Source organism: Agromyces cerinus subsp. cerinus, assembly GCF_900142065.1.
GTDB lineage: Bacteria > Actinomycetota > Actinomycetes > Actinomycetales > Microbacteriaceae > Agromyces > Agromyces cerinus.
In genome coordinates this window covers 733,825-789,911 of the sequence record NZ_FSRJ01000002.1, presented here as the reverse complement: position 1 = coordinate 789,911, position 56,087 = coordinate 733,825, and the positions used below count along the sequence as shown (strand labels likewise).

At 68.5% G+C, this 56,087-nt stretch carries 57 protein-coding genes (2 of these 57 only partly in view); 7 read left to right on the top strand and 50 right to left on the bottom strand.

Annotated elements, in window-relative coordinates:
• The 9 genes in view from rplP to rpsJ are tightly spaced (at most 25 nt apart) and all read right to left on the bottom strand, a layout consistent with a single transcriptional unit that may run on beyond the window.
• Positions 1 to 127, bottom strand: partial view of a 50S ribosomal protein L16 gene (gene rplP / locus BUR99_RS09665; RefSeq protein WP_056010870.1) — the beginning only. The gene continues 293 nt to the left of window position 1, outside the view; only the first 127 of its 420 coding nucleotides appear in the window; it begins with the start codon at positions 125 to 127; the stop codon falls past the left edge of the window.
• Between the two features lie 2 nt (positions 128 to 129).
• Positions 130 to 882 (bottom strand): 30S ribosomal protein S3, encoded by a 753-nt coding sequence (gene rpsC / locus BUR99_RS09660; RefSeq protein ID WP_056010873.1) that lies wholly within the window; start codon positions 880 to 882, stop codon positions 130 to 132.
• Complete coding sequence (rplV, locus tag BUR99_RS09655; protein WP_074260108.1) at positions 882 to 1,247, bottom strand: 50S ribosomal protein L22; 366 nt, start codon at positions 1,245 to 1,247, stop codon at positions 882 to 884. Before rplV ends, rpsC begins: the two co-directional genes overlap by 1 nt.
• A gap of 25 nt (positions 1,248 to 1,272) precedes the next feature.
• Positions 1,273 to 1,554 carry a 30S ribosomal protein S19 gene (gene rpsS, locus BUR99_RS09650; RefSeq protein WP_056010880.1) on the bottom strand — a complete coding sequence of 94 codons (282 nt, stop codon included), beginning with the start codon at positions 1,552 to 1,554 and terminating at the stop codon, positions 1,273 to 1,275.
• Positions 1,555 to 1,566: 12 nt separating this feature from the next.
• The gene (rplB, locus tag BUR99_RS09645; RefSeq protein WP_074260107.1) at positions 1,567 to 2,406 is read right to left on the bottom strand and encodes a 50S ribosomal protein L2; all 840 of its coding nucleotides are present in this window, start codon (positions 2,404 to 2,406) and stop codon (positions 1,567 to 1,569) included.
• A 17-nt stretch (positions 2,407 to 2,423) separates the two neighbouring features.
• Positions 2,424 to 2,729: a 50S ribosomal protein L23 gene (gene rplW, locus BUR99_RS09640; protein ID WP_074260106.1), complete on the bottom strand. Its 306-nt coding sequence runs from the start codon at positions 2,727 to 2,729 to the stop codon at positions 2,424 to 2,426.
• Positions 2,726 to 3,385 (bottom strand): 50S ribosomal protein L4, encoded by a 660-nt coding sequence (gene rplD / locus BUR99_RS09635; RefSeq protein ID WP_074260105.1) that lies wholly within the window; start codon positions 3,383 to 3,385, stop codon positions 2,726 to 2,728. The genes rplW and rplD overlap by 4 nt, the downstream gene beginning before the upstream one ends.
• Positions 3,386 to 3,388: 3 nt before the next feature.
• Positions 3,389 to 4,045 (bottom strand): 50S ribosomal protein L3, encoded by a 657-nt coding sequence (rplC, locus tag BUR99_RS09630; RefSeq protein ID WP_074260104.1) that lies wholly within the window; start codon positions 4,043 to 4,045, stop codon positions 3,389 to 3,391.
• 8 nt (positions 4,046 to 4,053) lie between these two features.
• A complete protein-coding gene (gene rpsJ / locus BUR99_RS09625) occupies positions 4,054 to 4,362 on the bottom strand; it encodes a 30S ribosomal protein S10 (RefSeq protein ID WP_017201594.1) in 309 nt (102 codons plus the stop codon).
• A 502-nt stretch (positions 4,363 to 4,864) separates the two neighbouring features.
• On the opposite strand from rpsJ, the gene BUR99_RS09620 reads away from it, so the two are divergent.
• On the top strand, positions 4,865 to 5,314 hold the full coding sequence (locus tag BUR99_RS09620) for an OsmC family protein (protein ID WP_074260103.1): 450 nt from the start codon (positions 4,865 to 4,867) through the stop codon (positions 5,312 to 5,314).
• Between the two features lie 6 nt (positions 5,315 to 5,320).
• On the opposite strand, the gene BUR99_RS09615 is transcribed toward BUR99_RS09620, so the two are convergent.
• The 16 genes from BUR99_RS09615 to BUR99_RS09540 form a co-directional block, all read right to left on the bottom strand.
• Positions 5,321 to 6,535 (bottom strand): acyltransferase family protein, encoded by a 1,215-nt coding sequence (locus BUR99_RS09615; protein ID WP_084183871.1) that lies wholly within the window; start codon positions 6,533 to 6,535, stop codon positions 5,321 to 5,323.
• A 184-nt stretch (positions 6,536 to 6,719) separates the two neighbouring features.
• On the bottom strand, positions 6,720 to 7,910 hold the full coding sequence (gene tuf, locus BUR99_RS09610; RefSeq protein WP_056010902.1) for an elongation factor Tu: 1,191 nt from the start codon (positions 7,908 to 7,910) through the stop codon (positions 6,720 to 6,722).
• A gap of 112 nt (positions 7,911 to 8,022) precedes the next feature.
• A complete protein-coding gene (fusA, locus tag BUR99_RS09605; protein WP_074260101.1) occupies positions 8,023 to 10,137 on the bottom strand; it encodes an elongation factor G in 2,115 nt (704 codons plus the stop codon).
• A gap of 143 nt (positions 10,138 to 10,280) precedes the next feature.
• Positions 10,281 to 10,751: a 30S ribosomal protein S7 gene (gene rpsG, locus BUR99_RS09600; protein WP_056010907.1), complete on the bottom strand. Its 471-nt coding sequence runs from the start codon at positions 10,749 to 10,751 to the stop codon at positions 10,281 to 10,283.
• Positions 10,751 to 11,125: a 30S ribosomal protein S12 gene (rpsL, locus tag BUR99_RS09595; RefSeq protein WP_022893888.1), complete on the bottom strand. Its 375-nt coding sequence runs from the start codon at positions 11,123 to 11,125 to the stop codon at positions 10,751 to 10,753. Before rpsL ends, rpsG begins: the two co-directional genes overlap by 1 nt.
• Before the next feature lie 307 nt (positions 11,126 to 11,432).
• Complete coding sequence (locus tag BUR99_RS09590; RefSeq protein ID WP_074260100.1) at positions 11,433 to 12,413, bottom strand: hypothetical protein; 981 nt, start codon at positions 12,411 to 12,413, stop codon at positions 11,433 to 11,435.
• Between the two features lie 36 nt (positions 12,414 to 12,449).
• Entirely contained in the window at positions 12,450 to 13,112 is a 663-nt protein-coding gene (locus BUR99_RS09585) for a spermidine/putrescine ABC transporter substrate-binding protein (protein ID WP_074260337.1), read from the bottom strand.
• A gap of 69 nt (positions 13,113 to 13,181) precedes the next feature.
• Positions 13,182 to 13,661 carry a DUF6121 family protein gene (locus BUR99_RS09580; RefSeq protein ID WP_074260099.1) on the bottom strand — a complete coding sequence of 160 codons (480 nt, stop codon included), beginning with the start codon at positions 13,659 to 13,661 and terminating at the stop codon, positions 13,182 to 13,184.
• Positions 13,662 to 13,750: 89 nt separating this feature from the next.
• Positions 13,751 to 14,014 carry a hypothetical protein gene (locus BUR99_RS09575; protein ID WP_074260098.1) on the bottom strand — a complete coding sequence of 88 codons (264 nt, stop codon included), beginning with the start codon at positions 14,012 to 14,014 and terminating at the stop codon, positions 13,751 to 13,753.
• Positions 14,011 to 14,382: a hypothetical protein gene (locus BUR99_RS09570; RefSeq protein ID WP_074260097.1), complete on the bottom strand. Its 372-nt coding sequence runs from the start codon at positions 14,380 to 14,382 to the stop codon at positions 14,011 to 14,013. The genes BUR99_RS09575 and BUR99_RS09570 overlap by 4 nt, the downstream gene beginning before the upstream one ends.
• 78 nt (positions 14,383 to 14,460) lie before the next feature.
• Positions 14,461 to 14,805 carry a hypothetical protein gene (locus BUR99_RS09565; RefSeq protein WP_074260096.1) on the bottom strand — a complete coding sequence of 115 codons (345 nt, stop codon included), beginning with the start codon at positions 14,803 to 14,805 and terminating at the stop codon, positions 14,461 to 14,463.
• Positions 14,805 to 15,083, bottom strand: coding sequence for a hypothetical protein (locus BUR99_RS09560; RefSeq protein WP_074260095.1), 279 nt, complete (start codon positions 15,081 to 15,083; stop codon positions 14,805 to 14,807). The genes BUR99_RS09565 and BUR99_RS09560 overlap by 1 nt, the downstream gene beginning before the upstream one ends.
• Before the next feature lie 140 nt (positions 15,084 to 15,223).
• On the bottom strand, positions 15,224 to 15,586 hold the full coding sequence (locus BUR99_RS09555) for a hypothetical protein (RefSeq protein ID WP_074260094.1): 363 nt from the start codon (positions 15,584 to 15,586) through the stop codon (positions 15,224 to 15,226).
• 170 nt (positions 15,587 to 15,756) lie between these two features.
• Positions 15,757 to 16,191 carry a hypothetical protein gene (locus BUR99_RS09550; RefSeq protein ID WP_074260093.1) on the bottom strand — a complete coding sequence of 145 codons (435 nt, stop codon included), beginning with the start codon at positions 16,189 to 16,191 and terminating at the stop codon, positions 15,757 to 15,759.
• A complete protein-coding gene (locus BUR99_RS09545; protein WP_074260092.1) occupies positions 16,188 to 16,472 on the bottom strand; it encodes a hypothetical protein in 285 nt (94 codons plus the stop codon). The genes BUR99_RS09550 and BUR99_RS09545 overlap by 4 nt, the downstream gene beginning before the upstream one ends.
• A gap of 32 nt (positions 16,473 to 16,504) precedes the next feature.
• Positions 16,505 to 17,182 (bottom strand): DUF2185 domain-containing protein, encoded by a 678-nt coding sequence (locus BUR99_RS09540; protein WP_084183911.1) that lies wholly within the window; start codon positions 17,180 to 17,182, stop codon positions 16,505 to 16,507.
• Between the two features lie 177 nt (positions 17,183 to 17,359).
• On the opposite strand from BUR99_RS09540, the gene BUR99_RS09535 reads away from it, so the two are divergent.
• Together BUR99_RS09535 and BUR99_RS09530 are read left to right on the top strand one after the other, a co-directional pair.
• A complete protein-coding gene (locus BUR99_RS09535) occupies positions 17,360 to 18,103 on the top strand; it encodes a hypothetical protein (RefSeq protein WP_074260090.1) in 744 nt (247 codons plus the stop codon).
• Positions 18,090 to 18,722 carry a hypothetical protein gene (locus BUR99_RS09530; protein ID WP_143231566.1) on the top strand — a complete coding sequence of 211 codons (633 nt, stop codon included), beginning with the start codon at positions 18,090 to 18,092 and terminating at the stop codon, positions 18,720 to 18,722. Before BUR99_RS09535 ends, BUR99_RS09530 begins: the two co-directional genes overlap by 14 nt.
• A gap of 18 nt (positions 18,723 to 18,740) precedes the next feature.
• Here the strand turns inward: BUR99_RS09530 and BUR99_RS09525 are convergent, their stop codons facing one another.
• The 14 genes from BUR99_RS09525 to BUR99_RS20275 all read right to left on the bottom strand — a co-directional run bounded on the left by BUR99_RS09525 (position 18,741) and on the right by BUR99_RS20275 (position 35,370).
• The gene (locus BUR99_RS09525) at positions 18,741 to 19,079 is read right to left on the bottom strand and encodes a hypothetical protein (protein ID WP_074260088.1); all 339 of its coding nucleotides are present in this window, start codon (positions 19,077 to 19,079) and stop codon (positions 18,741 to 18,743) included.
• Positions 19,076 to 19,951 (bottom strand): T6SS immunity protein Tdi1 domain-containing protein, encoded by an 876-nt coding sequence (locus BUR99_RS09520; RefSeq protein ID WP_074260087.1) that lies wholly within the window; start codon positions 19,949 to 19,951, stop codon positions 19,076 to 19,078. The genes BUR99_RS09525 and BUR99_RS09520 overlap by 4 nt, the downstream gene beginning before the upstream one ends.
• A gap of 161 nt (positions 19,952 to 20,112) precedes the next feature.
• Complete coding sequence (locus BUR99_RS09515) at positions 20,113 to 20,484, bottom strand: hypothetical protein (protein ID WP_074260086.1); 372 nt, start codon at positions 20,482 to 20,484, stop codon at positions 20,113 to 20,115.
• 65 nt (positions 20,485 to 20,549) lie between these two features.
• On the bottom strand, positions 20,550 to 20,846 hold the full coding sequence (locus BUR99_RS09510) for a hypothetical protein (protein WP_074260085.1): 297 nt from the start codon (positions 20,844 to 20,846) through the stop codon (positions 20,550 to 20,552).
• A complete protein-coding gene (locus BUR99_RS09505) occupies positions 20,822 to 21,205 on the bottom strand; it encodes a hypothetical protein (protein ID WP_074260084.1) in 384 nt (127 codons plus the stop codon). Before BUR99_RS09505 ends, BUR99_RS09510 begins: the two co-directional genes overlap by 25 nt.
• A 92-nt stretch (positions 21,206 to 21,297) precedes the next feature.
• Positions 21,298 to 21,657: a hypothetical protein gene (locus BUR99_RS09500; RefSeq protein WP_143231564.1), complete on the bottom strand. Its 360-nt coding sequence runs from the start codon at positions 21,655 to 21,657 to the stop codon at positions 21,298 to 21,300.
• Positions 21,658 to 21,727: 70 nt separating this feature from the next.
• Positions 21,728 to 22,018, bottom strand: a complete 291-nt coding sequence (locus BUR99_RS09495; protein ID WP_074260082.1) for a hypothetical protein — start codon at positions 22,016 to 22,018, stop codon at positions 21,728 to 21,730.
• Between the two features lie 14 nt (positions 22,019 to 22,032).
• Entirely contained in the window at positions 22,033 to 27,747 is a 5,715-nt protein-coding gene (locus BUR99_RS09490; protein ID WP_074260081.1) for a polymorphic toxin type 15 domain-containing protein, read from the bottom strand.
• Between the two features lie 7 nt (positions 27,748 to 27,754).
• Positions 27,755 to 28,063: a WXG100 family type VII secretion target gene (locus BUR99_RS09485; RefSeq protein WP_074260080.1), complete on the bottom strand. Its 309-nt coding sequence runs from the start codon at positions 28,061 to 28,063 to the stop codon at positions 27,755 to 27,757.
• Positions 28,056 to 28,712, bottom strand: coding sequence for a WXG100 family type VII secretion target (locus tag BUR99_RS09480; protein ID WP_074260079.1), 657 nt, complete (start codon positions 28,710 to 28,712; stop codon positions 28,056 to 28,058). Before BUR99_RS09480 ends, BUR99_RS09485 begins: the two co-directional genes overlap by 8 nt.
• A gap of 71 nt (positions 28,713 to 28,783) precedes the next feature.
• The gene (locus BUR99_RS09475) at positions 28,784 to 29,077 is read right to left on the bottom strand and encodes a WXG100 family type VII secretion target (protein WP_056010942.1); all 294 of its coding nucleotides are present in this window, start codon (positions 29,075 to 29,077) and stop codon (positions 28,784 to 28,786) included.
• Between the two features lie 154 nt (positions 29,078 to 29,231).
• Positions 29,232 to 29,849, bottom strand: coding sequence for an FHA domain-containing protein (locus BUR99_RS09470; protein ID WP_143231563.1), 618 nt, complete (start codon positions 29,847 to 29,849; stop codon positions 29,232 to 29,234).
• A gap of 81 nt (positions 29,850 to 29,930) precedes the next feature.
• Positions 29,931 to 34,271, bottom strand: a complete 4,341-nt coding sequence (locus BUR99_RS09465) for an FtsK/SpoIIIE domain-containing protein (protein WP_074260077.1) — start codon at positions 34,269 to 34,271, stop codon at positions 29,931 to 29,933.
• Between the two features lie 49 nt (positions 34,272 to 34,320).
• A complete protein-coding gene (locus BUR99_RS20275; RefSeq protein ID WP_159440980.1) occupies positions 34,321 to 35,370 on the bottom strand; it encodes a hypothetical protein in 1,050 nt (349 codons plus the stop codon).
• Positions 35,371 to 35,535: 165 nt separating this feature from the next.
• Between BUR99_RS20275 and BUR99_RS09455 the strand changes: the two genes are divergently transcribed.
• Both BUR99_RS09455 and BUR99_RS09450 read left to right on the top strand, forming a co-directional pair.
• On the top strand, positions 35,536 to 36,060 hold the full coding sequence (locus BUR99_RS09455) for a hypothetical protein (RefSeq protein ID WP_074260075.1): 525 nt from the start codon (positions 35,536 to 35,538) through the stop codon (positions 36,058 to 36,060).
• 576 nt (positions 36,061 to 36,636) lie between these two features.
• Positions 36,637 to 36,819 (top strand): hypothetical protein, encoded by a 183-nt coding sequence (locus BUR99_RS09450; RefSeq protein ID WP_074260074.1) that lies wholly within the window; start codon positions 36,637 to 36,639, stop codon positions 36,817 to 36,819.
• Between the two features lie 15 nt (positions 36,820 to 36,834).
• Here the strand turns inward: BUR99_RS09450 and BUR99_RS09445 are convergent, their stop codons facing one another.
• The 10 genes from BUR99_RS09445 to BUR99_RS09400 all read right to left on the bottom strand — a co-directional run bounded on the left by BUR99_RS09445 (position 36,835) and on the right by BUR99_RS09400 (position 53,447).
• The gene (locus BUR99_RS09445) at positions 36,835 to 37,881 is read right to left on the bottom strand and encodes a rhomboid family intramembrane serine protease (RefSeq protein WP_074260073.1); all 1,047 of its coding nucleotides are present in this window, start codon (positions 37,879 to 37,881) and stop codon (positions 36,835 to 36,837) included.
• 218 nt (positions 37,882 to 38,099) lie between these two features.
• The gene (gene rpoC, locus BUR99_RS09440) at positions 38,100 to 41,996 is read right to left on the bottom strand and encodes a DNA-directed RNA polymerase subunit beta' (protein ID WP_074260072.1); all 3,897 of its coding nucleotides are present in this window, start codon (positions 41,994 to 41,996) and stop codon (positions 38,100 to 38,102) included.
• A gap of 43 nt (positions 41,997 to 42,039) precedes the next feature.
• Entirely contained in the window at positions 42,040 to 45,531 is a 3,492-nt protein-coding gene (rpoB, locus tag BUR99_RS09435) for a DNA-directed RNA polymerase subunit beta (protein WP_074260071.1), read from the bottom strand.
• 320 nt (positions 45,532 to 45,851) lie between these two features.
• Positions 45,852 to 46,877, bottom strand: coding sequence for a Gfo/Idh/MocA family protein (locus BUR99_RS09430; RefSeq protein ID WP_074260070.1), 1,026 nt, complete (start codon positions 46,875 to 46,877; stop codon positions 45,852 to 45,854).
• Positions 46,874 to 47,911 (bottom strand): Gfo/Idh/MocA family protein, encoded by a 1,038-nt coding sequence (locus BUR99_RS09425; protein WP_074260069.1) that lies wholly within the window; start codon positions 47,909 to 47,911, stop codon positions 46,874 to 46,876. Before BUR99_RS09425 ends, BUR99_RS09430 begins: the two co-directional genes overlap by 4 nt.
• Before the next feature lie 8 nt (positions 47,912 to 47,919).
• Entirely contained in the window at positions 47,920 to 48,756 is an 837-nt protein-coding gene (locus tag BUR99_RS09420; RefSeq protein ID WP_074260068.1) for a carbohydrate ABC transporter permease, read from the bottom strand.
• A complete protein-coding gene (locus BUR99_RS09415) occupies positions 48,749 to 49,702 on the bottom strand; it encodes a carbohydrate ABC transporter permease (RefSeq protein WP_074260067.1) in 954 nt (317 codons plus the stop codon). Before BUR99_RS09415 ends, BUR99_RS09420 begins: the two co-directional genes overlap by 8 nt.
• Complete coding sequence (locus BUR99_RS09410; RefSeq protein WP_074260066.1) at positions 49,699 to 50,964, bottom strand: ABC transporter substrate-binding protein; 1,266 nt, start codon at positions 50,962 to 50,964, stop codon at positions 49,699 to 49,701. The genes BUR99_RS09415 and BUR99_RS09410 overlap by 4 nt, the downstream gene beginning before the upstream one ends.
• Positions 50,965 to 51,030: 66 nt before the next feature.
• The gene (locus BUR99_RS09405) at positions 51,031 to 52,260 is read right to left on the bottom strand and encodes a Gfo/Idh/MocA family protein (protein WP_074260065.1); all 1,230 of its coding nucleotides are present in this window, start codon (positions 52,258 to 52,260) and stop codon (positions 51,031 to 51,033) included.
• Positions 52,254 to 53,447 (bottom strand): ROK family transcriptional regulator, encoded by a 1,194-nt coding sequence (locus BUR99_RS09400; RefSeq protein ID WP_074260064.1) that lies wholly within the window; start codon positions 53,445 to 53,447, stop codon positions 52,254 to 52,256. The genes BUR99_RS09405 and BUR99_RS09400 overlap by 7 nt, the downstream gene beginning before the upstream one ends.
• Before the next feature lie 227 nt (positions 53,448 to 53,674).
• Between BUR99_RS09400 and BUR99_RS09395 the strand changes: the two genes are divergently transcribed.
• On the top strand, positions 53,675 to 54,427 hold the full coding sequence (locus BUR99_RS09395) for a spermidine synthase (protein ID WP_074260063.1): 753 nt from the start codon (positions 53,675 to 53,677) through the stop codon (positions 54,425 to 54,427).
• A 60-nt stretch (positions 54,428 to 54,487) separates the two neighbouring features.
• The gene (locus BUR99_RS09390; RefSeq protein ID WP_074260336.1) at positions 54,488 to 55,342 is read left to right on the top strand and encodes a spermidine synthase; all 855 of its coding nucleotides are present in this window, start codon (positions 54,488 to 54,490) and stop codon (positions 55,340 to 55,342) included.
• Positions 55,343 to 55,360: 18 nt separating this feature from the next.
• Here the strand turns inward: BUR99_RS09390 and BUR99_RS09385 are convergent, their stop codons facing one another.
• Positions 55,361 to 56,087, bottom strand: the 3' portion of a protein-coding gene (locus tag BUR99_RS09385; protein ID WP_074260062.1) for an NAD(P)-dependent alcohol dehydrogenase. It continues 320 nt past the right edge of the window; only the last 727 of its 1,047 coding nucleotides appear in the window; its start codon lies off the right edge, out of view — the gene reads right to left on this strand; the stop codon is at positions 55,361 to 55,363.

The following is a 56,087-nucleotide window of genomic DNA, read 5'->3' as shown; positions in this document are numbered from 1 at the left end:
TCACGTACGCGGGGGTCAACGCCTGGATGCCGAACTCACCGAAGGTGACCTTCGTGCCGCCGGTGGCGTGGCCCGAACGGCCGGGGTGGTGCTGCTTGCGGTACTTGACTCGACGGGGAATCAACATGGTTATGCCTCAACTCCTGCTGCCACCGGCTCCTGCGCCTTGGGCGCTCGGCGGGGACGGTCACTGCGCTCGGGGCGCGACGACTTCTGGTTGGCCTGCTCGCGGGCGAGCTCCTTGTTGGTGATGTCGCCCTTGTAGATCCAGACCTTCACACCGATGCGGCCGAAGGTGGTCTTCGCCTCGTAGAAGCCGTAGTCGATGTTCGCGCGCAGGGTGTGCAGGGGCACACGGCCTTCGCGGTAGAACTCGGAACGGCTCATCTCGGCGCCGCCGAGGCGGCCGGAGACCTGGATGCGGACGCCCTTGGCGCCGGCGCGCTGAGCACCCTGCAGACCCTTGCGCATCGCGCGGCGGAATGCCACACGAGCGGAGAGCTGCTCGGCGATGCCCTGAGCGACGAGCTGAGCGTCGGCCTCGGGGTTCTTCACCTCGAGGATGTTCAGCTGGATCTGCTTGCCGCTGAGCTTCTCGAGGTCGGCGCGGATGCGCTCGGCCTCGGCGCCGCGGCGGCCGATCACGATGCCGGGACGTGCCGTGTGGATGTCCACGCGGACACGGTCGCGGGTGCGCTCGATCTCGATGCGCGAGACACCGGCGCGGTCCAGCGACGTCTGCAGCAGTCGACGGATCTTGATGTCTTCTGCAAGGTAGTCGGCGTAGCGCTGACCGGGCTTCGTCGAGTCGGAGAACCACCGCGACACATGGTCGGTGGTGATGCCGAGACGGAAGCCGTACGGGTTGACTTTCTGACCCATTACTTCGTACCCTCCTCGGGCGTGGCGAGCACGACGGTGATGTGGCTCGTTCGCTTGTTGATGCGGAAGGCACGACCCTGAGCGCGCGGCTGGAATCGCTTGAGGGTGGTGCCCTCATCGACGAATGCGCGGCTGATGTAGAGGTCCTGCTCGTCCAGGTAGGTGTTCGTGGCATCGGCCTTGACGCGAGCGTTCGCGATGGCCGAGGCGACGAGCTTGTACACCGGCTCGCTCGCACCCTGGGGGGCGAACTTCAGGATGGCAAGTGCCTCCTGTGCCTGGCGCCCGCGGATCATGTTGACGACGCGGCGGGCCTTCATGGGGGTGACGCGGATGTGTCGCACGCGTGCGATCGACTCCACCATTTCTTCTCCTCCTTCACGTCACCGCTTAGCGGCGACGGCCCTTCTTGTCGTCCTTCACGTGTCCACGGAAGGTGCGGGTGGGGGCGAACTCGCCGAGCTTGTGACCCACCATGGTCTCGGTGACGAACACCGGGATGTGCTTGCGGCCGTCGTGCACCGCGATGGTGTGACCCAGCATCGCCGGGATGATCATCGAGCGGCGCGACCACGTCTTGATGACGTTCTTGCTGCCGGCCTCGTTCGCCGTGATCACCTTGCGAAGCAGGTGGTCATCGACGAAGGGGCCCTTCTTCAGACTGCGTGGCATCTTCTACAACTCCTACTTGCGCTTCTTGCCGACGTTACGGCGGCGAACGATGAGCTTGTCGCTGGGAAGATCGCGCTTGCGCGTACGGCCTTCCTTCTGGCCCCAGGGGCTGACGGGGTGACGTCCACCGGACGTCTTGCCCTCGCCACCACCGTGCGGGTGGTCGACCGGGTTCATGGCGACACCACGCACGGTCGGGCGGACGCCCTTCCAGCGCATGCGGCCGGCCTTGCCCCAGTTGATGTTCGACTGCTCGGCGTTGCCGACCTCGCCGACGGTCGCGCGGCAGCGCGCGTCGACGTTGCGGATCTCGCCCGAGGGCAGGCGCAGCTGGGCGTAGGGGCCGTCCTTCGCAACGAGGCGAACGGAGGCACCGGCCGAGCGAGCCATCTTGGCACCGCCGCCGGGGCGCAGCTCGATGGCGTGCACCACGGTACCGGTGGGGATGTTCTTCAGCGGCAGGTTGTTGCCGGGCTTGATGTCGGCGCCGGGGCCCGACTCGACGATGTCGCCCTGCGAGAGCTTGTTCGGAGCCAGGATGTAGCGCTTGGTGCCGTCGACGAAGTGCAGCAGCGCGATGCGCGCGGTGCGGTTGGGGTCGTACTCGATGTGAGCGACCTTGGCGTTGACGCCGTCCTTGTCGTTGCGCTTGAAGTCGATCACGCGGTACTGGCGCTTGTGGCCACCACCGATGTGACGCGTCGTGATGCGGCCCTGGTTGTTGCGACCACCGGTCTTCGGCAGCGGGCGGAGCAGCGACTTCTCAGGCGTGGAGCGAGTGATCTCCGCGAAGTCGGCGACCGACGAACCGCGACGACCAGGAGTCGTGGGCTTGTACTTACGAATAGCCATTCTTATTCCTCTGCTCCCTAGCCGACAGCCGTGAAGATGTCGATCGAGCCGGACTTGAGGGTGACGATCGCGCGCTTGGTGTCCTTGCGCTTGCCCATGCCGAACCGGGTACGGCGGGTCTTGCCCTGACGGTTCAGGGTGTTGATCGACGCCACCTGGACGTTGAAGATCTTCTCGATGGCGAGCTTGATCTCGGTCTTGTTCGAGCGGGGGTCCACGATGAACGTGTACTTGCCCTCGTCGATCAGGCCGTAGCTCTTCTCCGAGACGACGGGCGCGATGATGATGTCGCGCGGGTCCTTGTTGTTCGCGGCGGCACTCATGCCGAGACCTCTTCCTTCTTCGCCGACTTCGAGGCCACGAAGGACTCGAGTGCGGCGGTGCTGAAGACGATGTCGTCCGAGACGAGCACGTCGTAGGCGTTCAGCTGGTCGACGCGCAGCACGTGCACGGTCGGGATGTTCCGCACCGCGCGCTGCGAGAGCTCTTCACCGGGCGCGAGCACGATGAGGAAGCGCTTCGCCGGAGCGATCGCTGCGAGGAGCGCGACGGCTTCCTTGGTCTTCGGCGTCTCGCTGGCCGTGAAGGCGGTGACCGCGTGGACGCGGCCGCCGCGAGCGCGGTCGGAGAGCGAGCCGAGGAGGGCCGCTGCGATCATCTTCTTGGGGGTGCGCTGCGAGTAGTCGCGCGGCTGCGGGCCGTGCACGACGCCACCGCCGGTCATCTGAGGAGCGCGGATCGAACCCTGACGGGCGCGGCCGGTGCCCTTCTGCTTGAACGGCTTGCGACCGGCGCCGGAAACCTCGCCGCGGGTCTTGGTCTTGTGCGTACCCTGGCGCGCTGCTGCGAGCTGGGCCACGACGACCTGGTGGATGAGCGGGACGTTGGTCTGCACGTCGAAGAGTTCGGCGGGCAGCTCGACCGAGCCGGACTTCTTGCCGGTCGCGTCGAGCACGTCAATGGTGTTGGCGGTAGCCATGGACTACGCCCCCTTCACTGCGTTGCGGACGAAAACGAGACGGCCGCGAGCACCGGGAACCGCGCCCTTGACGAGCAGCAGGCCCTTCTCGGCGTCGACGGCGTGCACGCGGAGGTTGAGCACGGTCACGCGCTCGCCACCCATGCGGCCGGCCATGCGCATGCCCTTGAAGACGCGGCTGGGCGTCGACGAGGCACCGATGGAACCGGGCTTGCGGTGGTTGCGGTGCGAACCGTGCGAAGCGGAGACACCCTTGAAGTTGTGGCGCTTCATGACACCGGCGAAGCCCTTGCCCTTGCTCGTGCCGACGACGTCGACGAGCTGGCCGGCCTCGAAGGCACCCTCGACGGGGAGCTCCTGGCCGAGGGAGTACGACGCGGCGTCCGCGGTGCGGACCTCGGTCAGGTGGCGACGGGGGGTCACGCCTGCGGCGGCGAAGTGGCCGGTCGCGGGCTGGTTGACCTTGCGCGGGTCGATGGCGCCTGCAGCGATCTGCACAGCCTCGTAGCCGTCCTTCTCGACGGTGCGGAGCTGGGTGACCACGTTGGGGGCGATCTCGATGACGGTCACGGGCACGAGCTTGTTGTTCTCGTCCCACACCTGGGTCATGCCGAGCTTGGTGCCGAGCAGACCCTTCACGTTCTTGGTAGCGGAAGACATCTGTTACCTCAGAGCTTGATCTCGATGTTGACGTCGGCCGGCAGGTCGAGTCGCATGAGCGAGTCGACGGCCTTGGGCGTCGGGTCCACGATGTCGATGAGACGCTTGTGGGTGCGCATCTCGAAGTGCTCGCGGCTGTCCTTGTACTTGTGGGGCGATCGGATGACGCACACCACGTTCTTCTCCGTCGGAAGCGGCACGGGGCCGACGACCGTGGCACCCGCGCGGGTCACCGTGTCGACGATCTTGCGCGCCGAGGTGTCGATGACCTCGTGGTCATACGACTTCAGTCGAATGCGGATCTTCTGTCCCGCCATTGCTGACTCTCTCTCTGTCAAGGCGTCTTACCCCTTCCGAGGGCATCGGACGCCGCGTAGCTACTCCGTGTGAAGCACCACTGTTCTTCTGTCAAAGGCCGGTGATCGAGCCTGTCGAAACCACCCGCCCGGATGAACCGGGGCGGTGCTCTCGACACGCTCGACCTTCGAGCCCGCCGACGCGCACGCAGACATGGTCGCCCATGGCGTTGTGAGTGTCGGTTTGTCTGTTCTCCTGCCTGCGGCCTAACCTGACCCCCGCCTGAGCCCCGTTGGAACGGGGCGAACCGGGTGGTTATGCACTGCCTGACAGTGATCCGATCAGCGCGCACGAGTGCACGCGTTCGAAATGTTGAACTCATCGAGTTTGCCACAATGAGTGCCTTCATGCAACCCGGGCGTGTCGCGCCCGTCCGGTTCACAGGGATGTCGCAGACGAGGACGTTCCGACCCCGCGACATCCGTGATGGAATCGACATGACGACCACGTCTGGAGGCGTACATGACCGAGCATGCGCATCAGGTGAGCGAGCGGATCGGGCCGGGCAGCGTCTCGGTCAGCCGGACCGGCGAACGCACGTTCGAGGGCGTGAACGAGCGCGGGTCGACCGTGCGCATCGGGCCGGCGGAGGCCGAGGGGCACTTCACCCCCGGCGAGCTGCTGAAGCTCGCCCTCGCGGGCTGTGCCGGCATGAGCGCCGACCGGGTCGTAGCTCGGCGGCTCGGCGACGACTTCGCGATGACGGTCTGGTCGCACGGCACCTCTGACTCCGAGAACCGGTACTCGCACGTCGACGAGGAGCTGCTGCTCGACCTCTCGTCGCTCGACGAGGCCGAGCGCGCGAAGCTCATCGACCTCATGGTCAAGGCGATCGACCGGTCCTGCACGGTGGCGCGCAGTGTTCACGGCAGCATCGAACTGGCGACGACGATCGACGGCACACCCGTCTGACCTCGCTCAGTCTCGCTCGCTGCGCGAACACGCGACGTTGCCCTCGGCCGCGACGCCTGGCGCGACCACCCCGGCTCCGACCACGAGCGCGATCACGGCACCGGTGGCGCCGAGCACGACCGCCGGCCGAGCGCGCAGGCCATGGGTCGGGGTGCGGAACGGGTCTTCGATGTACCGCTTCGAAAGGCCCGCGACGACGAACGAGACCGCGACGAGCAGCACCATGAGCCACGGCGGGCTCGGCATGCCCGTGAGGTACGGCACGAACATGAAGATCGGCCAGTGCCACAGGTAGAGCGAGTACGAGACGTCGCCCATCCACTGCACGGGCGCCAGCGCGGCGAGCCGGGCCGGCGACCACGCGAGCTGCGGCATGCCCGCCCAGATCACCGCGAGCGTGCCGATCACTGGCGCGAGCACGATCGCACCGGGGAACACCTCGGGCGATCGGAACGTGACGATCGGCACGACGATGACCGCGAGCCCGGCGAGTGACACGGCGGCACGCATGCCCTCGTGCCCCCGAAGCGGCGTCGCGGCGACGAGCGCGAGCAGTCCCCCGACGCCGAACTCCCACGTGCGCGTGAACGTCGAGAAGTAGGCGAGGTCGGGGTCCTGCGCCGTCAGCACGACGCAGTGCACGAATGATGCCACGGTCACCGCGCCGAGCAGGAGCAGGAGGACCCGCCGCGTGCCGACTCCCCTGCGCGCCGCGAACCAGATGGCGACGATCAGCAGCAGCGGCCAGAACAGGTAGAACTGCTCCTCGACCGAGAGCGACCAGAAGTGCTGCACGGGCGTCGATTCGAGATCCGCCCGTCGCGGGATCTGGGAGTCGATCGCGAGCTGCCAGTTCTCGTAGTAGAGCGCGCTCGCGACGATCTCCCTGAACCACGAACGCCATTCGCGCTGGGGCACGAGCAGGATTGTGAGCACCGACACCACGGCGAGCACGGTGACGGCGGCGGGCAGGATCCGCCGGGCCCGCCGGAGGTAGAAGGTGCGGAGCGAGATGCGCCCGCGCTGCTCGGCATCGCGCAGCAGCAGCCCCGTGATCAGGAACCCCGAGACGACGAAGAAGACGTCGACGCCCATGTAGCCGGCCGGCGCGACGGCGGGCCACCCGTGGTGGAGCACGACCGCTCCGACGGCGAGCGCCCGAAGAGCCTGAATCTCAGGGCGAACCGTCGATCGAACCAATGGCGCGGGGGAAGTTGCCATCCAGTCCAGCGTAGAACCGTCGCACCCGTCAGGGAAGGGCGGATCCACGGGGCACACGGACGCCGCCCGACCCGGTGCCGCCGGCAGCCCTCCCCCTGCCTCGGGTTGTGGACGAAGCCCCCGTGGGTACACGAAAGGGGCCGGGCCCGAAGGCCCGACCCCTGTCGGCGATCAGTAGGTGAACCTACTTGACGATCTTGGTGACCGTACCGGCACCCACGGTGCGTCCACCCTCACGGATGGCGAAGCCGAGGCCCTCTTCCATGGCGATGGGCTGGATCAGCTCAACGGTCATGTCGGTGGTGTCGCCGGGCATGACCATCTCGGTGCCCTCGGGCAGCGTGATGACGCCGGTGACGTCGGTGGTGCGGAAGTAGAACTGCGGACGGTAGTTCGCGTAGAACGGGTTGTGACGCCCGCCTTCCTCCTTGGAGAGGATGTACGCGGTGCCCTCGAAGCCCGTGTGCGGGGTGACCGAGCCGGGTGCGACGACGACCTGGCCGCGCTCCACGTCTTCGCGCTTGGTGCCGCGAAGGAGCAGACCGCAGTTCTCGCCGGCCCATGCCTCGTCGAGCTGCTTGTGGAACATCTCGATACCGGTGACCGTGGTCTTCTGCGTCGGGCGGATGCCGACGATCTCGACCTCGGAGTTGATCTTCAGCGTGCCACGCTCGGCGCGGCCCGTGACGACGGTTCCACGACCGGTGATCGTGAAGACGTCCTCGACCGGCATGAGGAACGGCTTGTCCTTGTCGCGGATCGGGTCGGGGATGTTGTTGTCCACGGCCTCCATGAGGTCGAGGATCGACTGAACCCACTTCTCGTCGCCCTCGAGCGCCTTGAGGCCCGACACGCGGACGACGGGGGCGTTCTCATCGAAGCCCTGGCTGGCGAGCAGCTCCGAGACCTCGAGCTCGACGAGCTCCAGGATCTCCTCGTCGTCGACCATGTCGGACTTGTTCAGCGCGACGAGCAGGTACGGCACGCCGACCTGCTTGGCGAGCAGCACGTGCTCACGCGTCTGAGCCATCGGGCCGTCGGTCGCCGCGACCACGAGGATCGCGCCGTCCATCTGAGCCGCACCGGTGATCATGTTCTTGATGTAGTCGGCGTGACCAGGGGCGTCGACGTGCGCGTAGTGGCGCTTCGGCGTCTCGTACTCGACGTGCGAGATGTTGATCGTGATGCCGCGCTGGCGCTCTTCGGGAGCGGAGTCGATCGACGCGAAGTCGCGCTGCACGTTGGTGGCCGACGGGTACTTGTCGGCGAGCACCTTCGAGATAGCTGCGGTGAGCGTGGTCTTGCCGTGGTCGACGTGACCGATCGTTCCGATGTTGACGTGCGGCTTGGTCCGCTCGAACTTGGCCTTAGCCACTGTGGGTCCTCCTCAGGACTCGTGTAGAACCGCCGGGCGCTGGATTGCGACCGGAGGTCTACGGGGGTTGTGTTGATATGTTACGCGAACCGGAAGGTTCGTGCGTATCGGACTATTCGCCCTTGTTCTTCTGGACGATCTCGTCGGCCACAGCCTTCGGGACCTCCGCGTAGCTCTGGAACTCCATCGAGTACACCGCGCGACCAGAGGTCTTCGACCGAAGGTCGCCGATGTAACCGAACATCTCCGAGAGCGGGACGTGCGCACGCACGACCTTCACGCCTGCGGCATCCTCCATGGACTGGATCTGACCGCGACGCGAGTTCAGGTCGCCGATGACGTCGCCCATGTACTCCTCAGGAGTACGGACTTCGACGGACATCAGCGGTTCGAGCAGAACGGGGTTCGCCTTGCGAGCGGCTTCCTTGAAGCCCATCGAGCCGGCGATCTTGAACGCCATCTCCGAGGAGTCGACGTCGTGGGCTGCACCGTCGAGGATCGACGCCTTGACGCCGACCATCGGGTATCCGGCGAGGATGCCGTACTGCATGGCATCGCGGAAACCGGCATCGATCGAGGGGATGTACTCGCGCGGGATGCGGCCACCGGTGACCTTGTTCTCGAACTCGTAGATCTTGTCGCCTTCGATCTCGAGCGGCTCGATCGCGAACTGGATCTTCGCGAACTGGCCGGAACCACCGGTCTGCTTCTTGTGGGTGTAGTCGTGCTTCTCGACCGCGCGCTTGATCGTCTCGCGGTACGCGACCTGGGGCTTGCCCACGTTGGCCTCGACGTTGAACTCGCGCTTCATGCGGTCGACCAGGATGTCGAGGTGGAGCTCGCCCATGCCCTTGATGACCGTCTGACCGGTCTCCTGGTTCTGCTCGGTGCGGAAGGTCGGGTCCTCTTCGGCGAGCTTCTGGATCGCCGTGCCGAGCTTCTCCTGGTCGGCCTTGGTCTTCGGCTCGATGGCGACCTCGATGACGGGCTCGGGGAAGGTCATCGACTCGAGGACGACCTGGTTGTTCGGGTCGCAGAGGGTGTCACCGGTGGTGGTGTCCTTCAGGCCGATCACCGCGTAGATGTTGCCGGCGGTCACCGAGTCGATCGGGATCTCCTTGTTGGCGTGCATCTGGAAGATCTTGCCGATGCGCTCCTTCTTGCCCTTGGTCGAGTTGACGACCTGGGCGCCGCTGTCGAGGCGACCGGAGTAGACGCGCACGTAGGTGAGGCGACCGAAGAACGGGTGCACCGCGACCTTGAACGCGAGGGCCGTGAACGGCTCCGACGCGTCGGCGTGACGCATGACGACCTTCTCCTCGTCGCGAGCGTCGTGCGCCTCGATGGCGGGCACGTCGAGCGGCGACGGGAGGTAGTCGATGACGGCGTCGAGCATCGGCTGCACGCCGCGGTTCTTGAACGCCGAACCGCAGAGCACGGGGTAGATCTCGGAGTTGACGGTGAGCTTGCGGATCGCGGCCTTGATCTCGGCCACGGTCAGCTCTTCGCCGCCGAAGTACTTCTCCATCAGAGCGTCGTCGGTCTCGGCGACGACCTCGAGCAGCGCGGTGCGGTACTCGGCGGCCTTGTCGACGAGGTCGGCGGGGATCTCCTCGATGGCGTACTCGGCGCCCATCTTGACGTCACCCTTGGCGTCGCCGCGCCACGTGAGCGCACGCATCTCGACCAGGTCGACGACGCCCTCGAATGCGGACTCCGAACCGATCGGAAGCTGCAGCACGAGGGGCTTCGCGCCGAGGCGGCTGATGATGGTGTCGACCGTGAAGTAGAAGTCGGCGCCGAGCTTGTCCATCTTGTTGACGAAGCAGATGCGCGGGACGTCGTACTTGTCGGCCTGGCGCCAGACGGTCTCGGACTGGGGCTCGACGCCCTCCTTGCCGTCGAAGACGGCGACCGCACCATCGAGCACGCGGAGCGAGCGCTCGACCTCGACCGTGAAGTCCACGTGGCCGGGGGTGTCGATGATGTTGATCTGGTTCTTGTTCCAGTAGCAGGTCACGGCGGCAGACGTGATCGTGATGCCGCGCTCCTTCTCCTGCTCCATCCAGTCGGTCGTCGAGGCGCCGTCGTGGGTCTCGCCGATCTTGTGGTTGACGCCCGTGTAGAACAGGATGCGCTCGGTCGTGGTGGTCTTGCCGGCATCGATGTGCGCCATGATGCCGATGTTGCGGACCTTGTTCAGGTCGGTGAGCACGTCTTGTGCCACGGGGGTTCCTCCGGAGATTCAGGAAGGGAAAGGGAGTGGGAGCGGATGCCGCGAGCCGAGGCCCGCGACATCCGCTCTGCCTGCTACCAGCGGTAGTGGGCCCGACGGATGCCAGCCGCGGGGGAAGGCATCCGCTCTGCCTGCTACCAGCGGTAGTGGGCGAAGGCGCGGTTCGACTCGGCCATCTTGTGGGTGTCTTCGCGGCGCTTGACCGCGGCACCCAGGCCGTTCGAGGCGTCGAGGATCTCGTTGGTGAGACGCTCGGTCATCGTCTTCTCGCGACGAGCCTTGGCGTAGCTGGTGAGCCAGCGGAGGGCCAGGGTGTTGGCGCGGTGGGGCTTGACCTCGACGGGGACCTGGTAGGTCGAGCCGCCGACGCGGCGCGAACGCACCTCGAGGGTCGGGCGCACGTTGTCGAGCGCCTTCTTCAGGGTGGCGACAGCGTCCTGGCCGTTCTTCTCGGCGACGTTCGAGAGCGCTTCGTAGACGATGCGCTGCGCGAGGTCCTTCTTGCCGTCGACGAGGATCTTGTTGACGAGCTGGCTGACGACGGGCGACCCGTAGACGGGGTCGGCGACGACGGGGCGCTTCGGAGCGGGTCCCTTACGAGGCATTACTTCTTCTCCATCTTCGCGCCGTACTTGCTGCGGCCCTGCTTGCGGTTCTTCACGGCCTGCGTGTCGAGCGCGCCGCGGACGATCTTGTAGCGCACACCGGGGAGGTCCTTGACACGACCGCCGCGGATGAGCACCATCGAGTGCTCCTGCAGGTTGTGGCCCTCACCGGGGATGTAGGCGGTGACCTCGGTGCCGTTGGAGAGCTTCACACGAGCGACCTTGCGGAGCGCGGAGTTCGGCTTCTTCGGGGTGGTGGTGTACACACGCGTGCACACGCCGCGCTGCTGGGGGTTCGCCTTCAGGGCGGGAGCCTTGGTCTTGGTGACCTTCGGCGAGCGGCCCTTGCGGACCAACTGCTGAATGGTTGGCACTGCTTCTCCTTGTTGGTGCTGCACGGTGACAGCGTTTGATGGAATTCACATCACGACCCACCGGCACTGCAGAGTTGCAGCGCCTTGGTTGATGGGTATGCCGTGGGGGCGAATAGCCCGATGCGTGCGAATGGTCTCGGCCCGTTTCGCGCCGGTCTTGCAGGCACGATTCGAGCGCGCGACAACGCGCACACCCGATCAATGGTAATGCGCCGTAACCTCGCGGTCAAATGGCGGCGAACGAAGCTCCGCTGAGGCCCGACCGGAGAGCGCGTCTCGGAACCCGGATTGCTCGGTCGCCACGGACTCAGAACAGGCCGCGGCGGAGGGCCTCGAGCGCGAGCTCGTCGTCGAACTCTCCGGCGAGGTAGAGCGCCCGCACGCCGGCGACTGCGGCCCGACGTCGCGGCTCGCGCGTGGCGCTCGGCTCATCCGCGAACACTCGCGCCGCGTCGATGTAGAGCCGGTCGTCGAGTCGGTCGAGCCCGGCGAAGAGCGCGCGGGCTGCGTTCGCATGCTGTTCCGGGTCGGCCGCGGCCACGGCGGCGGCGCGGATCCGACGGACCGAGATGCCCGCCATGGTCTGGAGCACGGCGCCGGCGAGTGCCATCAGCGCGCCCAGCACGACCGGCAGGCTGACGTACCCGCCCTCGTCGTCGATCACCCGCCACACGATCAGGCCCACCGCGAGGTACCCGAGCACGGCGGCGAAGAACGCGAACCCCGGGCTCTCGGCGAGGCGCGGGTGCGTGACCCGACGCGGCTCGATGAGCACCATCCACACCGCGGCGGAGAGCAGGAGAACACCGGCGAGCACTGCGGCGGTGTCGAGGTCGAGGAACGGGCTGTGGCTGCGTCGGCTGCTCAGCAGCATGACCGGCCCGCTGATGGCGGCCACGATCGCGATGGCGTCCACCCACATCGGCGACGCTCCCTCGCGCCGCTCGTCGCCAGCCTGGCGGGCGGCCGGAGCCCGAACGGCGATTGGAAGTCGGCCCTCAGCGGCCGCGTCATCGAGGGCGTCCCGCTCCGCCCGGTCGTCGCGCAGCAGTCGTTCGATGTCGGGACGCGAGGACTCGTCGCACGCGACCGACTGGATCTCGACCATGGTGCGGGCGACCGACGCGACGTCGAGCGCGTCGTCGGCGACGATCCTCCGAACACGTCGAAGCGCGTGCTCGGGCGCGGGGCGTTCGGCCTCGTCCAGTCCGCTCTCGCCGAGTGCGCTCACGAGCACCCGCCGCCAGTCGTGTTCGCTCTGCCGCGGACGGTCATCCGATTCGTTCACGCCGCGAGTGTAGTCGGCGCCGAGGCGACGTCGCGCTCAGCTCGTGGTGCCCCCGGACGACCAGCCGGGCGAGTCGAGTTCGCGGTCGAGATCGGCGAGCAGGTCTTCGATCTGCGGCTCGACGAGGCGCTCGACGGCGTTGCCGATGCGGTAGCGGTGCTGGGCGAGCTCGACGCAGATGCGGCGGCCGAGCTGCTTGGCGAATTCGTCGGCCAGGCGCACCTCCTCACGGAGCGCCTCCTTCTCTTGGGGAGTGAACGGGCGCGGTGCCGGTTCGGCGGCTTCGGCCGCGGCATCCGCTTCGAGGCCTGACAACGTGAAGAGGAAGGGCTGGTCGGGTACGGGCTCGGGGTCGACGTCGAGGCCCAGGAACTCGGGCTCGAGGCCTTCACCGGCGCGGTACGGCCGACGGGCCTTGCGTTCCTCCGCGAGTCGGATCTCGCGGTGCAGCATCGGGAGGTTGCGTGCCGTGTAGTCGTCGACCGCGAGGTCGATGACCCCCTTCATGCGCATCGAGAAGGCGTGCTGCACGGGGTGCGGCACGTCGACGTCGAGGCCGGCGGCCGCGAGGATCGGCGAGCCGAAGCACCGGGTGCAGAGGCGCACGCGGGCGCGATGCGTGCCGGGTCGCCACCGGGGCAGCCATGCCAGCCACCGGTCGACCTCGTGACTCACGCGCGCCTCGATCGAACCCTGCATCAGGTTCACGATACTGCGAGGTCGCGTTCCGCGTCACCGGACGGCGGGCGGATGGCGCGGCGCGGGCCTTTACTCGTCTTCGTCGCGCTCCCACGGCCACTTCGGGCGCTCCATGCCGGAGTCGCGACCACGCGCGACGAGCACGGCGAAGGCCGCGGTCACCGCGGCGAGCGCGGGGATGAGCAGGCCGAACCAGCCGATGCCGAAGCCGAGGCCGAACAGCAGCGCGGCGAGCAGTGTGCTGCCCTCGCTCGCGAGGGCGTACCCGACGACCGAGACGGCGACGAAGGCGAGCCACGTCCAGACCGCCGAGAGGATGACACTCGACCAGATGCGGTCGGGGCGCCGCAGCGTGACGGCGAGGGTCAGCAGCAGGGCGACGACGGATGCCCCGATCGCCGCCGGTGCCACGAAGAGCCCGGCTTCGGGGTCGACGACCACCTCGACACCCGTGAAGAGGCTCACGAACCCGTACGCGCAGACCACGAGGGCGAGATCGAGCGCCGCGGCGAAGGCGGCCACGATCCAGGCCGTGCGGCGGGGGTCCATGCTTCGAGCGTACGCCGCCGGTGGACGACGGCGACCCGGCCGCCGCGCCTCGGCTGCCTCCAGTAGCGAATCGTCGCGAATTCAGTTCGTCACACCGGAGTTCCGCGACTCCAGCCTGGCTTCAGCATGAGGAGTTCATCGTGCTCACGTCCACGACTCTCCTCGACGAAGGCCATCGCGGCGGTCGGGTCGACACGGAACTGCTCATATCGTGCAGTGCTCAGCTCGCAGTACTCCTCGTAGTCCACGACGCCGTTGCTGACAGGAAATGAGACGTACCTGCGACCGGATTCCCCTTCCATCCCGAGGGAGTAGCGATCGTCGCGAGACGAGAACTCGTCACTGAACTTCATCGGCGGCTTTCCGGATCCGCAGGAATGTCGAAGCCGAGTTCGACGAACGGGGTGACGAGTACCGTGAACTGCTCGGCGGTCAGCCGCCGGCGCGTCAGAATCGCTTGCGCCGCCGTTGAGATCACCGTCAGGGCATCCGTGTGGAGCCCGAAGAGGTGTTCGTCGAGTTCGTCGGCACGGGGCAGGAGCGCTCCTCGGATCCGACGATCGAGCTCGGAATTCGCGCTCGCGGACGGACCCGCGGCTTCGCTCGCCTCCTTGCCACCCTCGGTCCACAGATCGATCTGTCGATCGAACGCCGCTTCGAGATTCGTCGCCGACAGAGCTGTCGCCGCGTCGACGAACTGCGCTGTTTCGGCGTCCAGCATCAGTTCGTTGCACCCGGAGTCATGAGCGCGAGCTTATCGAGGTACGGGCGGCGATGTATCTGCGCAGCGTCGACCTGGTCAGAACTCGAGACCGACGTCTCGGTACGCACCGGTCAGCGACTGGAACTCGGCATCCGTCAGCAGTGCTCGCTTCCAGATCGCCTGCGCTGCAACACTCGTGTTGGCGATACTCGCGCTGAGCGCACCGTTCGGGACCAGCGCGGCAAGCTCGTCGGCTCTCGGCCGGAACGCATCGCGAAGATGCTTTGCCAACGCGTCGAACTGCGCAGCGTCGAGCTTCGGTGCCCTCACTGCGGGCTCGGGTGCGAGCGCGATCGTGCGCCGCAGGTCGGCCAGAGTCTCGGTGGGCAGTGCAGCCGTCGCATCGATGAATGCGACGACGTCGTCGGGCAGGAACGACATCAGAGGCCCTCCCCTGTCTCGACTCGGTATCCGAGATCACGAACCGCCTCGAGAAAGGAATCGAGGTCGGCCGCTTCGCGGAGCAAGTCACCCAACTCCCCCTCGTTCTCAGCCATGCGGAAGACCGCGGTCGCGAAGAGGTGAGTCACCGGCGCAGTGCCGGGCAACGGCGGCGGCGCCGACGCGCTGACCAGGATGCCGCTCTCTCCTCGAAGCTCGAGCGCGAGTTGATCACCGACGAACACCTGGTAGCGCCGCGGTTCCTCGGGTTGGGTCATTCCGCTCCGTCCGTTCCGTAAAGGCATGGGGAAGAGTCCACATGCGCGTCCTACTCAGCCGGCGTGAACGGGAACGTCGAGGCGACCTCGACGAACGGCGTGACGAGCAGCGCGTGAGGAGTCCCCATGCGTGCGTTCGCTCAGCCCGTGTGAGCAGGAATGTCGAAGCCGAGTTCGACGAACGGGGTGACGAGTACCGTGAACTGCTCGGCGGTGAGCCGCCGGCGCGTCACGATCGCGCGCGCCGCCGTGGAGATCGCCGTCCGAGCATCCGAGTGGAGCCCGATTCGATGCTCATCGAGTTCGTCGGCACGGGGAAGCAGCGCTGCTCGAATCCGATGATCGAGCTCGGCGTTCGCGCTCGCAGACGGGCCCGCCGCGTCGCTCGCCTCATTGCCACCCTCGCCCAAGAGGTCGAGCTGGCGTTCGTACGCAGCTTCGAGGGCCGCCGCAGGCAGCGCCGTCGCCGCATCGACGAACCGCGTCGTCTCGGTGTCAAGCATCAGTTCGTCGCCCCGGGAGTCATGAGCGCGAGCTTATCGAGGTCCGGGCGGATGCCTCGAGCCGCGCCGCGCCGATACGACATCAGAGATCCTCCCTCGACTCCACTCGGTATCCGAGGGCACGAGCCGCATCGAGGACGGAGTCGAGGTCGGCCGCGTCGCGGAGCAGCTCACCCAACTCCCCCTTCCGATCCGTCAGGACTTGGGGAGGAGCCTCCATGCGCGCGTTGCTCAGCCGGCGTGAACGGGACATCGAGGCCGACCACGACGAACGGGGTGACGAGTAGTGCGTATTGCTCGGGCGTCAGCTGGGCGGACTTCTCCACCGCCCGCGCTGCGATCACCACTGCACTCTTGGCGTCGGAGTGCAGCCCCGGCCGGAAGTCATCCAGCTCGTCGGCCCGCGGCAGCAGCGCCGCACTCACCGCCCGCTCGAGCTGCGAATTGTCGATCGCAGACAACTTCAACGCGCGCGACGCCTCCTTCCCACCGGCTCGACGCAGCGAAACCGCACGGTCGAAGGCCGCGGCGAGCGATACCGGCGGGAGCGCGCAGGCCTGCGCGATGAACGTCCGAGTGGATGTCCCGAGCACGATCTTCCTCACTCCGTCGCTGCGACGGGCGTCATGCTGCTGATCTTCGCGAAATTCGGGGTGTGCAGCTCCTGACGAACCGCGGCCGTGCGCTTGTCGATGAAGATCGCGAGATTGTCCCAGCGAGCGAATGCCTCGACACCGTCGACAGAGAACTGCCGTGAGCCCCAGACCGGCAGGTAGTCGAGCTCGTCCTCGAACCCCTCACCGGCGATGTAGAGGTCGCCCGAGATCGCGGGCGGGTGCTCGACGAAGTACTGTTCGAGCGCCCGGCGTGCTTCGTGAATGGTCATGATCCCTCGTCTCGCTCCTTCGACGGAACGGGCTACTCCTCGAAGCTCGACAGCGGCGTGCGCTGCCCGTTGCGGAAGAGGTCGAGGCCGACCGGCAGGTCGATCGCCGAGGTCACGTACAGCACGCTCGAGTCGCGGGCGACGAAGATCACGCCACTGCCTCGAACGGCGCGGACGACGGCGACGCCTAGGTCATCGGGCAGGGGCACCACGTTGAGCCGACCGGCATCCGATTGACCCGCGTCGCGAGCGAGCTGCTCGAAGAGTGCGGCTGCCGTCGCGGCGAGTTCGCGCTGCTCGGACGAGAGCGCCTCCGGGTCGACGACCTCGGGCCGCCATTCCGCCGGCTCCGGCGCCGGTGGTACGTAGAACGCGCTCCGTGGGATCTCGCGGCCCGAGGCGGTGTCGAAGATCTGGATGCCGCTTCCGTCGTCGACCAGTTGGAGGTCCGAGCCCACCGGGAAATCGTAGATTCCGAGCAACGCCGGCTCGATCGCGCAGAGTTCGTTGAAGTCGTTGATCACCCAGTTGCCCGAGTCCGACAGGTACTCGCTCGAATCGACGTGGCTCATGATCCGCCATCCGTTGTCGGCCGGCTGACGCGATGGCTTCCGCACCATCCACCGCACTCGGCCGGCGCCGGACAGAACGTTCTTCGTGGCGAGACTGGCGCCTGCCCCGGGAATGAACTCGGGATACGACGTTGCCATGGTCATGCGCCTTCCGGAATCCGGGCCGGGCGAGATGCTTGGGGGGCGGCGCCTGATTCGCTGCTGCGCGGGTCCATACCGTCGAGCGTACGCGACCGGGGCACGACGATGTCCGGGCGATAGGCTGTCCACGCTCGGAGTCGCCCGTCGGCCCGATCAGAATACGAAAGGGCACCGATGGCCGAGCCGATCTTCGAGGCATCCGTCGACCGCGCCAAGGTCGACACGGTCGGCCGCTGGAACTCGGGCATCATCCTCGTCAGCGTCGTACTGGGCTGCCTGATCATCGCCGGTCTCGTCTTCGCCATCGCCTCGGGCATGGGCTGGTTCACGATCACCGTCGCCGCGCTCGGCGCGGCCGCCTGCCTCATCTCGACCGTCATGGCGTTGCGGCGGCGACGCGCCCTCATGCTCCTCGTGACGGGCAACGACATCGCACTGACCGTGACCGACGAAGGGGTGCGCCTCGCGGGTGCCCCGCTCATCGCCTGGCACGACATGGTCTTCGTGGGTGTGCTCGACGACCGTGCGCGCTCGGCTCGGATGCAGCGGCTCCCCCTGTCGGGCCCGCTCGCCACCGCCGCACTGAAGGCCGGCAACGGCACGCTGCTCTGCGAGATCGCCGTGCGCGACGGCGCAGCACTGAAGCGCGCGTTCGGCGACGATCGCGGTGCCGAACGCGTCACGCTCTTCGATGAGTTCGACGGCGCGCGACGAGGACTGATCCCGTTGATGCTCGACTCCGTGATCGCGGACACGACCGCGCATCAGGCGGCCCGGGTGCTCATCGACGAGGCCGCACGCCGAGGCGTGCCGACTGCAAGCCACACCGCGGTCTTCGGGTACTTCGACTGGAAGGGACCCATGATCGACCGCAAGTGGCCGGTCGACGAACGGAAGGACACCCGTGGAACAGCTTGAACGACCGCTGACGACCATCCCCCAAGAGGTGCGACGGGTTCGCTCGGGGGGCCTCATGGTCACCGCGGCGGTGTTCATCGTCGCCGGGCTCATCGGACTCGTCGTGACGCTGACGCTCTACGACGCGATCGTCGAGATGTCGGCCGACTACCAGGGACGACGCTCGGGCCTGCGGGGTCTCGTCGCCCCCGGCCTCGTGCTGCTCAGCGCGGCGGCGCTCGTCGGAGGCATCGTCTGGCTGACGGCCTGGTCGTACCGCTGGGAGCGGGTCGAGACCGGCTCCCGGGTGAAGCAGAGCGTGAACGCGTACGCGCACGTCGCCCCGCAGGACGCCGCCGCGCTGCTCGATCGGTTCCGCACCGGCGACCCGCGCGTGTACCTCCCGGTGCCGTCGGCCCGGAGCGGGAACGTCACCTTCGGCATCTGGCTCGCGCCGAAGGACTCGGTGGCATACGTCACCGTCGTCGCCCGGTCGGGCAACACCTGGCAGCCGTTGCCGCCGGTCGTGCTGCGCGAGAACGCCTACGCGGCGATCAGCCAGGTCACGGTCGACAACTACGGCGCCCGCGCCAGCCAGACGATCGTGAACGGGTTCCTCGACCCGTTCCTTCGCGGCTGACGGCTGGGGCGCCCGGGCTCAGGTCGCCGACCACCCCGGGAAGCCGGCGCAGCCGTCGGTGAGACGGATGAATCCATCGGCCTTGTCGGTCAGGATCGCGTACGACGTCGCCGCGTCGCCGCCGGCAACTGCTTCGTCCATACGCTGGAGGTTGCGGAGCGCCGTCGGCAGCCAGTCGATGAACGCGCCCGGCGGGAGGTCGGAGGCGTCTTCGCCGAGGATGGCCCGCACGTCGGCGATGGCCGCACGCAGCTCGGGCAGGTCCTGCGGGCGGAGGGTCGCGGAGATGCTCACCGCGACGAGCTCGGTCACGGGCTGGCGCAGCCGTTCGCAGCGCTGTTCGAGGGCCGAGGTCACGAGGTCGCCCCGCCGTCACGACGCTCGAACATGACGTGCGGCGTGCGCTCGCCCGACCGGAATGCGGCGAGCCCGGCGTCGAAGTCCATCGCCGATGCGACGAACAGCACCGACTCGTCGGGGGCGACGTAGATCTTGCCGCCACCGCGCACGGCGTGCACGGCGCAGATGCCCAGCCCGTCGGGCAGGTCGATGATGTTCAGGTTCGGCGCATCGGTGAGCTTGGCGAACAGCCCGCGGGCGACCTCGACGAGGCGATCCCGGTCTGCCGCGGCATCCGGAACCGCGCCCGGCCCGTCATTCGTCGGAAGCGGGAGGGCACCGCGCACCCGCGGCTGACCGGCGAGCTGTGTGATGAGAGCGAGGTGCTCGTAGAGGCCGCCGAGCTGCAGGTTGGCCGCGTCGTTCGGGCCGCCCAGGGCGAGCAGCGGCACGAACCCGAAGCACTGCTCGAACGCGGGAACGCCGTCACGGTCGCGCGCGGCCGGATACGGCTGCCACTGCCAGACGACGTCGCGGTGACGCTCGTCTTCGATGAGTGCGACGAGCTCGTCGAAGGAGAGGCCCTGCGCCAGGTCGATCGCGCCGAACCGGAACTTCACGACGAAGAAGACGCCGCCCGCATGGAAGACGACATCGCCGAGCGCCGTCGTGAACAACACGGTCGAACCGTCGGGCATGGCGAAGACGCCCTCGAGCATCAGTGCAGCGCGATCGGGATCGACGACGCGGAAGAACCCGTCGGCACCGACGAATCCGGCCCCCTGACGACGCCACAGGTCGACGACCTCGGCGGGGACCTGTCCGGCGAACCGGTCGATGGTCTCCTCGCCGATCGGCGCCACCTGGGTGAACGTGTTGAACGTGGTCATTCCGGTCCTTCCTCAGCAGGCTTCACGCGACGTGCTCCACGCGGCGAAGGCTTCCACGACACCACAGATCGAGCCGTCGGGCGATGGGGAGCGCTCCCCATCCTGTCGCAAGTGCGCCGCTCGCGGCGAACCGGGCGGGCACAGTCGGCCGCTCGGAGCGATCAGGACTGGGCGGGGTGCGGGGGTACCTCGATGCCGGCGGAGATGAACGGCGCGACCAGCACGTCGTAGTGCTCGACGGCGAGCGTCGCGCGGGTCTGAACGGCTCGGGCCGCGATCACGGTCGCACCCGTCGCGTCGGAATGCAGGCCGGTTGCGTACGCATCGAGCTCCGCAGCGCGCGGGCGCAGCACCGCTCGCACATCGTGATCGAGCTCGGAGTTCTTGGCGGCCGAGATCTTGATGGCCCCACTCGCCGCACGACCGGCGGGCACCCAGAGGTCCAACGATTCGTCGAAGATCACCGCGAGCTTCTCCGCGGGCAGGGCAGCAACCTGCTCGATGAACCGTGTCGTCGCGGGATCCAGAATCATCGTCCTCCTCGAATCCTGCATGACAGGCTATCGCTCGGTCGCAAGAAGCCTGAAGCGCGGAACGATCATTCGTCTTCTTCGATGACGAAGCCGATGCGTCTCGCTGCATCGAGGAAGGCATCGAGATCGGCTGCCTCACGGAGAAGGACGCCGAGCCTGCCCTCGAAGGATGGCGAGTGGAAGCTCGCGGTTGCGAACGGATGCATGACGGCGGCTGCACCCGGGGGCGGGGGCGTCGTCGAGGTGCTCACGAGTAGGCCAGGCTCACCGACGATCTCCATCACGATCCGGTCGTCGCGGTGCAGCCGGAACCTGCGCACTGGAGCGATCTCGTCGTTCACGATGCGGGGCCCGGCGCCCACGGTGGCACTTCGGCGCCCACGATAATGAAGGGATGGGTGAGCACCCCGTACTGCTCCTCGGAGAGCTTCGCCTGTTGCACGACACCGAGTGCGGCGGTCATCGTGTCCATGATCGCGTCATGGAGATCCGCGCTCGGATCGGCATGGAATCGCCCCAGCATGGGAACGAATGCATCGCGAACCCGCTTGTCGAGGGCACTTCGGTCGGCCGCCGAGAGCTTCGCCGCCTTCCGCGCCGAGGTTCGAACCGAAGTTCCCGTGGCGCGCGCCCCCTCGCTGACCGTGACAAAATCTGTTGGCGTCAGCTGCTGCACGGATGCGAGGAAGCGATCCAATCTCCGGGTGTCCACGACGATCATCCTCTCCTGCGGGTCACCGACGGTCAGGCATCACTCGCAACTCTACGGAAGTGCACGGCGTGCGGGGGTACCTCGACGCCGTCGGCGCCCGCTCAGTTCTCGGCGTCCTGACTCGGGTGGCGCGGAATCTCCACCCCGCTGCCGACGAACGGTTCGACCAGCACCCGGTACTGCTCGGGTGTGAGCTTGCCGCGCTTGAGAATCGCGCGAGCCGTCGTCGAGATCGCAGCCCGGGCATCGGAGTGCAGCCCCATGTGGACGGCATCCAGTTCGGCTGCGCGCGGAAGCAGGGCACTGCGGATCTCGTGGTCGAGCTCGGAGTTCTCAGCTGCCGAAGGGACCGCGGCACGGCTCGCCTCCTTGCCGCCTTCACGTCGCAGTGCCACCAGGCGGCCGAACGCCTCTGCCAGTGCCTCCGGCGCCAGGGCGGTCGCCTCTTCGACGAATGTCACGGTCGCTGCTTCGAGCACGACTCCTCCAATTCCCTCATGACCGGAAGCCGAATCCAGATGGTCCGTGCACTCAGTTAACCGGCGCTGCGACCTGCGACATCGCGTTGACCTTCTTGACGTGCAGGTTGCGCATCCCCTCGTGAACCTCACCGGTCTGCTTGTCGATGAAGATCACACGGTTGTCCCACCGTGCGAACGCCTCCCGGCCGTCGACCAGGAACTCTCGCGCACCCCACACGGGCAGGAAGTCGGAGGCATCCTCGTACCACTCAGGTGCGATGTACAGCTCGCCTGAGATTGCAGGGGGATGCGAAACGAAATACTGCTCGAGCAGAGACCGTGCCTCTTGGATCGTCACCATGTTCCCAGTCTCTCTCACTTCACTTGAGGGGCGACGACCGGATTGGCAGGAGCATCAGCATCCGCGGCGTCACCAGCATCGCTCGCATCAGCGCCCGAGTCTCCATCCGCAGCGTCGCCCGCATCAGCAGCGTCGTCCGCATCAGCAGCGTCGTCCGCATCCGCGGCGTCACCAGCATCGCTCGCATCAGCGCCCGAGTCTCCATCCGCAGCGTCGTCCGCATCCGCAGCGTCACCCGCATCCGCAACGTCGTCCGTCTCAGCAGCCGCGTCCGAGTCCGCATCCGCATCGGTCGCAGCGGCGCCATCCGCATCCGTATCGGCCGCCGCATCCGCACTCGCATCTGCGTCCGAGACCGCATCCTTCGGCGGATCGACCTCGAGCTCGAACCTCTTCAGCCCCTCAACCAAGCGGACGTTCTGGTCGTACAGACCCTGCCACTCGCCGAGGGCCCGCTCGCGGTCGGCGTCGCTCGCTTCCGGATCCTCGTAGATCTTCCGGCGCTCCTCGATCAGCTCGATGTTGCGCTCCTGCCGGCGCACATTCGCCGCTCGTTCCCGGTCGATCATCGCCTGTGGGCGATCTGCCATATCGGGGTTGTCGCCCCACTCCAACAGCATCGTCAACTCGGCGTCGGTGCGAGGCGTCGACGTCTTGATCACCTCGGCTGTCGGCACCAGGTCGTCGACCCGCATCGCGACGATGTCCTTCCACGGCTCCGAATCGCGCTCGTTGAAGAACATGCCGTCGAGCGAGGCGGATGCGTCGGTGTCGTTCACCTGCCCGTCGACCAGCCTGACTCCGTCGGCCTCCCTCACGAAGGAGAAGATGTGCGCACCACCATCGCGCCAGTGGCCGGTGATGAATCCGCGGGCACCGACAGGCCAGGAACTGGCCATGTCGTTCAACGCCTGCAGCGCCGTGTCACCCTCGAAGTCGCTGAGATTCTCGAAGTCCCGGGCACTGCCGTCCGCCTGCACCCAGTCCGCGGCGATCGCAAACGGGTATCGCCCTTCGAACGAGTCGGCATGCGTGCCGGCATCCGGGTCGGAGACCGAGCCCATGACGGTTGGACTGGCCATCACGTCGTATCCACGGGCACGCAGCTCGAGTGCGTTGATGACGAAGTGGCAGTTGTTGCCGAAGCGGCCGCCGTCGGCCCAGAGTCCGACCTCGTTGACCATCCGGATCGAAACGTTGAGGGCTTCAGGGGCATCCAGGTGAGGGAAGTGCGCGTCGAGGATCGGGTCGTGCATCCTCTCCGGCACCACCGCCTGGTCTTCGGGTTCCGCATCCGCAGGCTCCGCGTCCGCAGGCTCCGCGTCCGCAGAGTCCGCGTCCGCAGAGTCCGCGTCCGCCGCCTCCGGTTCCGTGGATGACGGATCGGGCTCGGCGACATCGGCAGCGTCCGCCTCGTCGGGCTCCACGTTCGTGGGGTCCGTGTCCGTAGTCTCGGGAGTCGCATCCGCAGACTCCGGGTTCGCATCCGCAGACTCGGGAGTCGCATCCGCAGACTCCGGGTTCGCATCCGCAGACTCCGGGTTCGCATCCGTAGTCTCGGGAGTCGCATCCGCAGACTCCGGGTTCGCATTCGGGTCGGTCGCCGTCTGTTCAGGCACAGCTGCATCATCGACACCGTCCGACACCGAGTCGGTGACTGTCGGGTCGGCATGCGGCGCCGCGTCGTTCGGTGTAGAGCCGTCGTGCGCATCGGTGGACGAATCGTCAACAGCATGCGTCGACGTCTCCGGCGACACCGCGGCACCCGACCTCGTCGGAGCAGCCGGCGTTGCCGTGCTTGCACCGGTGCCTGTACCCGTGCTCGCGGCCGAGGTCGCGCCCGGTCCCGAAGTCACCGGAGTGGCCGCGGTCAGCGTGGCCTGCGACGCCACGGCGCCCGTCTCGACGTTCTTCGCGCCGAGTTCGACCTGCAGCTTGATGTGCGGCAGCAGCTTCGGGTCGATGGAGAGCGTGGCGCCCGCGACGTCGGCCCTCAGATCGTCGATACGGCGGCCGCTCCACGCAGGACCGAGCGAACTGTTGACATGGGAGTCGCCCGCGCCGTCGAAGCGGTCCGCCCGGCCTCCCGCGCTCTGGTCGGGGCCGTGCAGCACCGCGGGCTTCGCGAAGGGTACGCCCGCGGCCGACAGCGCCTTGGTCGCATTGCTCTGCTGGGTGAGTGCAACCCTGTTGTACGTGTCGTAGAAGGCGATGTTGTGCCGCCACTCGGCCACGGTCAGGTCGTTGAGCCCTTGCTGCTGCAGACCGACCTGCCGCTGGAACTCGGCCCAATCGTGGTTGTCCTTCGTGCGGTTGAAGGGGTCGACCTCGATCGGTTCCTTGAGCGAGAACGAGCCGTCATCGTTGCGCACGATCGGAGAATCAGGCTGCGCCGCGAGCGCATCGAGCTCCTGACGGATCTCGGGCGTCAGTTCGGGGATGTGATAGCCGTTGTACGTGGTACCGGCACCCTGGGATCCGTCTGACGCATGATCGGGGGCAACCGTCGCCTGGCTCGTCCACTTCGGCCAGCGACGGCCGCGGCCGTCGCTGTCGGCGTCCGCGCTGGTTCCGTCATCGGTCGTCCCCTCAGGCGTTCCTGCGTCGACGCCGGTCGACGGCGTCGCGCCGTCGGGTGTCGTCGCGTCAGGCGTCGCGCCATCGGGGCTGGCGACGTTCTCCGGGGTGATCGAGGCATCCCAGTTGGTGGCGTTCGGCTCGTTCGGTGGCCACGGCGACATGTCGCCGGTCTGCGCATCGAGCGACCACACCTGGGTGCCGTCGTAATAGGCATTGAACCAGTGACCGTCGCCGCTGGACCGGTCGATGCCGACCACGCAGTGCGAGCCGGCGCCCATCGCGGTGAGCGAGTCGGCGATCTGCTGCGGGGTCATCGGCGTCTGCGGCAGACCTGTCCGCGCCTCCATCTCGGGCACGTCGAGGGTGCCGGTGGGCGCCTCGGACGTCGAGTCGCCGTTGAGGAAGTCGTTCAGGATCGCCGAGGTGTTGCCGCAGTTCGTCGCATACCCGTTCGCGGGGTTGTGCGGGTCGAAGTTCGGGTTGATCTCCGCCAGCGCCTGACGGATCTCCGCTTCGGTCCGGGTGCTCTGCTGCGGGGTCGCGTCGGCATCGGGCGTTCCGCCGTCGGCACCCGAGCCGGCCCCACCGTCAGGCGTCGTGCCATCGGGGGTCGAGCCGTCACCGGTGGGCGATCCATCGGGGCTCGCACCATCGGGCGTCGAGCCGTTCGGCGCCGACCCATCGGAAGCAGCGGACTGCGTCGTGCTGCCGGAGGAGGTCGACGAGCCGGCCGCCTGCGATCCGGGAAGGGTCGGGCGCATCAGCACTGCCGCCGCAGCAGCGGCACCGGTGCCCGCCATCGCGGTTGCGGCCTCGGGTGAGAGGTCGCCGAGGTCGACGCCATCGGAGGAGGATTCGCCGTCCGCGTCGGCGGCCGGGTCGAGGTTGGTGCCGTCGACGTCGGTGCCATCGGCATCGGATGCCGCAGACTCCGGCGCATCGGGAGCATCGGCGTTCGAGGTCGACGTGGTGGCAGCCGGCGTGCCAGCGCCCTGGGGTGCACCGTCTGAGTGCGCCTCGGGAGTCGCCCCATCGGCGGAACCGGCATCGGGTGTCGCAACATCGGGCGTGCCGGCGTCGGGAGTGCTGGGCGCATCCGGAGTGCTGGGCGCATCCGGCGTCCCCGCATCAGGGGTGCTCGGCGCATCCGGCGAACTCGGCGCACCGGCATCAGGCGTGCTCGGCGCATCCGGAGTGCCGGCATCAGGGGTGCTCGGCGCATCCGGCGTTCCAGCATCAGGCGTGCTCGGCGCATCCGGCGTTCCAGCATCAGGCGTGCTCGGCGCATCCGGCGTCCCAGCGTCAGGCGTGCTCGGCGCATCCGGCGTCCCAGCGTCAGGCGTGCTCGGCGCATCCGGCGTCCCAGCATCAGGCGTGCTCGGCGCATCCGGCGTCCCAGCATCAGGGGTGCTCGGCGCATCCGGCGTCCCAGCATCAGGCGTGCTCGGCGCATCCGGCGTCCCAGCATCAGGCGTGCTCGGCGCATCCGGAGTGCCGGCATCAGGCGTGCTCGGCGCATCCGGCGTCCCAGCATCAGGCGTGCCAGCATCAGGCGAGCTCGGCGTACCCGCGTCAGGCGAGCCGCCGTCGGCCGAACCGCCGGGAGTGGGTCCGCCGTCGCCGAGGTCGATCGGCGAGCCGTCGCCGGCACCGCTCGAACCGCCGTCACCGGAGCCCGGCGTCGGAATGCCCGAGGAATCGGTGTCGACCGACGTGCCGCCAGTGCCGTTCGAATTCGACGACGGAGTGCCCGAGCCCGGTGTCGGCGTACCGTCGCCCGAGGTGTTCGTGCCGGGGGTCCCGGCTCCAGGGCCCGCCGGAGAACCGGAGTCACCACCGCGGACGGCGCTGATGCCGCGGCCGACGGCCGTGAAGCCACCGCCCATGAGCGAGCCGAGCACCATCGCGGAGATCGGGTTGAACTCGCCACCCGTCATGCCCGACTCGACTGCGGCGCTCGCGAGGCCGTCGATGGCACCGGCCCCGGTCTCGCCGGCGATCTGGCGGGTGCCCGCCTTGATTCCCGGACCGCCGCTGCCGCCCAGGAGCCTCGAGGCCGGCGACGCCACCGCCCCACCGGCGAACGCGGAGATGAACGCCGTGCCGACGTCCTGCGCCTGGTAGTCCTTCTCGTCGGCGCGGGCCGCATTGACGCTCGTCGTCGCGATCGCGCTCGCGAGGCCCGCCTGCAGGCCTTCCTTGGCCGCACGCAGTCCACCGCGAACGAGCGCGCCCTTGACACCGCGGATGCCGCGGAGGAAGTCCTTCAACCGGTCGATGAGCTTGGCGATCTTGATGCACCAGCGCACGACCGTGGTGCCGACCTTCGCCGCGGTGGCGATGGCACCGATGCCCGCAGTGACGACGGTCAGCAGGCCGCCGATCGCGAGCTCGGCTGCGATCTCGATCGCCATCTGCTTCAGGAACCAACCGAGCTCTTCGCGCATGTTCCGGAGCTGGGTGCGGAAGTCGGAGATCCAGTCGCGCATGCCGCGGGCGTTCGTCTCCATGCTCTGCAGACCCGAGCTGATGCTGTTGCGGCAGCTCAGCACCTTCGACGACTGCGGAAAGGTCATCGCGCCCACGCTCGTCAGGCTCGACGAGACCTGGCTGCGCGCGGACTGAATGCTCTGGGCGAAGTCGTCCCACGCCTCTGACGCGCTCTGCAACTTGTCTTCGTCGCCAGTCGGGATCACGACGCCGACCTGCTGCAGTCCCCACTCGATGAGCTCCTGGAACTCGCCGAGCGCACCGGGCCATCCGGCACCGAGAGCGCTGGGCGGGTTCGCCTTGTCCTCGTCGAAGTGGGCGGTCTCCGGCTGTGGCGAAGCGCTCTTGGGGTCGAGGCCGGCGCCCGGCTTCTGCGCGGCGTCGTAGGCGCGGGCGGTGTTGTTGAGCGCGGCGTCGACGAGCCGCAGCGAGTTCGAGAACGAACGGACGCCGTCGATCGTAGGACCGGCGAGCGCGTCATAGCCCTCACTGCCCTGGCAGAACTCCTCGGCGGCGTTGTCGTCGCCGGCCATGCCGGCGCTGCCGCCGAGGCGGTTCGACAGCACGGTGATCGCGGTGTCGAGCGTCTTGGCGATGCCGTAGAGCTCTTGGCCGTCTTGCACCAGGCGTGCAGGATCGAGTTTCACGTTGTCCGACATGAGGTCCCTATCCGAGATTTGCTTCGATGCTGGACCAGTCGGTCGTCAGCTTCTCGATCGTGGTCGAGTACGAGTTGTGCGAGGTCTCCACCTGCTGGCGCAGGGACTCGGCGACGCCCTCGAGCGAGGTCGCACCGACCGCCCAGGCCTCGAACGAGCCGAGGAACGCCTGCATCGCAGGGCCCTGCCATTCGTTGGGCAGCATGTAGGCGAATCCGCTCGCACCCTGCTTGAGCGCCGAGCAGTACGCCACGAGCTCACCCATCGTCTGCACGAGAGCCTGCAGCTCCGAGACGTCTGCCTGCTGTTCAGCCACGGTCTTCTTCTCCGTCGGTCGTTGCCGCATCGGGCGCCGAGGCGTCACCGGAGTCCGGTGCGCCGAGGACCTGTTCGGGAGCCACGGCGGGCTCCCCATCGGCGCCGAGGCGGAACACGCCCGTGCCGATCGAGTCGTCGTCGCCATCGCCGTCGGTGTCGCCGGATCCACCGCCGGTGGCCTGGCCGCCGGACTTGCGCGGGCCGAGCATGCCGCCGCCGAACTGCTCGACCTCGTCGTCGCCGGCGTAGTCGCGACCGAAGAACTCGGCCATGTCTTCCGCTTTCTCCTCACCGGAGGAGACCCGCGAGCTGAGCCCGCCCGAGGCGTTCTTGACGGCGACCAGCCCCTGCCGGCCGCCCTTGAAGCTGCCGCCGACGCCGGACTCGGTGCGGGTGTAGGAGCCGTCTGCCGAGATGAGACCCTGCTGCAGACCGGTCAGCGCGAGACGCACCTGGCCGGAGAGGGCGACGAACGTCGCCCAGTTCTCGCCGAACTTGTCGGCGTCTTCACCGACCCAGGTGGCATCGACCGTTCGCGTGACCGTGCCGTCGACGGCCGCCAGGTTCGCGTCGAAGGCGACGATGACGTTTCCGATGAGCGCGGCCACCTCGCTGAGCGAGTCGGCGCGTACCTTGAAATAGACCATGCGAGCTCCTGAGGGGTGAACGACTCAAGCGCCGACGCGAAGACCGCGTCGGCACCTGAGAAAGGGGTTCGTCAGCCGTTGAAGGTGCCGGCGATCGCGTTCTCGCTGTCTTCGTACGAGAGCGCAGCCTGGTTGAGCAGGTCGCTGATGCCCTGGAGGGACTCCTTCAGCTGCAGGCCGGCCTGGTCCCACTGGGAGTACAGCTCGTTGAAGCTCTGCGATGCCGTGCCCGACCAGTCGCCCGAGATCAGGCCCTCGACCAGCGACTTCAGGTTCGACAGCTGCGACTCGATCGACTGCGAGCCGCTCGAGAGCTGTCCGGCGACACCGGCCAGCGAGTCAGAAGTGACGCGGATTTCCGCCATGGTTTCCTCCGTGGGATCAACAGGAACGTTCAGGTTCACACGTCGTGCCGTGGCATCCGCTCAATGGAACGCCTTCGACCCGACAACCTGTACGTTACCCGGCGATCGGCGGCCGGCCCATGGGGAGCACTCCCCATGCAGCGCCGTCGGCGCGTCAGGCCGAATGGACCACGAAGTTCACGTCGCCGACCCACACGGTGTCGCCCGGGAAGACCTCGACCTTCGGGCCGCCGCTCTCCAGCGGCGTGAGCACGCCGTCGCGCTGCACGCCGGAGCCGTTGCTCGAACCGGCGTCGCCGGCGACGAGCACGCCATCGTTCAGCTCGAGGAACAGGTGCACCCGCGACATCGAACGGGTGTCGTCTTCGACCTCGATCGCCTGCGCGCCGGTGGCCTGCGCCGTCTGGGCGGGCTTGCGTCCGATGACGGCGTTGCCGGCGATCCTGACGCGCTGCCCGGTGGAGAACACAAGCTCGGCCCGGGTCAGGTGCTGGCGCACCTCGACCGGGGCGGCCTTGGCCACGGGTGCTTCGGGCTCGGCGGTGCCGCGCTGCTGCCACGGGAGCGTTCCGGGAAGCGGCACCGGGTCGACGGCCGAGGTCGCGCGGGGAGCCGCCTGATGCTGGACGGCGGGCGCCGAAGCGGCCCCGGGCGAGAACTGCGCCGGCACCGGGGGCTTCTCCGACTGCGGGATCAACTGTCCGCATTCGAGACAGAACATGCTGTTCGGCTGCAGGGTCGCATCGCAGTAGACGCAACGCGTGGAGGCCACGGCGAACTTCCCTTCATCGGTGATCGGGGCATCGACCCCCTGTTCCGGCATCCAGTGTACGGCGGCGCGACACCGCCGCCGTCACTGGCGGATGTCGGGCACCCGCACCGGCATCCAGCCCGCAGGAGTCGTGAAGACGCCACCACCGGCCGAGCCGCGTCCCAGCATGAACTTCGGGATCGGGCTGCCGATCACCTGCGTGCCCATGACGGATGACTCGGGGCGCAGCACGAGCGCACGCCGCGCCTTCTTCGCCTCGACGAGGGGCCCGCCGAACAGGGTCGACACCGATTCCGTATCGGCGGCGACGACGAACGCGGCGCGATGCTTGACCCCGCTGAGCGCGTGTTCGATCGGCGCGTTCTTCCACTGCTCGGCGTCGTCGACGAAGATCGTGACCCGCTCGCCGAGCGAGTCGAGGATCTCGTCGAGCTGTGCCGGAGCGGTGTCCGCCGCGGACACGACCGGGACCGAGTGACCGGCGGCGACCTCGGTCAGCACCGACTGGCGCGCCGAGACGACGAGCAGCGGCTCCTTGCGCCAGGCGAGCTGGTGCAGCATGGCGGCGAGGGTCGACGAACGGCCCGACTTGCGGCCTCCGGTGACCACGAAGCCGCCCTCGGCCGGCCAGTCGAGCGTGAACCGCGACAGGTGGTCGCCGCCGACGGCCACCACCGGCCCGTCCGCCGGACCGGATTCGCCGAGCGGCAGCTCGTAGGCCGCGGTCAGCGCCATGTATCCGGGCAGCGGGTCGACCCGGAACGGCTGCGCGAGCTCGGCGAGCTGCGGGAACTGGTCGAAATGATCGCGCACCTGTTCGACGACGCGTCGGAGCGCCGTGGTCTGGGCCTCACCGCTCGTCTCGCGCACGAGCACCGCGAGCTGCGCCTCGGTGCCGGCGGCGCCGAAGAGCACGCGTCCGGGCGGCAGGTCGAGCGGGATGTCCTTGGCCATGATGCCGGCCGTGCGGTAGTCGCTGATGTCGCGCAGCGGCAGCACGTACTGCTCGTCGATGAACGAGCTCACCTTGTCGCCCGTGATCGATCGGTCGCCCGTGATGAGCACGCGCACGCCCACCGCGGGTCCCTCGCGGAGGACCCGCATGAACTGGTCGCGGAACGCGATGAGCGCGTCGGCGTTCATGGTCGAGAGCATCCGCTCCCAGCCGTCGAGCGCGATGACGGCGTACGGGAGGGCATCGCCGGGACCGGCCTGCGCCCGTTGCTCGTTGATGTGCCCGACGCCCGCTGCCGAGAGGATCGACTGCCGGGTCGTGAGCTCCTCGAGCAGCCGCTGCACGAGGCGCGGCAGGCGGTCGGCGTCGAGCTGCGTCACGACGGCACCGCAATGCGGGGCATCGGCGAGCGGGAGCAGGGCGCCGTTGCCGAAGTCGATCACGTAGAGGTGCAGGTCGGCCGGAGAGAACTGCTGCACGGTCTGGGCCAGCATCGTTCGCAGCGCGGTCGTACGACCCGACATCGAACCGCCGATGAACAGCACGTGCGAGCCGTTCGCGATGTCCCACGTGAGGCCGCGCTGCGACTGCTCGCCGGGAACGTCCTCGAGTCCGAGCACGAGGGAGGTGCGTGCCACCTGCTGGTCAGCGAACCGATCGAGCGGGAGCACCGCGGGCAGCGGCAGCAGCCAGGGCGACGGGTTCTTCGCGATGCCCATCTGCTGCGTCGCGAGCGTGATCACATCGACCAGCGCGCGCAGGTCGGTGTCGTCGTGGTCGGTGTTCGTCGCGTGCGTCGGGGCGTTGCTCGGGTACCGCGCCGGGAAGCCGAGCGACTCCCATTCGAGCGGGGCCTTCGGGGGCAACGACTTGACCGCACGCTGCACCCCTGGCCTGATTCCGGCGACACGTGCGGTCTGGAAGCCCGCCGGCGCAGCGGAGGGACCGAGCCGGACGAAGCCTCGACCGGGTGTGGACGAACTGATGAGGGCCGCTTCACCCGACCCGAGGATGTCGGACGAATCAGCCCGGTCGGTCACTCGGAGCGCGACGCGAAGGCTGATGTTCGACTGCATCTCGGGGGTCACGACGCCCGAGGGCCGTTGCGTGGCGAGCACGAGGTTCACCCCGAGCGAGCGTCCGACGCGGGCGATGCGCACGAGGCCGTCGATGAACTCGGGCAGTTCGGTCTTCAGCTCGGCGAACTCGTCGATGACGATCATGAGGCGCGCGAGGCCGCGCTTGGCCGCCGTCTCGGCGTCCTTCGCCCACGCGCCCTCCACGTCCTTGGCGTTCATGTCGCGGAGCACGCGCTCACGGCGCTTGAGTTCGGCGTCGAGCGATGCGAGCGCGCGCTCGGTCTCGCGTGCGTCGAGGTTCGTGACCATGCCGACGGTGTGCGGCAGCCGCTCGCAGTCCGCGAAGGCCGAGCCGCCCTTGTAGTCGACGAGCACGAAGTTCAGCGCGTCCGGTCGGTTCGCCATCGCGAGGCTCACGACGAGCGCCTGCAGGAACTCCGACTTGCCCGAGCCCGTCGTTCCGGCGACGAGCGCGTGGGGTCCGTCGCGTGAGATGTCGACAGCGAATTCGCCGTCGGCGTTCGCGCCGACCACGACGAAGGTGTTGCGCGGCTGCTTCGTCCAGCGCTGCACGATCGGCGCGGGGTCGTCGAGGTCGATCTTCAGCAGGTCCACCATGCGCACGCTGGTCGGCAGCATCGCGTCGTCGCCCACCCCGCTCACATGCTGGATCGAGCAGAGACTGCGTGCGATGCGTTCCGCCGCGGCGATCGAGACGCCGTCGAGCAACACCGTCGGGTAGTACTCCTTGCCCGTCTCGAAACGTCCGATCGACGGATCGGAGGGGTCGACCACGACGACGGCGGCCGCCTCTTCGGGCAGTCGCGCTCGTTCGGAGTCGAGCGCGATGATGTGGATGCCGTGTGCGGCACCGTGCTCGAGCAGCGGCACCATGCCGGGCAGCATGCGGTAGTCGCGGGCGCCATCGACCACGATGAGGATGTCGGTGGGGATCACGGCGCCGCGCTGACCGGCCATCCGCATGCGCGTCTCGAGCGTGACGGCCGCCTCGCGCAACCGCTCGCGGCGACTGTCGTCGGTGTTGCCGATCATCGCAGCAGCCGAGCCGCCCGCCTGCAGATGCGGCAGCCACTGGGTCCAGCCCCATTCCACGTCGTCGGCCGCATCGCAGATCACGATGAGTTCGGCATCGCGCGGCGAACGCATCGTCGCGAAAGCGGTGACCATCGACCGGGCGAGGTTGCGCACGGCATCGGCGGGCCCGGCGATTCCGACGACACCGGTGCGGAGCTCGGCGGCGACGGGCTGAGGGGTGACGCCGACGCGGGCGGGGGCCGAGCGATCCTTGCCGCCGCCCTCGAACCGCACGTCGAGAGCGACCTCGGTGACGCCGACGCGCAGTTGCAGGGCGTCGCCGTCGCTCTTGCGTCGTTCCCACAGCCGGGAGAGCGGACGGAGTGCGATGTCGGCGATCATGACCGGGTCGGGCATCCGGTACCAGCCTTCGAGTCGTTGCACCCGCGCGAGGTCGCTGATGCGGCGCTCGGCGACCCTGACCTCCTCGATCCACTGCTTCTCGGTCTTCAGGCCCTTCTTCTTCGCGAGCTTGCGGTTCGCGATGAACGATCCGACGACCATGATGGGGCTCGCCGCGGCCATGAGCAGCATGATGGGGCGCTGGAACACCACCGCCATCGTGACGCCGAGCACGACGGGGATGATCGCGGAGAGCCACGGCATCGGCGACTGGTCGGGGTCTTCGGGCTTGTCGCCCGGTAATTGCACGACCGGCTGCGCCTTCGTCGGCTCGATGCGCGAGGGGCGGTTGAAGCCGCGACCGCCGAGGGCGTCGCGGGTGAGGTCCGCATCGGACCCGGGGGCCATGCCGATGCGGAACATGCTGCTGCCGATCTGGAACAGGTCGGCCGGCACGAGGGCGACCTCGGTGGAGATCGGTTCGCCGTTCACCCAGATCGACGCTCCCTCGACCGCGGGCGCCAGGGTCGCGGCGAGCGGGGCCGGCCGGCCGTTCTCGAGCGTCGCCGCGGCGTTCAGCGCGAGCAGCGCGTGCTGGGGCGCCAGGGAGGGGTCGGCGATCGTGAGACCGGCGGATGTCGCGCTGCCGATCGTCATCGCGGCGCCCCGGGCGATCGGAACGCTCTCACCGGCGAACGGCCCGCCGACGACCTCGAGGCGGAGGGTTCCGGGTGGGAGCAGCGTCGATGCCTCCGCGGGAACCGTGGCGCCCGACAGCAGTGCGGATTCGGCCAGCGGCGTTGCGGTGCCGGCCCGGGGGTCGAGCACGCTGGGCACGACGCCGAGCGACTCGGCGACCTCGCCGACCGTCGTCGCCTCGTCGACCTTCAGGAGCCACGACGCCGGCTTCCCGGCCGCGACCGGTTCGCCGACCGTCAGTCGAACGCTCATGCTGCACACCTCTCTGTCGCGAACATCATCGCCGCAGTCATCGCCGCCGTCATTGCACGCCCGCACGGTCGAGCGTCTCGATGAGCGGTGCGAAGATCCCCGATCGCACGCCTGCCGCGTCACCCTCGACCGGCACGCGCGGAACGATCTTCGACGGTACGCCATCGTCGGCACCGACTGCCGATGCGGGCACGAGGGCCTGCCCCGCGGCATCCGGAACGAAGGTCACCGACCCGGTCGCGTGCTCGCCGTCGGCCGAGACGACGTGGTAGCTGAACTGGTCGACGGATGCCCCGGACGGGGCGTACACCGCCGTGCCGTCGGGTGCGCACACCACGGAACCGTGGATCGCGGATCCGCAGCCGACGAGCGTGATGTCGGCGTCGCCGCCGCCGAACCGGAAGACGAGCGGCAACAGGTCGACCGTCTGCGGTTCGTCACCGAGCGGAGTCGTGATGCTCGAGGCGATGAGCGTCGCGCTCGGCACGTACACCGGCACGACGATCGAGGCGTCGGCCGACCAGGCGCCGAAGTCGTCGGCGTAGCGCACCACGAGTTCCGCATCACCGGTGAACCCAGCCGACGGCCGGAAGACCAGATGCGTTCCGTTCGACGCCGCAGTGCCCGCGGCATCGGGGCGCACCTCCACGACGTCGAGTGCTCCGCCGTCGGCGCAGACCGCGCAGGCGATGCCGAGGTCGCTGAGCGGGAGCAGCACCGCGGATCCGGCGGCGACCGGGTGCCCGAACGCTCCCCCGGCGACCGTCGGCGCCTCGGGAGGCGCGAGCGAGACGGAGTAGTCGACCGTGATCGACGTCCGGCCGTTCGAGAGCGGCACCGGCACGATCGTGACGGGCGCTTCGGGATCGAAGCTCGGCGCGCTCAGCGTGATCTTCATCGGTTCGCAGGCGACGACGAGGGGGCTCGCGGCGCGCGGGCCGGCGCAGTCGGTGATCTGCCAGCCCTCCCCCGGCTCGATCGAGGCGGACCCGAGATAGGGCACGGCGAGCGAGGTCGGGCCGGATGCCGCTCCGGATGCCGCGGCCTCCGCAGCGCCGTCGCCCTCGGCGTAGGCGGCTGCTGCAGGTCCGGCGAGCACCGCGCAAGCGACGACGAGGGCGGCCGTCCCGGCTCGGCGGACCCGCGCTGTGACCACTGCTCTCCTGTCGTCGCGCACGAATCGTGCCCCCGGGCGTTCGGGATACCATGGTACGCGGTCGGCCGGTGCCGACCGTTTCGTTCGGCGCAGCCCCGAAAGGATCCGATGCAGAACCCCTCGCTCGGCAGCGCGCCCGGTCAGACCGCCTTGCCGCAGACCGCAGGAACCCGCCCACTCGGCACCACGGGCTCGGTCCTCCCCGAGTTGGCCGAAGCGCCTGCGCAGGAGCGCAAGTGGTGGCGGCATCCGGCGTTCATGGTCTCGATCGGGCTCACCTTCGTCGCGCTCGCGAGCGCCATCACCTGGTTCATCATCACGGCCGTCAATGACGACTCCATCGCAGTCAGCGGTCTCGGGCTGAGCATCGACGGCGGCAACGCCCACCTCGACTGGAGCGGGCCCGACGCGGCGTACAGCGTCTACGCCGTGCACGGCGACGGTGAGACGACCGACCTGACCCAGTGGGTCACCGGCACCGAGGCCTGGCTGCCGTCGGCGCTCGGCCTCTACGAGAACGACACGTGCTTCGTCGTGCGGCCGACCGCGACCACGGGCGAGGTCTCGCTCGACGCCGCGACCCTCGGAGCACAACGGGCGCAGAGCGCGTGCGTCGCCGACGCGACATCGTGAAGCTGGCCGCCCCGCTCGCGCTCGTCGCGGCGTTCGCCCTGGCCGGCTGCAGCCAGGCGCCGCCAGAAGTGCCGCCCACTCCGTCGCACTTCGACCTCGGCGATCTCGACCCCTCGCAGATCGACGGCAACGGGCTCTGGCTCCTGACCGGGGCGGACGCCGCCGACGAGATCGTCGATGCGGTCGCAGCCGCCGGCGCGGTCGAGTACTCGGGCACCTTCACCGAACTGACCGCCGCGACGCCCGAGGCCGAGCCCGCGCGCGGGCGCACCGTCACCGTCGACTACCGCGGCCGGTCCGGAGACTTCGCGGCGAAGATCACCGCCGGCGGCCTGAGTCTGGATGTCGTCACGGTCGGCGGGCACACCTACCTGCGGGGCAATGCCGCGTACGCCGCGCAGCTCGGCATCCCCGAGCTCGAAGAGGGGTACGTCTGCGCCGCCGCCGGCGATGGCTTCGTCGAACAGTGGTCGCCGCTCCTGCGCCCAGCCGACCTGGTCTCGGCGCTGCTCGGGGCAAGCGGATCGGTGAGCGTGGCGCCACCCCCCCGCCGACGCCCCACTGCTCGAAGTCGTCGTGGGCGGCGAGACCGCGCCGGCCGGAGTCATGCACGTGCAGCGCGTCGGAGCACCGTTGCCGACCGACTTCGCCGCCGGCGATCCGAGCGGCGACGGCTCCTTCACCTTCAGAGAGTGGGGTGCGGAACTCGACATCGAGGCGCCGGCCGGCCTCGCTCGCGACTGCACGGCCGCCGAGTAGTCGGCCCTCTCGCCGCTAGTAGCGCTGCACCTGCGGACCGGCCGCGAGCTCTCGGTCGTACGCCTCGATCGCGAGCCGGTTGCGCTCGGTGACCGTGCGCCCCCGGGCTGCGATCCAGCCGCCGAGCCAGATCGGGATCTCGCGGGCGATGACCGCCGCGACGATCGCGTACGGGTCGAGCCAGCGTTCGGCGATGAAGTCGTTCGCCTGCTCGAGCGTGAGCGTCCAGGCCTGCACGAAGAGCAGCGAGCCGCCGATGTAGGCGAAGTAGACGAGCACGCCGACCAGCAGGCCGAACACCGCGTAGGTCCACCACGGACCCCGGTTCACGATCGCCGCGAGCAGCGCGAACCCGACGAAGAACGCGATGACGGGAACCCAGTAGGTGGGTTCGACGAGGAAGTCGGCGATGCCGATCGCCTCACCTTCCGGCGCCCCGAAACTCAGATAGAGCACATAGGCGACGACGCCGTAGAGCACGCCGAACGCGACGGTGCCGATGAGCGCGACGAGCACGCCGAACCCGCGATTGCCCTTCGCCTTGGGCGGCGTCGGGGCCTGGACGTAGATCGTCTGCGGGCCGGGCTGCGGCGCGACGTAGACGGGTTCCGGCACATCTGCGAGCGTCGCCGCACCCGCCGCGGTGCCCGCAGCCGCGGTCGCGGCCGGCACGTAGGTCTCTCGGCGCACGGCGCCTGCGGCGACGGGGTCGGGGGTCGGCGAGTCATCCACGTCGTCGATGCCGTTGGTCTCGTCGACGCCATCGGTCTCGTCGGGCGCGGGGTGGGCGCTCGCCCGCTGGACCGCCTCGTCGAGACGGGAGGTCGCCGCGAGATCGGCGTCGTCGGCCACGGGCTCGGACACTTCGTCTGCCGGAGTCGAGGTCGAGACGTCCGGGTCCACCGGAGACGCGACGGATTCGGGCTCGATGTCGGCGGGCTCGTCGACCGGTCCCGTCGCGTGCGCGTCGGGGGCGGCAGTGGCGTCGTCGAGGCCCTCGTCGACCGGCCCCGTCGCTCCGTCCTGACGTTCCGGGTCTGCTCCGGGAGTCGTGCTGCTCATGATCGCGCTCCTTCCGGGCATCCCTCGCACCCGTGGTTGGCCAACTGTAGCAACGCAGCGGGCTGGATTCCGGGAGCGCGCACGGCGCTTCGCTCAGCAGCTCGGGCGAGCGGATGCCGCGGCCCCGCGCCGACGCATCGGGCGAGCGGATGCGGGCTCGCCCCGAAAACGAAGCAGGGCCCCGGATCGCTCCGGGGCCCTGCTGTCGTATCGGCTGACTAGCTGTAGTTGCCGGGGGTGAAGTCGTCGCTCGAGAACGCGTCGAAGTCGACGAAGCTCAGGTCGCCCTCGGTGAACGCGGCGTCGTCGGTGAAGATGCGGTTCGGGTACCGCTCCGCCTTCGCCTCCTCGGTCGCCTCGACCGCGACGTTCCGGTACTTCTGCAGACCGGTGCCGGCGGGGATCAGCTTTCCGATGATCACGTTCTCCTTGAGGCCGACGAGCGGGTCGGACTTGCCCTCCATGGCGGCCTGCGTGAGCACGCGGGTCGTCTCCTGGAAGGACGCGGCCGACAGCCACGACTCGGTCGCGAGCGAGGCCTTGGTGATACCCATGACCTCTTGGCGAGCCGACGCCGTCTTCTTGCCCTCGGTCAGCGCGGCACGGTTGATGCCGTTGTACTTCAGGCGGTCGACGAGCTCACCGGGCAGCAGGTCGGTGTCGCCGTGGTCGACGACGGTGACCTTGCGCAGCATCTGGCGCACGATGACCTCGATGTGCTTGTCGTGGATCGGCACACCCTGCGAACGGTAGACGTCCTGCACGCCGTTGACGAGGTGCTTCTGCACTTCGCGCACACCCTTGACCCGGAGGACCTCCTTCGGGTCGACGGTGCCGACGATCAGCTGCTGGCCGAGCTCGACGTGCTGTCCGTCTTCGACCAGGAGGGTCGAACGCTTGAGCACGTTGTACGCGATCGGCTCGTCGCCGTTGTCGGGCGTGAGGATGACCTTGCGCTGCTTGTCGGTCTCGTCGATCGTGATGCGACCCGGGGCCTCGACGATGGGCGATGCACCCTTGGGGGTGCGCGCCTCGAAGAGCTCCTGCACGCGGGGCAGACCCTGCGTGATGTCGTCGGCCGAGGCCGAACCACCGGTGTGGAAGGTACGCATCGTCAGCTGCGTGCCGGGCTCACCGATCGACTGGGCCGCGATGATGCCGACGGCCTCGCCGATGTCGACGAGCTTGCCGGTCGCGAGCGAACGGCCGTAGCACTTCGCGCAGACACCGACGGCCGACTCGCAGGTGAGCACGGAGCGCACCTTGATCGTCTCGACGGCAGCCGCGATGAGCTTGTCGATGAGCACGTCACCGACGTCCTCACCGGCCTCTGCGACGACCTCGCCCTTGGCGTTGACCGCGTCGGCGGCGAGGCTGCGGGCGTAGACCGCGTTCTCGACGTTCGGGTCGCGGACGAGCTCGCCCGAGGCATCCGTCGTCGCGATCGGGAGCTCGAGGCCCTTGGTCGTGCCGCAGTCCTCTTCACGGATGATGACATCCTGCGAGACGTCGACGAGACGACGCGTGAGGTAACCCGAGTCGGCCGTACGGAGGGCCGTGTCGGCCAGACCCTTACGGGCACCGTGCGTCGCGATGAAGTACTCGGCGACCGAGAGGCCCTCGCGGTAGCTCGAGATGATCGGGCGAGGGATGATCTCACCCTTCGGGTTGTTCACGAGGCCTCGCATGCCCGCGATGTTGCGGATCTGCAGCCAGTTACCACGAGCACCCGACGACACCATGCGGTTGATGGTGTTGTCCTCGGGGAACGCATCGCGCATCGCGACGGCGACCTCGTCGGTGGCCTTCGTCCAGATCTGGATGAGCTCCTGGCGACGCTCGAGGTCGGTCGTGAGACCCTTCTCGAACTGCCCCTGGACCTTGGCGGCCTGCTTCTCGTACTTCGCGACGATCTCGCCCTTGTTGGCCGGCGTCAGGATGTCGGAGAGTGCCACGGTCACGCCCGAACGGGTCGCCCACTTGAAGCCGGCGTCCTTGATGCGGTCGAGGGTCGCGGCGACCTCGGTCTTCGGGTAGCGCTCGGCGAGGTCGTTGACGATCTCCGAGATCTGCGTCTTGCCCGCCTGCGCGTTCACGTAGGGGTAGTCGACCGGAAGCGCCTCGTTGAAGAGGGCGCGACCAAGGGTCGTCTCGAGCAGGTACGGCTTGCCGGGAACGAAGTCCTCGGGGGTCTCGCCCTCGGCGAAGTGCAGGCCCTCGAGACGGATCTTGACCGTGGCACCGAGGTCGAGCGCGAAGTCGCCCGGACGGTTCTGGTCGAAGGCGAGGATGGCCTCGGCGATCGACGAGAACGCGCGACCCTCACCTGCGGCGCCGGACTTGCCGGTCGTCAGGTGGTGCAGGCCGATGATCATGTCCTGCGTGGGCAGGGTCACCGGACGGCCGTCGGACGGCTTCAGGATGTTGTTCGAGGCGAGCATCAGGATGCGGGCCTCGGCCTGCGCCTCCACCGAGAGGGGAAGGTGCACGGCCATCTGGTCGCCGTCGAAGTCCGCGTTGAACGCAGCACACACGAGCGGGTGGAGCTGGATGGCCTTGCCCTCGACGAGCTGCGGTTCGAAGGCCTGGATGCCGAGGCGGTGCAGCGTGGGTGCACGGTTCAGCAGAACCGGGCGCTCACGGATGATCTCCTCGAGCACGTCCCAGACCTGGGGGCGCGAACGCTCGACCATGCGCTTGGCGGCCTTGATGTTCTGAGCGTGGCTCAGGTCGATCAGGCGCTTGATCACGAACGGCTTGAACAGCTCGAGCGCCATCTGCTTGGGCAGACCGCACTGGTGCAGCTTCAGCTGCGGGCCGACGACGATGACCGAACGGCCCGAGTAGTCGACGCGCTTGCCGAGCAGGTTCTGGCGGAAGCGACCCTGCTTTCCCTTGAGCATGTCGCTCAGGGACTTCAGGGCGCGGTTGCCGGTACCGGTGACGGGGCGACCGCGGCGGCCGTTGTCGAACAGTGCGTCGACGGCCTCCTGCAGCATCCGCTTCTCGTTGTTGACGATGATCTCGGGGGCACCGAGGTCGAGCAGACGACGAAGTCGGTTGTTGCGGTTGATCACACGACGGTAGAGGTCGTTGAGGTCGGAGGTCGCGAAGCGGCCACCGTCGAGCTGGACCATCGGACGAAGCTCCGGCGGGATCACCGGCACGACGTCGAGCACCATCGCGGCCGGCGAGTTGCCGGTCTGCAGGAAGGAGCTGACGACGCGCAGACGCTTGATCGCGCGGATCTTCTTCTGGCCCTTGCCCTCGGCGATCTGCAGGCGCAGGTCGTCGGCCTCGGCGGCCAGGTCGAAGGCCTCGAGGCGCTTCTTGATGGCCTCGGCGCCCATGTAGGCGTCGAAGTACATGCCGAAGCGGTCCTGAAGCTCGTGGAAGACCGAGTCCTCGGGCTTGAGGTCGCCGACCTTGAGGGTGCGGAAGTCCTCCCACACGCGCTCGAGGTGCGCGACCTGCTCGTCACCCGACTTGCGGACCTGGGTCATCTCCTTGTCGGCGGCGGCCTCAGCGCGCTTCTTCTGGTCGGACTTGGCGCCCTCCGCCTCGAGTGCGGCGAGCTCCTCCTCCTTGCGCGCCATGAGCGTCGCGATGCGGGCATCGCGCTGGTCGCCGATGGTCTTGATCTCGAGCCGGAGCTCGTTCTCGAGGCCGGGCATGTCGGCGTGACGACCCTCGTCGTCGACGTCGATGACCATGTACGCGGCGAAGTAGATGACCTTCTCGAGGTCCTTCGGCGCCATGTCGAGCAGGTAGCCGAGACGGCTGGGCACACCCTTGAAGTACCAGATGTGCGTCACCGGAGCGGCGAGCTCGATGTGGCCCATGCGCTCACGGCGCACGGAGGACTTGGTGACCTCCACGCCGCATCGCTCACAGACGATGCCCTTGAAGCGGACACGCTTGTACTTGCCGCAGGCGCACTCCCAGTCGCGGCTCGGGCCGAAGATCTGTTCGCCGAACAGACCGTCCTTCTCGGGCTTCAGGGTGCGGTAGTTGATGGTTTCAGGCTTCTTGACCTCACCGTAGGACCACTTGCGGATGTCCTCTGCGGTGGCCAGGCCGATGCGAAGCTCGTCAAAAGTCGTTGCGTCGAGCAATTTCTCTCCTTGGAAAGTTTCTGTAGTCGTCTACTGGCCTGGCTTAGATCTCGTCGATGTTCGACGACTCGAAGCGCGCGGAGATGTTGATGCCGAGCTCTTCCGCAGCGCGGAAGGCCTCGTCGTCGGTGTCGCGGAGCGAGACCGCGGTGCCGTCGGCCGAGAGCACCTCGACGTTCAGGCAGAGCGACTGCATCTCCTTCATGAGCACCTTGAAGGACTCGGGGATGCCGGGCTCCTGAATGTTCTCGCCCTTGACGATCGCCTCGTACACCTTGACGCGGCCGAGGATGTCGTCGGACTTGATCGTGAGGAGCTCCTGCAGCGCGTATGCGGCGCCGTAGGCCTGGAGCGCCCAGACCTCCATCTCACCGAATCGCTGTCCACCGAACTGCGCCTTACCACCGAGCGGCTGCTGGGTGATCATCGAGTACGGGCCCGTCGAACGCGCGTGGATCTTGTCGTCGACGAGGTGGTGCAGCTTCAGGATGTACATGTAGCCGACCGAGACCGGGTACGGGAACGGCTCACCGGAGCGACCGTCGAGGAGCTGCGTCTTGCCGGACGAGTCGATGAGTCGCTCGCCGTCGCGGTTGGGGAGCGTCGAGTCGAGCAGACCCGCGATCTCCTCCTCGAGCGCGCCGTCGAACACCGGGGTCGCGACCTTGGTGCCGGGAGCGGCCTCGTGTGCTTCCTTGGGGAGCTTCTTGGCCCACACCGGGCTGCCGTCGACCTTCCAGCCCTGCTTGGCGACCCATCCGAGGTGGGTCTCCAGCACCTGGCCGAAGTTCATGCGGCCGGGGATGCCGAGCGGGTTCAGGATGACGTCGACCGGAGTTCCGTCGGCGAGGAACGGCATGTCCTCGACCGGGAGGATCTTCGAGATGACGCCCTTGTTGCCGTGACGACCGGCGAGCTTGTCGCCCTCGGTGATCTTGCGCTTCTGGGCGATGTAGACGACCACGCGCTGGTTGACGCCCGAGCCGAGCTCGTCGTCGCCGTCCTGCGAGTCGAACACCTTGACGGCGATGATCGTGCCGCGCTCACCGTGGGGCACCTTCAGCGAGGTGTCGCGGACTTCGCGGCTCTTCTCGTTGAAGATCGCGCGGAGCAGGCGCTCCTCGGCCGACAGCTCGGTTTCGCCCTTCGGCGTGACCTTGCCGACGAGGATGTCGCCGGGGCGGACCTCTGCGCCGATGCGGATGATGCCGCGCTCGTCGAGGTCGGCCAGCAGGTCGGGGCTGACGTTCGGGAGATCACGGGTGATCTCCTCCTTGCCGAGCTTCGTGTCGCGGGCGTCGACCTCGTACTCCTCGATGTGGATCGACGAGAGCACGTCGTCCTTCACGAGGTTCTGGCTGAGGATGATCGCGTCCTCGAAGTTGTGACCCTCCCACGGCATGAACGCCACGAGGAGGTTCTTGCCGAGCGCGAGCTCGCCGTTGTCGGTCGCGGGACCGTCGGCGATGACCTCGCCGACCTCGACGCGGTCGCCCGCGTTCACGATCACGCGGTTGTTGTACGACGTGCCCTGGTTGGAGCGGTCGAACTTGCGCAGGAAGTAGGTCTGCGTGCCGCCCGCGTCGAGCTGCACGGTGACCGAGTCGGCGGAGACCTCGGCGACGACACCGGCCTTGTCGGCGGTGATGACGTCACCGGCGTCGATGGCCGCGTAGCCCTCCATGCCCGTTCCGACGTACGGCGAGTCGCTGCGCAGCAGCGGCACCGCCTGACGCTGCATGTTGGCACCCATAAGGGCGCGGTTCGCGTCGTCGTGCTCGAGGAAGGGGATGAGCGACGTGCCGACCGACACCATCTGGCGCGGCGAGACGTCCATGTAGCCGATCAGGTCGGCGGGAACGAGGTCGACCTCGCCGCCCTTCTGACGGGCGAGGACGCGGTCTTCGGAGAAGTGACCGTCGGCCTTCAGCGGCGCGTTGGCCTGGGCGACGATGTAGTCGTCCTCTTCAGACGCCGTGAGGTAGTCGATCTGGTCGGTGACCTTGCCGGCGACGACCTTGCGGTACGGGGTCTCGATGAACCCGAACGAGTTGATGCGCGCGAACGATGCGAGCGATCCGATGAGGCCGATGTTCGGGCCTTCCGGGGTCTCGATCGGGCACATGCGGCCGTAGTGCGAGGGGTGGACGTCTCGGACCTCGACGCCGGCGCGGTCGCGCGAGAGACCGCCGGGGCCGAGCGCCGAGAGGCGACGCTTGTGGGTCAGACCCGCGAGCGGGTTGTTCTGGTCCATGAACTGCGACAGCTGCGAGGTGCCGAAGAACTCCTTGATCGCGGCGACGACGGGTCGCACGTTGATCAGGGTCTGCGGGGTGATCGCCTCGATGTCCTGCGTGGTCATGCGCTCGCGGACGACGCGCTCCATGCGGGACAGGCCGGTGCGGACCTGGTTCTGGATGAGCTCGCCCACCGCGCGGATGCGACGGTTGCCGAAGTTGTCGATGTCGTCGACGTCGAGACGCAGTTCGACCGCCTTGCCGGCGCGGCGGCCGGGCAGGGTGGTGCGCTCGTCGTGCAGCGCGACGAGGTACTTGATCGTGGCGACGATGTCCTGGACCGTCAGCACCGAGTCGGTGAGGGGAGCCTCGAGGCCGAGCTTGTTGTTGATCTTGTACCGGCCGACCTTCGCGAGGTCGTAGCGCTTCGGGTTGAAGTAGAAGTTGTCGAGGAGCGCACGCGCGGCCTCGGCAGCGACCTGCTCGCCCGGACGGAGCTTGCGGTAGATGTCCTTGAGCGCCTCTTCCTTCGTGAGGATGTTGTCCTTCTCGAGGGTGAGGGCGATCGACTCGTAGCCGGCGAACTCCTCGAGGATCTCCTCGGAGGTGAGGCCGAGGGCCTTCAGGAAGACGGTGACGGACTGCTTGCGCTTGCGGTCGATGCGGACGCCGACCTGGTCGCGCTTGTCGATCTCGAACTCGAGCCATGCACCACGGCTCGGGATGACGCGAGCCGAGTAGATGTCCTTGTCGGAGGTCTTCTCGGGGGTGCGCTCGAAGTAGACGCCCGGCGAACGCACGAGCTGCGAGACGACGACGCGCTCGGTGCCGTTGATGACGAACGTGCCCTTGGGGGTCATGAGCGGGAAGTCGCCCATGAAGACGGTCTGCGTCTTGATCTCACCCGTGAGGTGGTTCATGAACTCCGCGTTCACGTACAGCGGTGCGGAGTAGGTCTTGGACTTCTCCTTGCACTCGTCGATCGTGTACTTCGGAGGCTCGAGCTCGGGGTTGGTGAACGAGAGCTGCATGGTCTCGCCGAGGTCTTCGATCGGAGAGATCTCCTCGAAGATCTCCTCGAGACCGGTGGTCTCGGGCAGGTCTTGACGACCGGCCGCCTTGCCCTCGGTGAGGCGTGTCTTCCACGCCTCGTTTCCGACGAGCCAGTCGAAGCTCTCCGTCTGGAGAGCGAGCAGGTCGGGTACCGTGAGGGTGTCGGTGACCTTGGCGAACGAGAGACGGCTTGCACCGCGTCCGTTCTTGGGGGTGGGCGTGGTCGCGTTGCGCGCAGCAGCCAAGTGAATAACCTCCATGGCCCCGTCGGGCCGGTTCACTGTCGGTAGCGGAGAGTGGAACCCCTCAGACGAATGCGGATGCCGGAGACCTCAGGATCTCGACACGCACGAAAGCCGACCGCAATATGAAGGCATGGTGGGTCTGGGAGCGCAAAGGTTAACTATATGTCGCCAGACGCGCCGTGTCCAGTCGATTCTTGATTTGTCCGCGAATCTCCGGTATAACCACGATCCGCCGCCCCGGAACTGCGAGCCGGCGCCCCGCTGCGGCTCCCGATCGAGTCGGTGAGCGGATGCCTCGGGGCGCCGGATCCGGCGTTCGTTCAGGCTGTCGCGAGCACGCCCACGGGCGTTCCCGAGCGCACCGACCGCTTCGCCGCGTCGACGATCGCGAGGGTGCGGACTCCGACCGAGCCGTCGGGACTGGGCGCCCGCGACTCGCGGATCGCACCGAGGAACTCGTCGATCATGAGCCCGTCGAGATCGGTGCCGAAGGCGTCCCAGGTCGCGCCGCCCTCGGCGTACCCCGAGAGGTGGGCGGCGAACGGGTCGATCCGCATCGATCCGTTCGTGCCGTGCACCTCGAGTGTGAGCCCGCCCCACGTGGCTGCGGAGTCGGGCTGGCTCCACGAGCAGTCGATCGTCGCGATGACGCCCGACGGGTAGGCGATCGATACGACCCCGCCGGTCTCGACCGCGACGCCGCGGTCGGCGTGCAGGATGCGGTTCGTCGTCGCGTAGACCTCCTGCGCCGGTTCGCCGAGGAGTTCGTCGAGCAGGTCGGCGCAGTGCACGACGTGGTCGACGAGCGCGCCGCCGCCCGCTGCCGCCGCATTCGTGAACCAGCTGCGGTCGAGCGGGATCTTGCCGTTGTTCGTGCCGGAGACGGCGACGATCTCGCCGAGCTGCCCGGCACGCACGCGGGCCACGAGCTCGCGGAACGACGGCGCGAACCGCACCGGGTACGCGGTCATGAGCGAGACGCCCGCCGCGTCGGCCGCGTCGACCATCGCGAGGGCGTCGCCGACCTCGGTGGCGATCGGCTTCTCGCAGAGCACGTGGGCCCCTGCCGCGATCGCTGCGAGCACGAGCTCGCGATGCCGCGCGTTCTCGGCGGTGACGATCACGCCGTGCGGCGCACGCGCGAGCACGGCGTCGACGTCGTCGAGGTACTCGATGCCGAGGCGCTCGGCGAGTGCTGCGCCGCGCTGCGTACCCGCGTCATAGGGCGGGAGGTCGGTGCCCACGACCTCGATGCCGCGTTCGACGAGCGAACGGGCGTACGCCTCGACGTGCGGGTGGGCGAACGACAGGATGCCGATGCGCAGCGGTTCGGTCGTGCGGCTCATGCGCGGGCTCCGTTCAGGGCGTCGTCGGTCGTGGCATCCGTCGCCTCGCCGGCGGGAACGAGGTCGACCGGCAGGCCGGTCTCGATCGACTCGAGCGCGGCCTCCGCGATGCGCACGGCGCGCACGCCGTCGGCACCGTCGACCCGAGCGGGGCCGCCCGAGCGGATGGCCCGCACGAAGTCGGCGATCTCGGCGGAGTAGGGGCTCTCGTCCCCGCTCGTCTCGGGCAGGTATCCCCCGCCGTCGATCGGCGGCAGCGCCCGGCGCGTCGTGTCGTCGCGCACCGAGTCGAACCGCAGCACCCCGCCGTCGCCCGCGACGTCGAAGGAGTACGAGAAGGGCAGTGCCGGACTCCCCCATGTGCCGTGCACGTGGCTGATCAGCCCCGACTCGTGGTCGAGCACGACCTGGGCGGCGACCACCGGTGCCGCCGCATCGCCGCCGCGCCGCAGTCGCGCGAACACGCGGCGCACCGGCCCGCCGAGCCATTCGGCCTGGTCGAGGTCGTGGATCATCTGGTCCATGACGATGCCGCCGGAGACCGCGTCGTCGAAGAACCAGGGCGACTGCGGGGCCGCGCTCTGCCGCCGGAATCGGAAGACCGCCGGCCGCCCGATGCGTCCGGCCGCGATCGCGTCGCGCGCCGCGAGGAACTCGGGGAAGTAGCGCACGACGTGCGCCGGGAAGAGCCGCACTCCGGCGCGCCCCGCCGCGTCGATGACCGCGGTCGCGTCAGCAGCGGTGCGCGCGAGCGGCTTCTCGCACACGACGTCGAGGCCGTGTGCGATCGCGGCGAGCGCGAGCTCGGCGTGCGTCGCGGTCGGCGTGACGATGTCGACGACGTCGACCGCCTGCCACAGCTCGTCGAGCGAGCCGGCGACCTCGAGTCCGTACTGCCCGGCCAGCGCCTCGGCGCCGGCCTCGGAGTAGACGGTGACCTGCGCGCCGAGCGCGAGCCAACCGGGCACGTGGGCGTGGGAGATCGCGCCGGCACCGATGAGGCCGACCCGGAGGGAATCATTGCGCTGCGTCATCCGCTGGCTCATTTCAGTCCGGAGAATGCGACGCCGTCGATGACCCGGCGCTGCATGATGAGGAAGAGGATCAGTACGGGCGCCATCGCCATCATCGCGGCGGCGAGGAGCATCGGGTAGTCCGTGATCGTGCGTCCGCTCGTGAGCGTCGCGATGCCGGCGGAGAGCGGCATGCTCTCGGCGCTCGTCGCGACGATGAGCGGCCAGAGCAGGTCGTTCCACGACCAGAGCACCGTGATGATCGCGAGCGCCGAGAGGCCGGGCTTGGCGAGCGGCAGCATGATCTTCCAGAAGATCTGGAACTGGTTCGCGCCGTCGAGGCGCGCGGCCTCCTCGAGCTCGGGCGGGAGGCCCATGAAGAACTGCCGCATCATGAACGTGCCGAAGGCGCTGAAGATGCCGGGCGCGGCGATGCCGATGACGGTGTTCAGCCAGCCGAGGCCCTGGATGATCTGGTACTGCGGCAGCAGGTAGACCTGCGGCGGCACCATGAGGATCGCGAGGATGAGCGCGAGCACCACTCCCTTGAACGGGAAGTACATGCGCGCGAACGCGTAGCCCGCCATCGAGCACAGCACGAGCTGGCCGACCGTGCGGATGACCGTGATGCCGACCGACACCCAGAACTGGCTGAGGAACGGCACCCGGTCGAACACGTTGAGATAGTTCTCGGGCTTGAACTCCGACGGCCAGAACGACGGCGGCACGGAGATGACGTCGGCGTTCGTGCCGAGCGACATGATGAGCTGCCAGGCGAACGGGAAGATCATCACGACCGACCCGACCGTGAGCACGACGTAGGCGATCGTGTTCGACTCGCGTGCGCCGACACGACGCTTAGACATAGGTGACCCATTTCTTCTGGAGTCGGAACTGGAGCAGCGTGAAGATGCCGACGAGGAGGAGGATCACGACGCCGATCGCGGCCGCGTATCCGTTGTCACCCGTCTTGATGTTCGTGAAGAAGTAGTAGACGACCGATTGGGTCTTGTCGATGGCGGGGTTCTGGGTGCCCATGAGGGCGTAGAGCAGGTCGAAGACCTGGAAGCCCGCGATGACCGTCATCACCGAGACGAAGAAGATCGAGGGGGTGAGCAGCGGCACGGTGATCGTCGTGAACTGCTTCCAGCGCGTCGCGCCGTCGAGCGACGCGGCCTCGTAGAGCTCGACGGGGATGCCCTTCATTCCCGCCGACAGGATGATGAGGTTGAAGCCGAGCGAGATCCAGATGCCGACGAGCGCGACGGCGACGAGGGCGACGCCCTCGGTCGAGAGCCAGCTGGGACCGTCGATGCCGATGAGGGAGAGCGCGTAGTTCAGGATGCCGAAATCGCCGTTGTAGATGATGCGCCAGACCATGGAGATGGCGGCGGGCATCGCGACGTACGGCAGGAAGAAGGCGGTGCGGAAGAGGTTCGCGAACCGCAGACCGGGGCGGTTCAACAGGCTCGCGAAGTAGATCGCGAGCGGCACGCCGCAGAGCAGCATCGCCGTGTAGCCGAGGGTGTTCAGGATGGCGCGGCCCATCGTGGCATCGCCGGCGAGCTCGATGTAGTTGTCGAGCCCGACCCACTCGGAATCGCCGAAGGGTCCCCATTCGGTGAAGCTGAACCAGAGATTGCGAACGATCGGCCACAGGTAGAAGAGGGCGATGCCCGCGAACAGCGGCAGGACGAAGACGAGCGCCCAGCCGAGGTCGCTGCGGCCCCGGCGTCTGCCGCGGCCGGCCGGCGGGGCCGACGCCGCAGCGGGAGCTGCGACGTCGGCCTCACGGACTGCTGACGAGGTCATTCGTTCTCTTCGGCCAGTGCTTCGTTCATCTTCTCGGCCAGTTCCTTCGCCACGTCGGCGACGGGGCGTTCGCCCGAGAAGGCGGCGGGGAGCAGCTCGTTCTCGAGCTGGTTCCACGCTGCGGTGTTCTTCGAGACGGGGTACGGGAACGAGGAGTTCTCGGCCTCGTCGCGGAAGACCTGCAGGTTGTACGGCGCCGACTCGATGAACGCGGTCTGCGTGCCCGAGTAGGCGGGCAGTGCCGCGCCGGCCTCGGCCTGGATGACCGCGGCGCGCTCGGAGGCGAGGAACTCCTGGAACGCCTGCGCGGCGGCCTTGTTCTTCGACGACTTCGCGACGACGTTCGCGAGACCGTGGATGACCGTGGCCTCCTGCTCGTTCTTGGGCAGCGGTGCGACCTCGATGTCGTCGACGATCGCGGAGTCGCGGAGCTCCGCGTTCGACCAGGTGCCCGACCAGAACATGGCCGACTTGCCGTTGACGAACCAGACGTTCTGCGGGGTGTCCGAGAGCTGCTGGAGCGTCGGCGCCGAGCCGTCGGCGATGAGGTCGGCGACGAACTGCAGGCCCTCGATCGCTTCGGGGCTGTCGTAGCCCGAGGTGGTGCTGTCGGCGGAGATGACCTCGCCGCCGGCCTGGAGGATGGTGTTGTAGTAGACCTCCTGGCCGCCCGAGAGCCCGTTGACGGTGCCGTAGACGCCATCGGCCTTCAGCGCGTCGGAGATGGCCTTGGCCTTCTGGTGGAACTCGTCCCAGGTCCATCCCTCGGTCGGGTACTCGACGCCGGCCTGGTCGAAGAGCGCCTTGTTGTAGAAGACCGCGACGGTGTCGTAGTCCTTCGGCACGCCGTACTGGGTGCCGTCGAACGAGTACAGGTCGTTCAGCGCCTGCGGGTAGTTGGCGGGGTCGACCGCGTCGGTCACGGGCTCGAGCTTGTCGTTCGAGGCGTAGAGCTGGAAGTTCGGGCCGTTCATCCAGAAGACGTCGGGCAGCGTGTCCGACGAGGCCTGCGTCTGGAGCTTGCCGAAGAACTCCGAGTACGGCGTCACGTCCTTCTTCACCGTGATGTTCGGGTACTCCTCGTTGAACTCCTCGATGATCGTGTCGATCGCCGCCTCCTGGGTCGCGTCCCAGAATGCGTAGTTGATCTCTGCCGTCATGTCCTTGTCGGCGGTCGACGCCGACCCACCGTCGTTGGACGAGCAGGCGGTCAGCAGGAGCGCCGTTGCGGCGACTCCGGCCAGTAGCGCTGTGCGGCGCATGGGTGTTCTCCTCCGGTTAGAGTGGGCGGGATCGCCCGATGTGCAGGTGATTGCGGGTGACGGGAGTCACCCACCGGTCGGCGCGGTGTGCGCCGCGCCGACCGGGTCTCCGGCCCCCTCGAAGTAGCCGACGGCGCCCGAGGGCAGCGCCGGCACGTCGCGGGGTTCCGACGAGTTTCGAAGCGAGTCCGTCGCCGCCGCCGCCGTCGCGACCGCATGGCGCGCGGCGATGGGCGAGGTCTCGGTGGGGATGCCCTCGCGCACGAAGCGGAGGAATTCGGTGACGGTGCGCAGGTCGGCGTCGCCGTGTCCGCCCTCGTCGCCGACGATGGGGTGCTCGAGGTCGCCCTGCGGCCGGTAGACGTGACGCTCGTTCCAGACCCGGATGACGCCGCCGTCGGTGTCGCCGAAGTTCTCGAGCCGGCCCTTCGTGCCGATGACGGTGTAGTTGCGCCAGTAGTCGGGCGTGTAGTGGCACTGCTCGTACGAGGCGTAGACGCCGTTGTCGAGGGTCATCATGACCATCGACAGGTCTTCGACGTCGATCACGGGGTTGAGTTCGCGCTGCGCGAGCGGCGGCCAGTTGTCGAGGCTGAACCACTCGGGCATCGTGCGGTCGGAGTTGTCGCGTCGATCGGCGATGCCCCCGTAGAGCGTGTCGCCGCCCATGCCGACGACCCGGGTCGTGTAGCCGCCCGCGAGCCAGTGGATGACGTCGATGTCGTGCGCGCCCTTCTGCAGCAGCAGGCCGTTCGACCTCGCGCGCTCGGCGTGCCAGTCCTTGAAGTAGTAGTCGCCGCCGTTGCCGACGAAGTGACGGCACCAGACCGCCTTGACCTCGCCGATCTCGCCGCGCGCGATGGCGTCGCGCATCGTGCGGATGACGGCCATGTGACGCATGTTGTGGCCCACGTAGAGCTTCGCCCGAGCATCGATGGCCGCCTGGAGCACGGCGTCGGCGTCTTCGGTGGTGGTCGCGAGCGGCTTCTCGACGTAGACCGCGATGCCGGCACGGAGCAGGTCGATCGCGACCTCGGCGTGCGTGTCGTCGGGCGTGAGCACGAATGCCCCGTCGATCGCGGCCCCCGATGCGAGCAGGTCGGCGGTGCTCGCGAAGGCCTCTGCCGTCGTCGAGAGCGCTTCACGGCCGCGCGAGATCGCCGCCGCGTCGGGGTCGACCAGCGCGACGATCTCGCCGAGGCCCGAGGCCGGGGCGTGCCGGGCCAGGTTCGACCTCGCGCCGCATCCGATCACGGCAAGTCGGAGCGGACGCCCCGGCCCGTCGGTGTTCACCATTCGAAGTCCTTTCCAGTGGAGTCGAGCGCGTCGCCGCCGTCGGGGCGGCGCAGCGCCGGCATCGGCACCTCGTGCACTCCGTAGACGAGCTCCGAGCTGAGGTCGAACGCCCGCGACAGCGCACCGTAGGCGATCGAGTCGATGCCGAGTCGGGACGCGACGATCGTCGGGGCGAACGGCAGCGAGACGAGCGTGGCGACCGCTGCGTTCAGCGGCTTCACGAGCCGGTCGCCGGCGCGGGACATCGGCCCGCCGATGACGACGAGATCCGGGTCGATCGTCTGGGCGAGCACGACGACCGTGTCGGCGATGCCCGCGATGAACCCGTCGACCTCTGCCACGGCGTCGGCGTCGCCCGCGTCGGCCAGCTCGAAGACCCCGCGTGCGGTCGACGCCGAACGCCAGAGGAGGTGCCCGCGGTCGTCGAGAGGAACTCTGAGACTCGCGTCGCCGAGCTCGCCTGCGGCGTTGTGGCTGCCGCGTCGGAGCCTGCCGTCGAGTACGAGTCCGGCGGAGATCTGGCTGCCGATGAGCAGGAAGATCATGTCGTCGGCGAGCCGAGCCGAGCCGAGCCGCTGCTCGGCGAGCGCCGCGAGGTTCACGTCGTTGTCGAGCGTGACGGGGCAGCCGAGGAGGGTCGCGAGCTTGCCGCCGACGTCGACGCCCTCCCAGTCGGCGAAGCCGTGCGAGATCCAGATGCGACCGTCGGCGCGCACGAGACCGGTGACGCCGATGTGGGCGAAGACGAGCCGGTGCGCGGGGGCGTCGGCGAGGCGGAGCGCCTCGGCGACGAGCAGACGCACGGCCTCGATGCGTGCGCTGCCGTCGTTCGGCACCGGCCCCTGGTGCTCGACGCGTGCGGCCACGGTGCCCGCGAGGTCGGCGAGGATGACCCGCATGCCCGCGATGCCGACGTCGACGCCCGCGACGTAGCCGGCACTGCCGACGAAGCGGGAGACCCTGGCCGGGCGGCCGGCGCCGCGGTGGCCGTTCATCTCGTCGGTCGCGACGAGGCCCCGCGCCGCGAGGTCGGCGAGCGCCGCTTCGACCGTGGGCCGGGAGAGGCCGGTGGCGCGTGCGAGTTCGGAGACCGCGGCAGGGCCCTGGTCGCGCAGTTGGAGGGCGCAGCGCGCCGTGTTCGCGCGGCGCAGTGCGCTGACGCGGTGCTCGTGCGTGCCGGGCTCCATCGCTGCTCCTTCGGGTTCGCCGAAGGGGCATGCCTCGGCGCATCTTCTATTTCGCAAGCGGCTTGCGTAATAGCTTGGGGTTGAGTGAATCACAGTGGTCGGATGCCTGTCAAACACTTTTCTCGGCAGTGAATCGCGCTGCCGCGAGGAGTCGCCGAAAAAACGCAAGCCGGTTTCAGATTTGGGAGCAGCACGCACCGGCGCCCGGCGCATGACACCATGCAGGCATGGTGCGGCACATCGAGTTCGAGACGGATGTCTTCTCGAAGCACGGGTTGACCCTCCTCGTCGACGGCACCGCGCAGTCGCATGTCGACGCGGCCGACCCCACGCACCTGTTCTTCGAGTACACGCGTCGCATCGGACACATCATCGACGCGACGGGCATGCCCGGATCGCCCGCTCGGGTGCTGCACCTCGGCGGCGGCGCCCTCACCCTCGCGCGGTACGTCGCAGCGACCCGCCCGGGTGCCGCACAGGTCGTGGTCGAGCTCGATCGCGAGGTGCTCGAGACCGTGCTCGAGCGGCTGCCCCTGCCGACCGGCGCGCAGATCGAGATCGTCGTCGGCGACGCGGCATCCGTCATCGGGGTCCTCGACGGCGGGTTCGACCTCGTCGTCGTCGACCTCTACTCGCACCTGCAGGCACCGGCGTTCGTCGAGACCGTCGACTTCATGAGCGGATGCCTCGAGCTCCTGGCACCCGGCGGGGCGCTCGCGGTCAACGTGGCCGACGCCGCGGGGCTCGGCAGGCTCCGCGGTCAGGCGCGGGCGATCGCACGGGCCGCGCCCGCGGCAGCGCTCCTCGTCGCGGGCGATCCGACCGTGCTCTCGGGCGCAGAGGAGGGCAACGCCGTGCTCGTCGCCGCGCCCGACGGACTGCCGCAGGGCCTCCGCGAACGCCTGCTCGCCCGCGGGCCGCATCCGGCCGAGGTGCTCGACGGCGACCGGCTCGACTTCGTGCTGTGGGGTGCCTGCTGATCGGAGCCGCCCGCCCCGGCGAGCGCGGCGCGAGCGAGCCCGCGCGGTAGCGTGGCATCCGTGTCAGAGCTCGAACGCCGTCTCGCCGTCAGCGGCCACCTCGCCCGGCTCGAGGAGTCGCGGCAGTCGCCGGGCTCATGGACCCTCTACGTCGACGGCACCCCGCAGTCGCACGTCGAACTCGATCGCCCCGACTGGCTCGGCTTCGAGTACGTGCGGCGCATCGGGCACGCGGTCGACCTCGTGCGCCCCGAGGGGCAGCCGATCACCGCCGTGCACCTCGGCGGCGGGGCGCTCACGCTCCCCCGCTACGTGGCGGCGACCCGGCCGGGCTCCCGGCAGCAGGTCGTCGAACTCGAGTCCGACCTCGTCGAGTTCGTGCGCGAGCACCTGCCGCTCCCCCGTGGCGCGCAGGTGCGGGTGCGCCACGGCGACGCCCGCGAAGTGCTCGCGAAACTGCCGTCGGGCCTCGACGGCGCCGTCGACATCGCCGTCGTCGACATCTTCTCGGGCGCGCGCACCCCGGCACATGTGACGAGCGCCGAGTTCTACGGCCTTGTCTCGCCGCGGCTCGCGCCCGGCGGCATCGTCGCCGTCAACGTCGCCGACGGCGCCGGCCTCGCCTTCGCCCGATCGCAGGCCGCGACCCTCGCCCACGTCTTCGAGCACCTCGCGATCGCCGCCGACACCTCGATGCTGAAGGGGCGCCGCTTCGGCAACGTCGTGATGTACGCCTCGCACGACGAACTGCCCTTCGCGGGCATGCCTCGCCGTCTCGCGAGCGACCCCTCGCCCGCGAAGCTCGTCGACGGCGAGGAGCTGCGCCGATTCATCGCCGGCGCTCCCGTCGTGACGGATGCCACGGCGGTGCCGTCGCCGCCGCCCGCGCGCTCCATCTTCCTCTCGAAGCCCTGAAGCGCGCGCAGCCGCCGCTCAGCCGCTGAAGGTGGCCGCGTCGATGACGAAGCGGTACCGCACGTCGGATGCGAGCACGCGCTCGTAGGCGGCGTTGATCTCCGATGCCGGGATCACCTCGATCTCGGCCCCGATGCCGTGCTCCGCGCAGAAGTCGAGCATCTCCTGCGTCTCGCGGATGCCGCCGATGTTCGAGCCGGCCAGGGTCTTGTTGCCGTTGATGAGCGACATCACGCCGACCTCGAGCGGCTCGCCGGGCGCGCCGACGCACACCATCGCCGCGCCGGCGTCGAGGAGCGCCAGGTATGCGTCGAGGTCGATCACGGCGCTGACGGTGTTGAGGATCACGTCGAACGAGCCGCGGAGCTCCGTGAACGTCGCCGGGTCGGAGGTCGCACGGTAGTGGTCGGCGCCCAGCCGCAGCCCGTCGTCCTGCTTGCCCAGCGTCTGAGACAGCACCGTCACCTCCGCGCCGAGCGCCCGGGCGAACTGCACGCCCATGTGCCCCAGACCGCCGAGTCCGACGACCGCGACACGAGTGCCGGGGCCGACCTTCCGGTGCCGCAGCGGCGAATACGTGGTGATGCCGGCGCACAGCAGTGGCGCTGCCACGTCGAGGGCGAGCGCGTCGGGGATGCGCACCACGAACGACTCGGTCACCACGACCTGCTCGGAGTAGCCGCCCTGGGTGACGGTGCCGTCGCGATCGGGGCTGCCGTAGGTGAAGACCACGCCCTCCGTGCAG

Bases quoted from the DNA above. Each gene is read 5' to 3' on its own strand.
- BUR99_RS09415 (WP_074260067.1), bottom strand. From the start codon at position 49,702: ATGACCTCGTCAGCAGTCCGTGAGGCCGACGTCGCAGCTCCCGCTGCG.
- BUR99_RS09585 (WP_074260337.1), bottom strand. From the start codon at position 13,112: ATGCAGGGTTCGATCGAGGCGCGCGTGAGTCACGAGGTCGACCGGTGG.
- rplW (WP_074260106.1), bottom strand. From the start codon at position 2,729: ATGAGTGCCGCCGCGAACAACAAGGACCCGCGCGACATCATCATCGCG.
- BUR99_RS09490 (WP_074260081.1), bottom strand. From the start codon at position 27,747: ATGTCGGACAACGTGAAACTCGATCCTGCACGCCTGGTGCAAGACGGC.
- BUR99_RS09520 (WP_074260087.1), bottom strand. From the start codon at position 19,951: ATGACCACGTTCAACACGTTCACCCAGGTGGCGCCGATCGGCGAGGAG.
- BUR99_RS09425 (WP_074260069.1), bottom strand. From the start codon at position 47,911: ATGACGCAGCGCAATGATTCCCTCCGGGTCGGCCTCATCGGTGCCGGC.
- BUR99_RS09405 (WP_074260065.1), bottom strand. From the start codon at position 52,260: ATGGTGAACACCGACGGGCCGGGGCGTCCGCTCCGACTTGCCGTGATC.
- BUR99_RS09400 (WP_074260064.1), bottom strand. From the start codon at position 53,447: ATGGAGCCCGGCACGCACGAGCACCGCGTCAGCGCACTGCGCCGCGCG.
- BUR99_RS09395 (WP_074260063.1), top strand. From the start codon at position 53,675: ATGGTGCGGCACATCGAGTTCGAGACGGATGTCTTCTCGAAGCACGGG.
- BUR99_RS09580 (WP_074260099.1), bottom strand. From the start codon at position 13,661: ATGGACCCCCGCCGCACGGCCTGGATCGTGGCCGCCTTCGCCGCGGCG.
- BUR99_RS09575 (WP_074260098.1), bottom strand. From the start codon at position 14,014: ATGAAGTTCAGTGACGAGTTCTCGTCTCGCGACGATCGCTACTCCCTC.
- BUR99_RS09620 (WP_074260103.1), top strand. From the start codon at position 4,865: ATGACCGAGCATGCGCATCAGGTGAGCGAGCGGATCGGGCCGGGCAGC.
- BUR99_RS09545 (WP_074260092.1), bottom strand. From the start codon at position 16,472: ATGACCATTCACGAAGCACGCCGGGCGCTCGAACAGTACTTCGTCGAG.
- rpsG (WP_056010907.1), bottom strand. From the start codon at position 10,751: ATGCCTCGTAAGGGACCCGCTCCGAAGCGCCCCGTCGTCGCCGACCCC.
- BUR99_RS09430 (WP_074260070.1), bottom strand. From the start codon at position 46,877: ATGAGCCGCACGACCGAACCGCTGCGCATCGGCATCCTGTCGTTCGCC.
- rplD (WP_074260105.1), bottom strand. From the start codon at position 3,385: ATGGCTACCGCCAACACCATTGACGTGCTCGACGCGACCGGCAAGAAG.
- BUR99_RS09410 (WP_074260066.1), bottom strand. From the start codon at position 50,964: ATGCGCCGCACAGCGCTACTGGCCGGAGTCGCCGCAACGGCGCTCCTG.
- BUR99_RS09475 (WP_056010942.1), bottom strand. From the start codon at position 29,077: ATGGCGGAAATCCGCGTCACTTCTGACTCGCTGGCCGGTGTCGCCGGA.
- rpsS (WP_056010880.1), bottom strand. From the start codon at position 1,554: ATGCCACGCAGTCTGAAGAAGGGCCCCTTCGTCGATGACCACCTGCTT.
- BUR99_RS09560 (WP_074260095.1), bottom strand. From the start codon at position 15,083: ATGACCCAACCCGAGGAACCGCGGCGCTACCAGGTGTTCGTCGGTGAT.
- BUR99_RS09615 (WP_084183871.1), bottom strand. From the start codon at position 6,535: ATGGCAACTTCCCCCGCGCCATTGGTTCGATCGACGGTTCGCCCTGAG.
- BUR99_RS09480 (WP_074260079.1), bottom strand. From the start codon at position 28,712: ATGGTCTATTTCAAGGTACGCGCCGACTCGCTCAGCGAGGTGGCCGCG.
- rplC (WP_074260104.1), bottom strand. From the start codon at position 4,045: ATGTCTTCCGCTACCAAGAACGTGAAGGGTCTGCTCGGCACCAAGCTC.
- rplB (WP_074260107.1), bottom strand. From the start codon at position 2,406: ATGGCTATTCGTAAGTACAAGCCCACGACTCCTGGTCGTCGCGGTTCG.
- BUR99_RS09570 (WP_074260097.1), bottom strand. From the start codon at position 14,382: ATGCTGGACGCCGAAACAGCGCAGTTCGTCGACGCGGCGACAGCTCTG.
- rplV (WP_074260108.1), bottom strand. From the start codon at position 1,247: ATGGTGGAGTCGATCGCACGCGTGCGACACATCCGCGTCACCCCCATG.
- BUR99_RS09445 (WP_074260073.1), bottom strand. From the start codon at position 37,881: ATGAGCAGCACGACTCCCGGAGCAGACCCGGAACGTCAGGACGGAGCG.
- BUR99_RS09505 (WP_074260084.1), bottom strand. From the start codon at position 21,205: ATGATCGTCGTGGACACCCGGAGATTGGATCGCTTCCTCGCATCCGTG.
- rpsC (WP_056010873.1), bottom strand. From the start codon at position 882: ATGGGTCAGAAAGTCAACCCGTACGGCTTCCGTCTCGGCATCACCACC.
- BUR99_RS09495 (WP_074260082.1), bottom strand. From the start codon at position 22,018: ATGGTGACGATCCAAGAGGCACGGTCTCTGCTCGAGCAGTATTTCGTT.
- BUR99_RS09565 (WP_074260096.1), bottom strand. From the start codon at position 14,805: ATGTCGTTCCTGCCCGACGACGTCGTCGCATTCATCGATGCGACGGCT.
- BUR99_RS09515 (WP_074260086.1), bottom strand. From the start codon at position 20,484: ATGATTCTGGATCCCGCGACGACACGGTTCATCGAGCAGGTTGCTGCC.
- BUR99_RS09535 (WP_074260090.1), top strand. From the start codon at position 17,360: ATGGCCGAGCCGATCTTCGAGGCATCCGTCGACCGCGCCAAGGTCGAC.
- BUR99_RS09540 (WP_084183911.1), bottom strand. From the start codon at position 17,182: ATGGCAACGTCGTATCCCGAGTTCATTCCCGGGGCAGGCGCCAGTCTC.
- BUR99_RS09555 (WP_074260094.1), bottom strand. From the start codon at position 15,586: ATGCTTGACACCGAGACGACGCGGTTCGTCGATGCGGCGACGGCGCTG.
- rpsJ (WP_017201594.1), bottom strand. From the start codon at position 4,362: ATGGCGGGACAGAAGATCCGCATTCGACTGAAGTCGTATGACCACGAG.
- BUR99_RS09420 (WP_074260068.1), bottom strand. From the start codon at position 48,756: ATGTCTAAGCGTCGTGTCGGCGCACGCGAGTCGAACACGATCGCCTAC.
- BUR99_RS09465 (WP_074260077.1), bottom strand. From the start codon at position 34,271: ATGAGCGTTCGACTGACGGTCGGCGAACCGGTCGCGGCCGGGAAGCCG.
- BUR99_RS09455 (WP_074260075.1), top strand. From the start codon at position 35,536: ATGCAGAACCCCTCGCTCGGCAGCGCGCCCGGTCAGACCGCCTTGCCG.